This is a genomic window from Pseudomonas sp. QTF5 (assembly GCF_000512695.2).
Classification (GTDB): Bacteria; Pseudomonadota; Gammaproteobacteria; order Pseudomonadales; family Pseudomonadaceae; genus Aquipseudomonas.
In genome coordinates, this window is the sequence record NZ_AZRW02000012.1 from 112911 (window position 1) to 161675 (window position 48765).

The following is a 48765-nucleotide window of genomic DNA, read 5'->3' on the forward strand; positions in this document are numbered from 1 at the left end:
GATTTTATTGACGGGAGAAAAAAGGCCTTTTCCGCGCGGAATAGTTCTGTTTTTATAGCAGCGTGTGATGCTGTGAACGCAGCGTGACGCCTTCGAGAACCCCGACCATCGTGTCGGGCTTGTGCGTTTCTGGACTACACGCTTGCCCGCTCACACAGCGGATTTTTTATTGGGCTCTCCCGAAGCAGGGGAGCGACAACCTTCAAGCCCTCGGCCCTCAACGGTCGGGGGCTTTTTTATGGGGACAGAAAAGTGAACACAGAATCTGGCCTTGCGGTGACGGTCGCGAAAGCCGCGCCGCCGGTGGCGTATTTCAGCAGCACCACGCTTTTCGGCTTTCAAATTAGCCACCTGATTGGCTGGATGACTCTGCTCTATACCCTGTTGCTGTTGCTCGATAAGGCGTTCCCGTCCTGGCGCACCACGCTGGTTAGTTCGGTTACGTCAGCGGTGACGGCATGGCGAAAATAAAGCTGCCGGCCGCGCTTCTGGCGGTGTTGGCTGCCGGTGGTTCGGCCTATCAGCTGATGGACGTGGCAGTCCCCATCGTCGAGGGCAACCCTCTGCATGCCTATCTAGACATTGGCGGCGTTCCTACCATCTGCGGAGGGGTGACCAAGGATGTGAAGTTGGGCGATGTTGAAACAGTCGAGGGCTGCAGGCGCCGCAACCGTGAGGCCATCGACATCGGACTGAGGGACGTTGCGCGGTGTGTAATCACCCCCGACCTGATGCCCGAATCGATGAAAGCGGGGTGGGGCTTGTTTGCCTACAACGTCGGCGGCCCAAAGTTCTGCGGCTCGACAGCGGCCAGCCTGCTTCGCCAAGGGCAGTACGTGCAAGCGTGCGATCAACTCAAGCGGTGGCGATACGTTGCCGGTAAGGATTGCGCGCTGAAGAGCAGCAAGTGCGACGGCATCATTCATCGTCGCTCCCTGGAGGAAACCTTATGTGCGTGGGACTTGTGATCGGCGCGCTGGTAAGTGTTGTCGTGTTCCTGCTGGCCACCGTGGCGGTCGGTCCGTATCAAGTGGTGATGGTATGAAGCTGATTCCCTGGGGTATCGCGTTGCTGGTCGCGGCCTTGGCGCTCTGGCGCATCGAGGCCGTCGATTCGGCCCGCGCGTTGGCCGAACAGGCCAGCAGCAATGTCAGCAATCAGCTGACAACCGAACAGCAGCGAACCGCCGAACAGGCGGGGGTGATCGATGACCAGCGTGCCCAACTGAAGCAAGCGCAGACCGCTGACCGCTTGTTCCGATCATTGGCGCAGACCATCGCTAAGGATGGTGCCGTTACGCGTAACGCGCTACAGGAGCTTAAAGAGAATGATCAAGCTATCGCCGATTACCTGGCCGGTGCTGTACCTGCTGCTTACGGGGTGCAGTTCGCCCGTCCAGAAACAACCGACCCAACCCAGTACAAGCCAGGCGCAACCCTGCCCGCTGGTAGCCTGCCGCCTGCCGGCACGCCCGGCGGTGCTGGCCAATGAGCAATGGGAGGATGCCGTGTTGGTGACTGAAGACGCGTTGAAGACCTGCGCCGCCCAGGTGCTGGCCTGCATCCAACAACAGGCACCGACCACGCACCACAATGGCGCGCCGATAGATCTGGGTCCCTCTGGCTCCAAAATTTGAACCTACGGTCGTCAGGCCCGCGCGGCTCGCGAATTTTTCGGTTTTTGGAAATGCGCGCCCTTTGTCCACCTTTATCGTTCAAATTTTGAACAGATGGTCGCGTGCAGCCCTTGAATTTGCTGGCGCGGTGTACTCGGAAAAAAGAGGGCAAGGTGGACAAATAGGCCAAGCGCTCGGCCACCCCTTCGCATTGGTCGACCTATGCCGCTGATTTTGAATAAACGCGAATACGCCGACGCCCGGGGTATGTCCGAACGGACGGTTACGCGCTGGCTTGGCGAGGGGCTGCCGCATGAGGGGAGCGGCAAGAAGGGCGACCCCATGCGCATCGACATGGCCAAGGCCACCGCCTGGGAGATTGCCCGCGAATTGGCCAAGCAAGTTGGTGACGGTCGCGTGGTCGACGGCGAAACCACAACCAAGGAACAAGAAGAGCTGATGAAGCTGCGCGCAGACCGCAAGACGCGGGAAGCCGAAGCCGAGTTGCGCGCCTTGGAGCTGGGCGAAAAGAAAAAGAACTTGATCGACATCGACCTGGTCGAGCAGACGCTGGCTAGCGCGCTGACACAAATGGCGATGATCCTGCGCCCAGTAGGCCGCAAGGTGATTCCCAAAGTCTTCACCGCGCGCAACGAAGCGGCGGGCTTGCAGATATTTGATGACGAACTGACCCGTGCCATGTCGGTCGCGGCCGACATGCTGGAGGCGTTAGACATCCATGCCGCACCGTCTGAAGAGGATTCTTAAGCGCGGGGCCAAGGTCTTTCGTCCGCCGCCGTTGCGTGCCGCCTGGCTATGGGCGAACCAGAAACGCATTTTGCCGCCGGGCAGTCCTGAGCCGGGGCCGTGGAACAGCGACCGCGCGCCCTGGGTGAAGGGCATCACCGAGGCCATCCGCGACCCGCTGTTCAAGATGGTGACCGGCGTGATGGGCGCGCAGATGTCGAAGACCGACGGCGTGCTGTTGAATGCGGTTGGCTGGCGGATGGACGACGACCCCGGGCCGGTGCTGTACATCGGTCCGACCCGCAAGAACGTCGAGTCGGTGAGTAAGGATCGCTTTTCCAAGCTGCTGAAGTCGGTGCCGTCGTTGTTCGAAGCGCTGGCCAAAGGCAAGCAAGACACGATCAATGAAAAATTTATCAACGGCCAGCGCATCGGTTTTGGCTGGGCCGGCTCGGCGACCGAACTGGCGTCGCACCCGTCGCGCGATGTGTTCGTCGACGAGCGCGACCGCATGGGCAACAACGTTGGCGGTGAAGGCGACCCAATAACCCTAGCCGAAGCGCGCATTTCCAACTTCATCGACGGCAATGTCACGGTCGTTTCGACACCGACCTATGGCAGTGTCGAAACCGAAGCCGACGAGAACGGTCTGGAGCGCTGGCGGCCTTCGGACGACGTCAATTCGCCGGTGTGGAAACTGTGGCAGGAAGGCACGCGGCACGAATGGGCCTGGCCTTGCGCGCATCAGGAGTGCGGGCGCTACTTCATCCCGCGCTTTTCGACCCTGTTTATCCCTGATGGGGCCACGCCTAAGCAGGCATTGGACGACGCCCGGCTGTTCTGCCCGCACTGCGCCGGCATGATCGCCGAAGAGTCGAAAGAGTGGATGAATGACCGGGGCGTGTTTGTCGCCCCGGGCCAGCGCCTGGTTGGCTTCAATGCGGCAGGCGTACAGATCGAGCAGGGCGGCGTTACGGTAACGGTTGAATTCGGCACCTACCTGGCGCCGCTGGAGGCGGACAGTTCGGCGTCGTTTTGGGTGTCCGGGTTGTGTTCGCCTTGGCAGACCTTCGGCCAGCGCGCACGCAAGTTCGTGGTGGCCATGCAGTCGGGCGAACCTGGGCGGATGCAGGCGGCGATTAACACCGCATTCGGCGAGCTGTACATGGTCAGGGGCGAGGCGCCGGCCTGGCAGTCGGTCGCTGCGCTACGCCGGCCCTATGCCTTTGGCGAGGTGCCGCGCGGTGTGCAACTGATCGTCGCGGGTGTCGACGTGCAAGGCGACCGCCTGGTCTATGTGGTGCGCGGCTTCGGCTACAACTTTTCGTCGTGGCTGATCGAGCACGGCGAAATATGGGGCGACACCGAACAGGAACAGGTGTGGCAGGACCTGGCCACACTGTTAGAAACGACCTACGACGGCCGGCCGATTGCGCGGATGCTGGTCGATTCAGGCTATAAGCCCGGCGGCAAGGCCGCGCCGGTGCACATGGTCTATCAGTTCTGCCGGCGCTACTACGGCCGCGCGGTGCCAACCAAGGGCCGGCAGCAACAAGACAAGCCGTACAAGTTCGCTGACGTGGACCAGAAGGGCCACGAACGTCAACCGCTGAAGCTGATGCACATCCACACCGACCACTTCAAAAGCTGGGTGCATGCCCGTATCGAGTGGCCGGTCGAACATGCCGGCGCCTGGTACATCGCGCAAGACGCGAGCGACGATTACTGCCAGCAGGTGGTTGCCGAGGCGCGCTTAGTGACCCAGGCGGGGCGCGTGTTCTGGCACAAGCTGCGTACCGACAACCACTATTTCGACGCTGAAGTGTTGGCGGCGACAGCCGCCCATCTTGAGCAGGTGCATCGCCTGCCGCGCCTGGGGGACGAAATGCTAGACCTGCCGGATGAAACGGCGCCTGACCTAACGGACATGCCTGCGTTGCCTGATGGCGCGCGGGTAAAACAGAAACCCAAACCCCCACCGGAACCGGCAGCGCCGGCGCCGAAGCGGAAAAAACGCCGTCGGGGGGCTGTGAGTGAGTGCCAACTATGAGCCGAAACCGTGGGGCAGTTCGGGCGGAAATCGCCGCCATCGACAAGGCCATTCTTGATGTGCTGCAGGGTGGTCAAAACGTCGAGGTGACGACGGCCGCCGGGACGCGAAAGGTGCAGATGGCGGACCTTAAAACCCTGTATGCACAACGCGATCGCCTGCGGCGCAGCCTGCGCGGCGGGCCGGTGGCTCGACAAGGGATTCCGATATGAGTCGAAACGTCTTCGACCGCGTGGTCGGTTTCTTTTCCGCTTCGGCGGGATTGGAGCGCGCGCGGGACCGGATGAGTCTCGACGCCCTGGATTCATTCGCCGGGGCGTCGAAAAGTCGCCCGGCGCTGAAATCGTGGTTTACCTCGAAAAAAGACGCCGACGGCGACGTTAACCCCGAACTGGCGACCCTGCGGTCGCGGTCGCGCGACTTGGAGCGCAATAACCCGATTGCCCACGGCGCCATGAAAACCAAGACGGTCTATGTGATCGGCACCGGGCTACGGCCTGAACCGAGTATCGACGCCGAGTTCCTGGGGCTGAGTTCCCAGCAGGCGGAGACGTTACAGGCGCAAATGTTGCGTGAGTTCAACCTGGCGGCCGATTGCCTGGAGGCAGACGCCGCGCGGCGCAAGACCTTCTTTCAAAAGCAAGCCGAGCTGTTCCATAGCGCCCGGGTGAATGGCGACGCGTTTCTGTTGCTGCCACATTTCGAGCGTGAAGGGTCACCGTACGCGACGCACTTTCAGTCGGTCGAGTCCGACCGCGTGTGCAACCCGAACAACAAACCCGACAGCGAAACCCTGTCGGGCGGTTTCGAGCTGGACGAACACGGCGCCGCCGTGGCGGTGCATGTGCTGCAAACCAACCCGGCCAAGCGCTTTTTGCGCTCGAAAGCGTCCTGGCAGCGGGTGCCGCTGTTCGGTGAGCAGAGCCGGCGCAACGTGCTGATTCACTCCAACCACAACATGCGGGCCAGTCAAACGCGGGGCATTCCTGATTTGGCGCCGGTGATCGAGGTGATTAAGCAGGCCGGGCGCTACATCGATGCCGAACTGATGGCGTCGGTGATTAGCTCGAAATTCACCGTGTTCATCAAGTCCGACCGCGATGGTGGTGGGGATGCTTATGGGCCGGGAGGGGGCAGGACAGGCGCAGCGGATGACGATGACGACGACAGCGACGAAGCCCGCGACCTGCGCCTGGGTGATGGCCTGGTGTATGAGCTGGACGAAGGCGAGAGCATTGAAACGGCCAACCCGGGGCGACCGAATGCGGCCTTTGACCCGTTCGTGACGGCGCTCTGGCGCATGATCGGCGGCGCCATTGGCGTGCCGTTTGAAGTGTTGATCAAACATTTTACCGCCAGTTACTCGGCCAGCCGGGCGGCACTGTTGCAGTTCGCCCATTACATCATGGTCGACCGGGCGAACTTCGTCGTCGACGTGTGCCAGCCGTATTACGAAACCGTGATCGCGGAAGCGGTGGCGCGGGGGCGTCTGCGCTTGCCGGGGTACTTTCAGGACCCGCTAGTCCGCCGGGCCTACTGCCAAACACTGTGGCACGGGCCGAACCTGGGCGAGCTGGACGAACTGAAGGCGGTCAACGCGGCCGAGAAGCGGCTAAAGATCGGCATCAGTACGCACGAACGGGAAAGCCGTCACTTGCTGGGCCAGGGCTGGGAGCAAATCAACAACCGGCGCGTGATCGAGGAGCGCCGCAAGTACAAACCGGCGGCGCCGAGTGCGCCGCCCAATGACGACAACGTCGAACAAGGCCCCGAAGGCAACCGCCAACGGGGCTTTTTGCTGCCAGGGGAGGACGCATGAAAAAGCTGATGGCCTTGCAGTTTCTGGCCTCACAAGCCTGGGCGCTGCCGCCGATGATGCTGGCCGACATGGAAGCCATCGCCCGCCGAGAGCTGAAGGCCGGCAGCCTGGAGGCACTGGCCACGCAAGACGGCGAGGGGATGAAATCGGCCCCCGCCGTCGAGCTGCGCGACGGGGTGGCACTGATCAAGGTGCGCGGGGTGGTGTCGCGTTATGCCAGCTGGATGCACGACATCTGCGGCGGCACGTCGACCGAGGCGCTGGCCAAGTCGCTGTCGGCTTCGATTGAAGACCCCAAGGCCCGCGCCGTGGTGCTGTGGTTCGACTCGCCTGGTGGCCAGGTCAACGGCCTGAATGAAATGGCCGAAATGATCTATCAGGCCCGTGGCCGGAAAAAGATCGTCGCCTATGTCGGCGGCCAAGCCTGTTCGGCGGCGTACTGGATGGCTTCGGCCTGTGCCGAAGTGGTGATCGACGCGACCGCCGAACTGGGTTCGGTGGGCACGGTGGCGGGGTTTCGCATCCTGCCGCCGGTCGAGGGCGAACAACGCATCGAAGTCGTGTCGAGCAATGCGCCGAACAAGCGCCTTGACCCGACCAGCGAGGACGGCCAGGCCGCGGTGCAGACCATCGTCGACGACCTCGAAACGGTGTTCATCGACGCGGTGATCCGAAACATGGGTGTCGGCCGCGACAAGGTCCTGGCCGACTTTGGCCGGGGCGGCACCTTCATCGGTGCCAAGGCAGTAAAGCAGGGCATGGCGCACCGCCTCGGCAGCTTGGAAGGCTTGATCGCCGAGCTAAGCGGCCGGCAGTCGTCGCGCCCGATTCAACCACTCAAGGCGTCAACCGCCGCCAAGACCAACGTAGGAGCAAACCATATGCCTCTGACTATCGCAGAAGGGGCGACGGCGGCCGCCGTTGCTGACGCCCTGAAGGCCCAACACCCGGACGCTTTCGCCGCCATTGCCGCCACCGGTGCGGCCGACATGGCCACCGCCGTCGAAGCGGCCCGTGTGACGGGGCACGCGGCGGGCAAAGCCGAAGGGGAAATCGCCGGCCGTACCGCTGAAACCGCACGCGTCACAGCGGTGTTTGCCAACAGCCTGCCCGGGCACGAAAAGCTGATTCAGGCCTTGGCCTTGGACGGCACCACCAGCGGCCTGGAAGCCGCCGCGCAGATCATCGCCGCCGAGAAAAAAGGCGGTGCCGACTACCTGCACGACGCTGCCAATACCGAAGCCAACAAGGTCAAGGGCGGCGCCGAACCCCAGGGCGGAAAGTCCACCGTTGACCCGAAAACGCTGGCCGCTGAAGCCCGCACCCTGGTCGACTCCGAAGCCGCCAAGGGCAACAAAATCACTATTTCCGCCGCTGTGCGAATGATCCAAGGGGGTAAAGCCTGATGCGTCAACACATTGAAAGCCGTCGCGCCGGTACGGATGCCGAGCCTTGCCGCATTGCCGCTTATGACGATGTCGAAGGCGAGTTCAAGCAAGCCGCGGGGCCGAGCGAAGCGCCGTTGATGGGCGTGACCGGTAGCCTGGGTGCCGTGGCAGGCACCGTCTGCGACGTGATCCGAAGCGGTCCAACCGAGCTGGAGTATGGCGGCGCCGTGGGCTTTGGTGACCTGTTGACCGCCGACATCGCCGGTCGTGCGGTGAAGGCGAAACCCGGCGAAGCCTACATCGCTCGCGCCGACGAAACCGGTGACGCCGGCACCATCGGCCGCGTGTTCATCGAGCGCGGCTTTGTGCCGGCCGCTTAATTTGACCCTGGAGTAATTCAAGCATGCCAGCCCCGTTTCCTATTGACCCGGTCCGTACCGGGATCGTCATTGCCTACCGCAATGACAAACTGATCGCTGATCAGGTGATGCCGCGTAAGTCCGTTGGTGGCGAACAGTTCAAGTGGTTCGAATATGACAAGGCCGAGCGCCTGACCCATATCGACACTGAAATCAGCCGTAAGGGTGCCGCCCTGGAAGTCGAGTTCGCGGCCGAGGAAAAAGACGCCTCGACTGCCGATTTCGGTCTGGACGACGTGGTCCCGCAAAGCGACATCGACAAGGCCGCTAACAGCAACTATGACCCGCTCGACCACGCCTCGGAAGCGCTGACCGACCTGATTTTGTTGGACCGCGAAGTCCGTGTCGCCCGGGCCACCTTCAACCCGGATAACCATGCCTACGGCAAGCCGTTGGCGGCCGGGGAAAAGTTCAGCAATCGCGACGCCGACCTGTTGCCGTTCTTGCTGGCCCAGCTCGACGGCCCGCTGATGCGTCCGAACACGTTGACCATCGGCCGCGCCGAATGGACCCAGTTGCGGGTCAACCGCAGCATGGTCGCGGCAGCCCACGGCAACAGCGGCGACAAAGGCGTGGTGAGCATCGCCCAACTGATGGAACTGCTGGAAATCGAAAACGTATTCATCGGCGAAAGCCGCGTGAACATCGCCAAGAAGGGCAAGCCGGCCGAGGTCAAACGGGTGTGGGCCGGGCATTGCGCGTTCACCTACCAAGCGGCCAACGTTGAGATTCCGGCTGGGACTCTGACCTGGGGGGCTACTGCGCAATATGACGATCGCTTCGCCGGGACCTGGTACGACGAAAGCGTCGGCCTGAAGGGCGGTTACCGCCTGCGCGTCGGTGAGCAAGTCAAGGAACTGGTGATTGCCAAAGAGTGCGGCTTGCTTCTGCAAAACGTGATCTAAGCGTCGCCACACTGTACCGAGAGCCCCGCCCAGTGCGGGGCTTTTCGCAGCCGAAAGCCCACCCAGGCGGGTCGGCTTTCGCATGCGAAAAGGGGGAGCCGTGAGCCGATTTAACATTGTTGAACGAACGATGCTGATTTGTAAGGACGCCACGGCGCAGGTGCTGACGGACGCGGGCGAGCGCTTCGATGTCGAGGGCATTTTCGACAATGCCGAGGTCGATTTCGAGCATCGAAAAGAAGGCTCCAGCGACTCTGGCGGTTTGAAGTTCAAGCGCCGGCAACCGGTGTTCACCACCGGCGATCAACGCTTGGCCGGGATCAGCAAAGCGTGGCGGCTGACCATCAAGGACAAGGTTTACTTTTGCCCTGCGCCTTATGCCGACGGTGCGGGCTGGCTGACTCTCTGGCTGGCCGACAGCCTGGACGAACCCGCCGTAGGGGAGGGCGCAAGTCATGGCAGCCAGTGGCGTTAACTTTCAACTGAACTTCGCGCAAGAAATCACCCGCGTCACCGCGCAGATTCAGGCCACCCCCGAACAGGTGACGAAGGCCGGCGAGCGAGCCCGCCGTAAAACCATGCGCTGGTTGTCGACGCGTATGGCGCGCGAAATCAGCCAGGCCCTGCGGGTGCCGCAGAAAAGCTTAAAAGCGCGCTGGAGCACGACCACGGCCGGCTCTGGCGCCGAACAAGTAACGATTCTCTGGTTTGGCACCTTGCCGTTGCCGGCGGAGAACGCGGGTCGACCCCGACAGGGCAAGAAGGGCACCACGGTCGCGGGTCGTCGCTTCGACGGGGCGTTCTATCGCAGCGTTTACGACGGGGTTTCGCGGGTCTGGATTCGCAAAAGCCGCGCCCAGGCGCTGGGTCTGCAACTGCCGGCTATGAGTCGGCAGAACGGCGGGGGCAGTGCTCGCTTTCTTGATCTTGGTGGCAGCAATGACAGCAGCAACCGGGGCCGTTTCCCGGTGGTGCGTGTCGGCATCGAACTAGCCGACATGGCCGACGAAGTGTTCCGCCGTTACGAGCGGCGTGCCCTGGCGCGGTTTGCCGAGCTGATCGAACAAGAAATCAATTACGCGGTGAACCATGAGCGGAAAACCTGACGAATCCCAAGTCGATTTGACCGAATTGCATAACCGGATTATCGCGGCCATACGCGAGCGGTTCGGTGCGCGGTTGACGACCGTGGACATGTACAACCCCGTGGACCCGAACAGCCAGTCGATCAAGACGCCGGCGGTGCTGCTAGAGCTGGCCGAGATTCGCCCCAGTGGTCGCGCCACGGGCGGCCGCACGCCGATGGAGCTGATATGGACCGCGCACTGTGTCTTGAGCGCCCAGACCGAAAACGTGCAGCTAGAGGTGCGCAACTTCGCGGCCCACCTGCTGCGCCTGATCGATGGCGCCCGATGGGGGCTGGATTACGTGGAACGCGCTAGCGATTTAGAGGCGTTTCCCGGGTTGTTCACCCCGGGCGAAAAAGGTTTTGAGAGCTGGCTGGTGAGCTGGAAGCAAACGGCCCATGTAGGCGAAGCCTGGGAACTGCCCGTCGATGGTCCGGCGCTTGAGGTGTTCATAGGGCAAGACCACGTAGGTAACGATCAGCCGGAGGCGTGATGGACGTTTTGCAGCGCCTGGAAGAGCTGGAACGTCGCGTTGCCCAAATGGTGGTGCGCGGCAAGATTGCCGAGGTCGACCCCGTCAAGGCCGTCGCGCGGGTCCAGTACGGGCCCGGCATGACAACCGGCTGGCTACCCTGGAAGCCGATCCGGACCGGGAAGGCGATTGTCTGGTGGTGCCCCGAAAAGGGCGAAGGGGTCACGGTGATCAGTGAGGGTGACCTGGCTCTGGGCGAGATTCTGCCCGGCAGCTATCACAAAGACTTTGTCGCGCCATCGAGCGACCCCGACCTGTTTTTGATCCAGTACGGCGATGGCGGGTCGGTGTCTTACGACCGCAAGGCGCACTTGCATCGCCTCGACTTGCCCGCCGGCGGTCGCGCCGAAGTGGTCGCCCCGGGTGGCGTCAAGATTACCGGTGACACCGAAATCGACGGCACGTTACGCGTAACGGGCGACATCAAAGGCGACGCCGAAGTCGGTGACGCCGTGCGCAACATGAGCGCCGACCGGGCGCTGTACAACGGCCATAAACACGGCAACAGCCCGGCCCCTGATCCGCAACAGTGAGAACAGCATGAAGCAAGGTATGGACAGGGTTACAGGGCGCCTGATTGGCGGCATCCCTTATCTGTGGCAACGCCTGAGCGATGTCATAGCAACGCCAGTCGGCAGCCTGGTCGGCCGCCGTGACTTTGGTTCTCGGTTGTTTGAACTACTCGACCGAAACGTCGATTCGGAATTCCACATGGACGCCTTTGTCCGGCTCGCTGAAGCGATCAACAACAAGGCCAACGGCCTGGACGACTTCAGGCTGTTGACGATGCGGGTAGAGGTGGTGGCCAGCAACCATATCGAGCTGTTTCTAAACGGCCTGCTGTACGAGCAGGGAAAAGCCAGCGCGGTGGAATTGGAAAGGATCTTGCTCAAATGACAGGCGTAATCCCGGCTTTGCTGCCGCCTTTGACCGTTGTCAAAACGGTCGACTATGAAGTCATTGTCGCTGAAATCGCCGCTTCGGCCGGGGTGGAGAACAATAGCCCGGCCGATCCGGCCTATCGGGTTGTGCTGGCCTGCGCCTATCGGGAAATGCTGATCCGCCAGGAAATGAACGAGCAGGCCAAGGGGCTTACGTTGGCACATGCCTACGGCAGCCAGCTCGACCACATTGGCGTCACCTACTACCGCAACCCTGACGGTAGCCCGATCCTGCGCCGCGCTGGCGAGTTGGACGACGACTATCGGGCCCGCTTGCAGGAATCGCCCGAGGGGCTGTCGGTGGCGGGCCCCGAGGGCGCCTATCGCTTTCATGCGCGCAATGCCAGCCAGGAGGTCAAAGACGTTTCAGTCGACAGCCCGCAACCCTGTGAGATTGACCTGTTTGTTCTGGGGCGCACGGGTGACGGCCAGGCCGGCCCCGGGCTGTTGCAGGCGGTCGACAGCTATCTGAAGCCGTTCCGGCCCTTCGGTGACCGTGTGCGGGTGCGCTCGGCGGAGATTGTGCGCTATGCCCTGAATGCGACGGTGTTTGTGTCGTCCGAGTTGGACCCGGCAATGGCGCTTGAAGTCGCTGAGAAGCGCGCCAAGGCGTATGTAGCGCAAATGCACAAGCTGGGCGGCCAAGTTGTGCGTTCGGCCGTCGACGCGGCGCTGACGGTCGAGGGCGTGACTGAGGTTGTGTTGAATGGCTGGAAGGACATTCGCTGCGTTAAGTCGCAGGCGCCGTATTGCTATGACGTGGTGCTACGGCAGGGAGGATGACCGATGAACATCCTACCGCCACACCTGGCCGAGCTTGAACGCAAGATTGACGCCAGCACGGCGCGAATCGACGCCATTCCGGTGCGCACGGAAACCCTGTGGAATCCTTGGACGTGCCCGGTCGAGGTGTTGCCCTGGTTGGCCTGGAACTTGTCCATCGATCATTGGCGGGCGAGCTGGTCCGAGCAAAAGCAACGGGCGGCGGTGGCCAGTTCCCTGGACCTGCACCGGATCAAAGGGACGTTGCGCGCGGTCGAGCAGGCGCTATCTGAGTTCGACCTGACGCCGAAGGTCACGGAATGGTTTGACGCGGTGCCTCCGTTGCCGCGTGGCACCTTCCGGCTTGACCTAGCCACCGACAGCGTTCCGATAACGCCTGAGCTGGACGCGCGGATCATGACTGCCCTGGAGCAGAACAAGCGCGCGTCGATTCACTTGGCCACCGTCCATATCAAGTTGGAAGGGCGAAGCCAGTCCCGAGCCGTTGCGGCCTCTGTCGCGGGGGAAGTGACCACGATCTACCCGTTACAGGTAACGCAGTTAGAGCAAACGCATACCAAACGCGCGGCGGCGGGTGTGGCGACGATGACCGAAAACACCACGCTCTATCCGTTGCAGGCCACGGCTTTCGAGCAGCACTGTCGGTTGCCGACCGCCGTGGGCACCTTGACCACCGGTGATGCCACCACGCTTTACCCGCTTCAACCGACGTTGCTCGAGCAGCGCGCTAACCCTGCCGTGGATTCGGTAGGTGGCGATTCTGGCGAGCAAACCACGATCTACCCCCTGCAAATGACCGAGCTGGAACAGCAAGCCGCGACGATTCAATCAGTCGGCGCGGACGGGGTGGAACTGACAACTATCTACCCGCTGGAGGTGTGATGGCAGCGCAAGAGTTCTACACAATTCTGACCAAGGCCGGCTTTCAATACGAAGCCGAATGCAAGGCCAACGGCAAACCGATCAAGCTGGTAAAAATGAGCGTCGGTGATGGTAACGGTGCGTCCTATAACCCCGTGGATACGCAAACTACGCTGAAGCGCAAGGTGTGGGAGGGCAACCTAAACAATCTGTATCAGGACAAGGTGAACACGGCCTGGCTGGTGGTCGAGGCCGTCATTCCTGAAACGGTGGGCGGGTGGTGGGTGCGCGAGGTGGGTGTCTGGACCGACACCGGCGTGTTGTATGCCATCGGTAAATACCCCGAGTCATACAAACCGTTGATCAACAACGGCGCCGGTCGCGAAGTCAGTATCCGCACGATCTTCACCACGTCCAACGCCGACAACGTGACGTTGATGCTCGACGGGTCGGTCATTCAGGCGACCCGCGCCTGGGTGAAAGATTTTGTTGATGCCGAGTTGGCCAGCGTCTTGTCGGCGGAGCATGAGGCAGGCAAAACCCACACCTACCCGCTGGCCAATTTCATCGAAACCGATTGGGTGTCGGAGTCGAGTCAGTCGGAATACCTGGCGGAGATTTTCCGCACCTTTGGTCAGTCGGGGGTGTTGGGCAGTCGCCAATACGGTTCTGCCGGTACCGAGTCGTTCAACCGCACGTTCGACGGCGCTTATTCGGCCATCAACCTGCACAACCACCCGAACCTACTGGCGACCCCCGGGCTGGGTGAAATCGCGGCCATGATCAATGGCCACATGGTCAGGACGCGCCATAACGACTATCGCTTGCGCAGCGCGGCGCCGGGTAACTACCTGGCGATGGTGGACATTGCCCCACCAGCAGCCCCCGCGTCGGTGAATGCGGCGGTCGGTATTCCGGCGAAGGTTGCGGAAATGCGCGAATACTTTCGGGCCTTTGCGGCGCGTGATACGTCGATTCGCGACTATCAGCCCCATTTTCGCTGGAACCTGTCGGTGCTGGAAATCTGGCCGGAGCTGTTGACCGATGAGGTGAATGACACCTTTGAAAGCTTCCGCCATCTGGAGGAAATCAACGGCTATCGCGACCTGTTGTCGCGCACTTTGTTGATGGGCGCCACCGGCTTCAGCGGTCGCAATGAAAACGGGTCGTTTATCCCCGGCTCGGTGCGGCAAGTGTCCAAGACGGGGCGGCCGCAGTACGTGGCCTGGCGTTATCGCATTTCGGTCGCGGACGTGGGCAGCGTCGGGGATTACCCCGTGGACAAACTCATTACCCCGCTCGATTTGCCGTTGCAGCGTTGGCACGCGAACCTGACGGGGCCGCAGGTGGCAACAAGCCGTCGCCAGCGGTGGCGTATCAACCGTGAGCTGTCGGTCGATCCGACCTGGGGTGCGTACAACGAAAGCCCGACCATCGACCTGCTGGATGAGTTGATGGCCAAGGTGCCGGGGCTGGATGGCGCCGGGGCGAACTTGGTCGAGCAGTACACCGACAGCGGCGTGGTCACCAAGCTGACCAAGTGGGACAGCCCTGAGCTGCTGAACGCGGCTTACTACAACCGCCGGTATGGGCATGAACGCAATGCCAGCGGCCGTACCAAGGGCCTGCGCAGTTACAACGACCCGACGCTGTTCGTCGCGTCCAATACGCGCCCTGAGGTGGCGTCGTTTGCGGCGGATGGCCAAACCTATCGCAACAGCTATGCGATTCCATTGGAGTTGATCTTGCGCACGCCGCTGGAGGGTTGGAACCCCTACGGCATCGCCACGGTAGCCGCCACGCCCGGCGACGGGGCCACCCCCCAAACCGCCTGGACTGGGCGCAGTGATGGTTCTCGCCACTACATCACGCCGGCCGAGATGTTCTCTGACACGGTGTTAGACCCCGATCCGGCGGATACCGGGGCGAGCCCGCGCTGGGTCTTGGATAGCACCGGAACGCCTCGACTGCTGCGGGCCTCGGGCATCTACGCGGTGTTGCCGAAAGTCGAGGGCGCTGGCGGCCTGGTCCTGCGTTACCCGGTCTATCCGATGTACCACGAAGGGGGCTGGGCGGCGGCGGCCGTTGATGCCTTGGCGGGCGACTGCACGACCAGCATGGTGAGCTTGATGCGTGGCCACATCACGCAAAAAGACTCGATTGCGGAAATGAGTGAGTCGATCCGGATACTTAAAAACGAAGTTTCGCAACTTAAACAGAAATAAACCGGGGAATTATTATGGGCATGTCGGCACTGCTGGCTGAGGCTACTCGCCTTGTAACAATGTTTCAGGATAAAGAGAAAGGCATTAAAGACGCCGTGGCCGCTGCTGTCAGTGCGGTCCCGGTGATGAGTAAGATTTATTATGTCAACGCTATTGCCGGTGATGATGCCACCGGTTTAGGCGACAGGCTCAAGCCATTCAAGACGATTGCAAAGGCCGTGAATGCCATCCCTTATGGAGGCGGTGGCTATATCCGGTTGTTTGGTCATGAGCATGTGATCGACAGCCTGATTTTCATCATTTCCAAGAACATTACGATTGCGATGGCCGAGGGTGAGACGGTCATGCCAATCCTGCGAAACGTGTGCATTCCGGCCAACGGTGCAGACGGTTCGGGGAACCTGGATAACTCGACCACTGGCTTTATGATGGATAGTTCTACCGTCGTGCTGGATAACTTGCGCATTCGCACGGCCAACTATACGAAGCCTGAGTCAACGACGAACAACGTCTATACCGGTTTGTTCCGGCGCTACGATCGACCGCTGGGCATGATTCATCTGTCTCGTTGCGAAGTTGAACTGGGTGATACCTCGCTTTCTCGTCATACCATCAACGGGCAAACCGGTATTGTTTCGTTGTACTCGAACAAGATCAGTCGAGTGGGACCGGTCGTTAAGAACACGCCATTAATCGAGACCGCAGGTACTCCGATTATTTTGTCTGCGCAAAATAATACGTTGCCGGCTGGCGCTAAATGGTCGGGTGATTATTTGACTGGCGTTGTTTTTGACTCTAACGGCGCGCCTAGAAGTGTCGTTAGTAACTTGGTTCTTGGTTGATTCGGTGACTAATGATGCGACTTAACTTTACATATGATGGGCAGTTTTATTCGGCGTTTACCGTGGAGGATGCGCTAGCAGCGGGGATACCGGTGTCTGTGCTGGCCGGAGCTGCTGCTGAGGATATCCAGAAAGGGATTGATGCGGCCGTGGCCCAGGCTCGTGCGCGCAATGCCACCCGGATCGATGGCCAGGATTCCATGTATTTGCTCAAGGCGAATGAAGCCGAACGCTATATCTCGGCCGGCTCGCCAGTGGATGCCAGCGACTATGTGTTGCTCAAGGCCGAAGCCGAGGCGTTGCAGATTACCCCGCAGGAACAGGCAAACCGGGTGATTGAAGCCCGGGATTCCTGGCTGGCCGTGGCGGCCCGCATTGAAGCAGCCCGCATCGGCGGCAAGGGCTCGCTGACAGAGTTGGCCACCGTCGAAGCGGTGGTCGCCGCCGGTGAACTGGTGATCGCTGAGCTGGACGCCATCTAAGCCAGCGCCTCCCCGCTAAGACACCCCCAAGCCGCGAAAGCGGTTTTTTTTCGCCTGAAAGTCCCCGCCCTGGGGGCTTTCGCTTTCTGCTGGAGATTGAAATGGCAGCTGATTACCTGCACGGGGTCGAGCAGTTTTTTCTCGAAAACCTCGACCGCCCTATCGAAGTCCTGGCGGCATCGACCATCGGCCTGGTGGCCACCGCTGACGATGCCGACCCGCTGGTGTTTCCGCTCAATACCCCGGTGCTGTGCAACAGCGACAAGCTAATCGCCAAGGCCGGCATGACGGGCACCCTGCGTGATGCGCTGAACGACATCTACCGCCAGTCCGGCGCGGTGGTCGTGGTGGTGCGCGTCGACGCGACGGAAACCCCTGAAACCCAAATCGCCGGGGTGGTCGGCACCATCGACAACGAAACCGGCAAATACACCGGCCTCAAGGCGTTGTTGGCCGCTGAATCCCTGGTCGGCGTGCGCCCGCGGCTAATCATCGCCCCGGAGTTCAGTCACCTGACGGGCGTGGGTGCGGCAATGGAAGTGGTTGCGAAGAAGCTCAACGCAATCCCAATCATCGACGGCAGCGAGAAGGGCTATTCCGCCGTTATCGGCGAAGCGGCGTTGTATCAAGAAACGCTGTTCGTGAACTGCGGTGTCAAGGTGCTGGACGAGGTTACCGGCCAGGTTGTGACCCGCAAGGCGTCGCCGACCATCGCCGGGCATATCGTGCGCGTCGACAATGAAGAGGGCTATTGGAACAGTGCGTCGAGCCGGAAAATCTTCGGGATCCTCGGCACGTCCGAAGTGATCGACCATGCCATCGGCAGCACCACCAGCAAGGCCAACTTGTACAACAGCAAGAACGTGGCGGTGATCGTCAATCAGCAAGGCGGCTGGTATCTGTACGGCAACCGCTTGGCCAATTCCGTGATGATGCCGCACCAGCGGATTCGCTACATCGTCGGCGATTCGATCCTGTACGCGCACCAGGAATTGCTCGACCGCAACGTCACCCAAGGTTACGTGGATGGCGTGAAGAACCGGGTCAACAAACTGATCCGCCGATTGAAGTCGCGCGACGTAATCAGCGGCGGCGAATGCTGGGTCGACAAGGAACTGAACCAAGCCGCCATCGGCGCCGGCCAGGTGTATTGGGATTACGACCTGGGCTTCTACGACGTGGCCGAACGTATGACGTTCCGTCAGCACATCAGCACTAAATACAACGAAGCCATTTTCGAGTAAGGGGGTGATCCATGGGCGCCAAGCTGCCTAGTGTTTTGGTCGACGTGAATTCGTTCTTCAAGGACGAATCATTTGCCGGCCGCTGTAATACCGCCACCTTGCCCAAGGTTGTCACCAAGACGATGGACCAGACCCTGGCCGGCGTCGCGGGTGACATCGAGCGCGACCTGGGACGCCTGGAAAAGCTGGAGTGCGATGTCACTATCTCTGACTACTCCGAGCGCATTACCGGCCTTCTGGGCGCGCGTGACAGCCGTGAAGAGGTGTTCACGCTGCGCGGTGCGGTCGACGTGGGCGGGATCATCAAGACGGTGATTGTGCGCATGCAAGGCTTCTGGAAGTCCGCCGAGTTCAACGAATGGGCCCCGGAAAAAGAGGCCACCATGAAATTCGCCATCGCGGTCGAGCTGTTCCACTTTGAGGTGGACGGCAAAGAGCTGATTTACATCGACAAGCTCAACAACGAATTCCGCGTCAACGGCGTGGACCGCAACAAAGAAATTCGCGCGGCGCTGGCCCAGTAAGGGCCGGCGTTTTTTTGCCCCATTTTTGAGGAATCCCCATGAGCAAGCCTGTAATCCTGACCCGCCCAATCACACGCGGCGAAACCGAAATCACTGAGGTCACCTTTCGCGAGCCCGGCGCCGGCGAATTGCGTGGCCTGGACATGTTCGACGTGATCCGCATGGGTGTGAACGCGCACCGTGTACTGGTGCCGCGTATCGCCAATATCACCGCCAACGAGTTCGACCTGCTGGCCCCCAAAGATCTGTTGAATGTGCAGACGGAGGTGGTCGCTTTTTTCACGGATTGACCGCCGTACCGCACGAAGTAATGGAGGCGGAAGCCGACATTTTCCTGGTCTTCACCGGCTGGGATGCGCTGACGACGGAGCGCATGCGGCTTGAAGAGCTGATGCGTTGGCACAAGATCGCGCTTGCTCGGTACGAGCAGGGCCGGGCCGGGCAGTCCTGAGAGGGGCCGCCCGGCCTTTTTTTGGGGTGGGCTATGTCGAATTCTATGCGGCTAAACCTGATCATGGGCTTGGTGGACAAAATCACCGGGCCCATTCTGAAGGTGACCGATACCACGTCGCGGATGGGCGAAAAAATCAAGGCGACCCAGTCCGAGCTGTCGCGCCTGGGCAATACCTCTAAGGACATCGAGCACTTCAAAGCGCTCGAGGCGCGCACCGGCCAGACCGCGCAGGCCTTGGCCCTGGCTCAATCCAAAGCGCAGGCCCTGGGGCAGCAGCTGAATGCCACGGCCAACCCGACCCGCAAGATGACGGATGAATTTACCCGGGCGGCCGAACAGGTCAAACGCTTGCAGGCACAACAGCAGTCCGAACGCCTGGAGCTTCAGCGCACCGGCCAGCAGCTTGCGGCAACGGGGGTGAACACGGGGAGGCTTTCCGAAGCCACGCGGCGTATTGAAGTGCAGACGCGCCGCTACAACGAGCAATTGGCCAAGGAACAGAAAGCCTTGGCCTTGGTCGCCGAAAAGCAAAAGCGCCTGGGTGAAATCAAGCAGCGCAACAGCGACATGAAAATGTCGGCGACGGGTGACGCCATCGGGGTCGGTGTGGCCATCGCCGGCGCGAAACAGCTGGTCGATGCGTATGGCGAAGTAGTCACCGCGCGCAATGACGGTTTAGCCCTGGGGCTGGATGAGGCTGGCATTAATTCGATTACCGCCAAGGCCAAAGAGTTTTCGAACATGTGGTCGGGCACCACGCAAAAGGAGTTCATCGAAGGCGCGGTCGAAATCAAGTCGGCGATTGACACCTTGGGCGCCGAGGCTATCGGCGACTTCACCAAAATTGCGGCGTTGGTGGCGAAGTCGACCAAGTCGACCACCGCCGAAATGACGTCGCTGATGTCGACCGGCTACGGCGTGTATCGCCGCCAGTTCGACGACTTCGGTAAAGCGGTGGTGGCGGGCTGGGACAAGATGAGCGCGGAAGAACGCGACATTGAGTTCGGCAAGTACTTCGCGGCGGGCCTGGTCGAAACGGTCAACGTGTTCAAATCGGACGGGCAGCAGATGTCGGCGGCGCTGACCAACTTGGGCGCGACCGCCACGTCGGCGAACATTCCGTTTGCCGAGCAGTTGGCTATTCTCGGCCAGCTTCAGCTCACGATGTCCGGTTCTGAAGCGGCCACGAAGTACCGTTCGTTTATCGGCGCGGCCGCCGGGGCCAGTGAAAAGCTGGGCGTCTCTTTCATGGATGCCAACGACAAGCTGTTGTCGATGCCGGCAATTCTGGAAGTGCTGCGCAAGAAGTACGGCGCCACCCTGGACGCGATGGAAACCCAGGAGATGAAAAAGGCGTTTGGCACCGACGAAGCTATCGCCCTGATCCAGCTGCTGTACCCCGAAATTGACTCGCTGAAAAAGAACATCAGCGGCATGGGTGAAGCGCTGAAAACAGGCATGTCGACCACTGAGCGCATGGCTCAAATCATGAACAGCGGCCCGAACGAGTCGTTTAAGTTGATGAGCCAGCGCATTCAAAACGCCAGTGTCACCCTGGGCGCGGTGTTCGCCCCGGCGATGATGTTTGCCGCCGGTGCCGTGGGCCAGCTGGCCAGCCTGATCGGCAGCCTGGCCGAGCGCTTTCCGTTTCTCTCCCAGGTGATTGGCTTCGCCCTGGTCGGGCTGGTGGGCCTGAAGGTGGCGTCGATTGCCGCCCGATTTGGCTTCGCGTTCCTTTCTGATGGACTGATGCTGGCCCGCCGTTCGCTGATGTTCTTCACGGCGGCCAACCTGCGCACGCAAGCGGCGTTACTCGTAACGCGAGTTCGATCGATCGCGGCTGCGGCGGGGGTATTGCTGCTGGGCACCGCCAGTCGTGCCTACGCCGTAGGCGCGGCGGTGATGACTGCAGCGCAATGGGCGTTAAACGTGGCCATGTCGGCCAACCCCATAGGCCTGGTGATTGCCGGCATGCTGGCATTGGTGGGTGTGGTGGCCCTGGTGGTGCGCTATTGGGAGCCGCTGAAAGGCTTCTTTGGCGGGCTGTGGGAACGCATCAAGGTCGTGTTCTCGGCGGCCTGTGAAGTCATTAAGGCGCTGTTGGCTTATTCGCCGATGGCCTTGCTGATGCAGACATGGGCACCTCTGACCGCCTTTTTCCGCGGCCTATGGACCAACGTCAAAATGGTGTTCTCGGCGGCTTGGGAGTTCATCAAAGCGCTGATGAACTTCGCCTTTGTCTGGTCGATCTTCCTGGTGTGGGAGCCGCTAGTGGCGTTCTTTAGTGGGCTGTGGGAGCGCGTTAAGGTGCTGTTCTCGGCGGCCTGGGAGTTCATCAAGGCGCTGATGGCCGATTCCCCTCTGGCGCTGGTGACTCAGGCGTGGGAACCACTGTTTACGTTCTTCGGTACGCTTTGGGATCGCATCAAGAGCGTGTTTGCTGAGTCGACCCAATGGCTGACGGACAAGGTTCTGGCGCCGGTCACGTCCATCATGGACAAGGTCGGGGGCTTTCTCGGCGACGGCGCGGTCGCCATCACGCAGAAAATCACAGGTGCGACCGACGCGGTGAACGCCGCACTGCCACCGGTGGCCCCGGGCGCGGGGGCGGTAGCCGCACCCGGGGCGCCCTTGGCGGCGCCAGTGGGAGGCGTGGCATCGCCGGCCGGTCGGCCGCCTTCAACGCAACAGGTCAATCAATACGGCGGCATCGTCGTGCAAGCGGCCCCGGGCATGTCGGAAGAGCAAGTCGCGAAGAAGGTGCGCGCCGAGCTGGATGCCCGCGACCGCCAGGCCAGTCGGTCGCAGCGCGGTCGTCTGGGGGATGGCCAAGGCTAATAAGCGAAATAGCTAAATAGCGAAACCGCCCCCGGGCGGTCTTCGCGGGGAGGGGTATGTCTGAAGTAATGATGGCGCTGGGCGATTTTCGCTTCAGCGTGGCCACCGCCGAATATCAGGGGCTGTCGACCTCGATGGCCTGGCGCTGGGCGAAAAAGGATCGTTACGGGGCCAAGCCCGGCAAGCAATTTCACGGCCCCGACAGCACTAGCAAAACCTTCGATATCACCGTTTACCCGCAGTCGCGCGCGGACGTGTTGCTGTTCGACCGCCTACGCATGATGGGCGACGCGGGCGAGCCGTTGCGCCTGGTGTCGGGTGGGACGGCCAAGGTGGAAGGCCAGTTAAAGCAGTCGGGGGCCGACTTGGGGTTGTGGGTGATCGACGGCCTGACCGTGGCGGATGAATTTTTCCTCAAGGACGGTACGCCCCTGGTGCGCAAGGGATCGCTGTCAATTTCCGAGTACGGGGAGGATGAAGCATGAGGACTTACCGCACCCGCCCGGGGGACATGCTCGACGCCATTTGCCATGTCCATTACGGCGCTCGCCCGGGGACCGCCGAAGCGGTTTTAGAGGCCAACCCGGGGCTTTGCCGGCGGGGCGCGGTGCTGCCTGAAGGACTGTTGATCGAATTGCCAGACCTGGCCCCGGCGCAAGCGCCTGGGCAAGTGTCGTTGTGGGATTGAGGACGACCATGAAAAAAGCTGACTACCGAATCACGGCCAACGATGCCGATATTACCGCCATGCTGCGCAAGCGCTTTATCAAGCTGACCTTGCAGGATTCCGCCGGTGAGGACAGTGACACCGTGGCGATTGAGCTGGATAACCGCGACAACCTGATTCGTCTGCCGTCGACGGGCGCGGAGCTGAAGGTGTGGATTGGCGAGCCGGGCGCCCTGGTGTTCAAAGGCGCCTATCAGGTCGACGAACTGGAAGAGCCGTTAGACGATCAGGCCCTGGTGATTCACGGCAAAGCGGCCAAGATGCTGGGCGGGATCAAGGCCCCGCGTGACGCCACGTTCGACGGGATTACCCTGGGCGCCCTGGTCGGCAAAATGGCCGCCGAGCATGGTTACATTGCCGCCGTAGCGCCGGATCTGGCGAAGCATGTTTTCAGCCATATCGACCAGCGTGCCGAATCCGATATGAATCTGCTGACGCGCCTGGCTCGTGAGCTGGGCGCTGTGGCGAAGCCGGTCGGCGGCCGTCTGGTAGTGGTGCCCAAGGGTGTGGCTCAGACCGTCACCGGCGCCGCGTTGCCGACCGTCGTTATTAGTGATCCGGAGAACAGCAGCGGCCGGGTCACGATCCAAGAGCGCAACGACTATCAGTCGGTGGTCGCGTATTGGTTCAACGAAGCCGAACAGCGCAAGGTGCCGGCGGTCGCGGGCATAGTCGCCGGCGCGGTGTCGGTGTACGGCGAGTCCCCGGACAATGCCAGCGAGGCCAGCGAAGACGCCGACAGCCAGGCGGGCCCGCGCTACATCATCCGCAAGACCCATACGGATCAGAAAAGCGCCCAGGAAGCGGCGGCGGCGCAACTGAAGAAACTGCAGCGCGGCAAGTCCACCATGTCCATCACCCGACCGCTGACGCCTGGAATTGTCGCCGAGGGCCGGCTCGATGTGCGCAACCATCGCACCAGCGCTAATCGACTGTGGCAGGTCGAGTCGGTTTCGCATGTCATTGGATCGGGCGGGGTGGCATCGTCGGCGGCGGAATGTGTGACGCCCGCGTAATACAGTCGGGGGCGATCAAGGCTTTACCGTGAGTATTTGGCCCTGGCAGATTTTACGTAGCAACGCAGACTTCAAATCAGCACATGCGTTTTCACACAATCTGGACCCAAAACAGACACTGAAAGTCTGGACTATATGCCTCCGTTCGACATATTCGTAAGCGCCGTGCCAAAGGAATCTCAGCAATGCACGATGTTTCAGATTGGGTGCTCATGATTTGCGATTGCATAGATTTAAGATCCTAGTTTTCGTTCTGTTATAAATAAAATTGACGACTATCCCTGAGCTCAGACAATCTGGTTTGAACACGTTTTCGAGAGTTTTCAAAACGTTTGGAGTTTTCTGGTATTTGCTTTGTTATGAAATATGTTTCAAAGTATTTATCCAGTAGGTCGGTCTTGTTTCTATTGCGAAGCATTCGGAGTAGGGCTCCAATGCCTCGGTGCGTACCATTCTTTTTTAGTTGCCGAAACATTATCTTCGCCCGTTTTCGTGCGGCCTGCTTGGTGCAGTGTTCCTTGATATAACCCGTTACCAAATTTTCAAACCATATTTCCGCTGGTTTCGACAGCCACCTCCCATGACTCAATCGGCATTTCGATATCGCATGGGTCGCAGACCCCAAGTCGATGTCATTGAATAGTGCGTAATAGAACGTTCTGAATCCGCTTAATACTTCTGCAACGTCAACACGCTTCGTAGGAGCAACCAAGCACCAGCAGGGGCACGGCTGGATTGCTCCCATTTGTCCTAGAAAATAAGCACCGAAACATGCTGAAAACACAGCCAGTAGATTGAATCGACTGGCTATATTTAGCGGAAGTAAAGCTGCGGCTACGCGCTCCCAACTGAGAGTGCTACTATTCTCAAACTCCAAACCCTCAAATTGATCACCATGGCATTCTACATGGATGAGGGGGATGTTACCGGTGGCTGCTTCTTGAGTTAGTTGATGTAGTATTTCTAAGAATTGATTGGCGTGACTGCAGCTTATTATCTCTATCGGTACATTAAATGATTCGGTTTCAGTACCTAAAGATGTTAAATATTCGGAGAGTATTTTCCCGGTTTCAACTTCGTCGGGTTCTAGTGATTGGATAATTACGATTCTGTTGAAGGTGAACCCGGCTAAAGACGTCATGTAGTATGATTACCTTTTCAGCAAATTATGAATGAATCGGGCTTTAATTCGCAGTGCATGCCCGATCTATAGGTTGTTCTGGAGTTCAATCTCAGCTAAGCATTGCTCGTCGTGCCAGCGTTGCCATGCTTCCTGTTCTTGCCTGTGGGTTTCGGCGCACACGATCCTGGGCCTAACCAAGTGGATATCATCAGGATCACTTGAGAAAATGTAGCGGTCTGCATGCTCAATTATAATCCTCCGTATTAGCTTGGCCATTTCAACATCCATTACTGTTCCGCGACCCCATGAGCGCCGCCCTATGCAGCTATGGAGAATGTGCTTAGGACTGAGCGGCAAGAGAATGTCTACGTTTTTCATTCCCCAGCCGCCACCAAAATCGTAGTTGGACGCGTCTTGATAGTTCAGGCGGATAAGCGGATTGTCCGACGTCGGCCAGCAAATACCTTCTGGGGCACGGAGAATCGTCCAACGCTGCCGTGGAAGGCGCCCGATGGTATTCGTGAGGAGATGCTTAATGTTCCAGAGCCATAGTTCTCTGCCAACAACCGCCTTCGCTTGTACCCGACCTCCACCGTCTGGCAGCTTTTCAACGTTGATCTTCACGGGGAAAGCTTCTGAGCTGTTCGGCTGAGTCCTTGGGGGTAATGAGCCTGATTTGACTGCTCTCTCCAAGTTACCAATTGAACTCTCTAACGTTTCATTGAGAAATGTCTCCAGCGTTCCGCGTTGCCGTGCAAGAAATTCTTTTAGCCGTGCGGGCGTGCGTAGATCTTGCGCTACGGCGAAGCGCGTTAAGCGATTCCAATGCTCAGGAGACATGCGCTGGTCATTGATTGCGAGAGAAATCGCCTCCTGTGCCGGGCTTTCAAACTCGCTACCCAGCCATTTTTCGATTTCATCGGATGCACCTCGCCCTGTTACAGACGTATATAGGTGGCTCTGATAGGCGATGCCTTTCAGACGTTGATCAATCCACAGCGGGTAGCTTGCACTTGGTACAAGAAGACGATAGGTAGAAATTTTCCCATCCTTCGCCCACTGCTTCAGGTAGAGCTTCGGAACGTAGTGGTTTTCCTTACGAAACTGCGTCATTTCCCCCCCCCAGGTGTGTAGGCGCTATGTACCAGAATGCAAGGTAACAAATGTTCTTCTGGATATGCGAACCCACCCGGTTAGTAGGCATACCGAACGACTGCTTTTCGCGATAGCAGTCTTTCAACAGGGGATGTGGCCGTCATCACTCCGGCGTCATCAGTACAGCGAGCGTCATCTTGATGAATTCTTCGTTGCGGTCAATAGCAGCCAGGGCACCGCGAACGTTCTCGGCGACTTCGGCCGCCCCGCGCTGCTCGACCCAGTTCGAAAGCTCCAGGATGGCGGCCTCAAGGGCGAGTTGGTTTTCGTTGATCCTGTACAGCAGGGAGGGGAGAAGGTCTGAGTGGCATCGCAAATCCTCGGTTTTGAGGGCAGCGTAGCATTGCTTTACATGAAAGATGTTTAACGATCGGCAGGACGCCGGAGGAGGACGAAAACTGGAAAGTTTTGTAACGGTTATCTAATAGTTTTGTAACACATGCCAAAAACAGTGGGTGCCGCTCAAACCCCAGAAACGAAAAAGCCCTGAATAATCAGGGCTTTTTCGGTACAAATATGGCGGAGGCGATGGGATTCGAACTCATGGACCTGTTACAGTCGACGGTTTTCAAGACCGTTGCCTTAAACCACTCGGCCACACCTCCGTTTGTGTTGCGGGCGCCATAATACCTGAATGAAACACACTGTCAAACTCTCTGCATGGCTTGTTACAGAGCGTCTGTTATGATCTTTGCGACTGAACGTTTCAAACCCAACAGGAGTGTCGCCATGCGCGAACAGGATTACGCAGTTAATAACAGCGTGCAGGCTGAGCAGCTAGAGGTTAGCCGCGTCCTGCGCAACACTTACGGCTTACTCGCCCTCACCCTCGCATTCAGCGGCGTGATGGCGTTTGTCGCGCAGCAGATGCGTGTCGGCTACCCGAACATCTTCGTGGTGCTGATCGGCTTCTACGGTCTTTTCTTTCTCACCAACAAACTCCGTGACTCGGCATGGGGCCTGGTTTCTGCGTTCGCGCTGACCGGTTTCATGGGTTTCCTGCTCGGCCCGATCCTCAATCGTTACCTGGGCATGCAGGGCGGCGCGGAAGTCGTCAGTTCGGCCTTCGCGATGACCGCTCTGGTGTTCGGCGGCCTGTCGGCTTATGTGCTGATCACCCGCAAGGACATGAGCTTCCTCGGCGGTTTCATCACGGCCGGTTTCTTTGTGCTGTTGGGCGCGACACTGGCGAGCTTGTTCTTCCAGATCAGCGGTCTGCAACTGGCGATCAGCGCAGGTTTCGTGTTGTTCTCGTCGGTCTGCATCTTGTTCCAGACCAGCGCCATCATTCACGGCGGCGAGCGCAACTACATCATGGCGACCATCAGCCTGTATGTATCGATCTACAACCTGTTCGTCAGCTTGCTGCAACTGTTCGGCATCATGAGCCGCGATGATTGATCGCCAGCCTTGAGTAAAAAACCCGCTTCGGCGGGTTTTTTATTGTCTGAAAATCGGGTCGCCGTTCCTCACGTGCCTGACACATCAACATTATTCGGCAATGACGATGCTGCCATCAGCCTGCTGCCGATAAATGGTGTAGGGCAACAGCATGGTGTCGAGAACGCCGGAAATGACTACGTCGATCAACACAAAGGGCGTGCCATTGTTGTATTGATACTCATCGATGCCCGGGCCTGGGGGCGCATGCAGACTGCAAAAGTCATAAGTCACGCCGCTATAGATCCGTGGAACCGCACCGCAGTAGGTTTTCTGTTCCTTAAGACTCTTTGCCGCAGCCTCGTCACTGCGCACCACCGTCTGAAACGTTCCGCAACCGGTGAGTATCAGCGCCGCCAGTAACATGACTTGAGTTTTCATGCCGTCAATCCTTCGCCGGAAAAAAAACAATCTACCCCTTTGCGAACAAAACAGCACTCACGCCATCGGTGGTAGCCGGCGCTTGACCGGGGTCTTCTTGACGATGGCTGTATTGGTTTCGGCGTGGCTGTTGAGGCGGTCGAGAAGGGTGTCCAGTTGTTCCATCGAGCGCACATGCAGGCGGGCGATGAAGCAGTCATCGCCGGTGACTTTGTCGCACTCGGTGAACTCGGGGATGGCCTGAATCTGTCGCTCCACTTCCTGCAACTGGCCCGGCAACGGGCGAATGCGGACGATGGCCTGGAGTTGATAGCCGAAGCATTTGGGGTCGATCTCGACGGTGTAACCCTTGAGCACGCCACGTTCTTCGAGGCGGCGCAGGCGCTCGGCGACGCTGGGCGAGGACAGGCCGCTGATCTGTGCCAAGGCCTTGAGCGAGCGGCGTGAGTCTTCCATCAATGCGCTGATCAGCACTTGGTCGATGTCGTCGGTCATGGGAATCCCCTGTTAGGCAATCGGCTGAATAAGCCTTGATAAAAAAGGCAGAAGCCGAGTTTAGCCTGCTTTTTGCGCTGGAGAAGCCCCCCGGTGGATTGGCATACTTTGGGCTCAAACACAGGAGGTTGATGATGGACAAAACACTACGTCGCGGGTCATTCGAAATGACCGCCGCCATGCTGATTTCCGGGACCATTGGTTGGTTCGTGCTGGTGTCCGGGCAACCGGTGCTGGACGTGGTGTTTTGGCGCTGCGTGTTCGGTGCTGCGACCTTACTGCTGATCTGCGCGGCGTTCGGCTTTCTGCGCCCCGGCATTTTGACATCCACCACTTTCTTGCTGGCTGTACTGAGCGGTGTGGCGATTGTCGGCAACTGGGTGCTGTTATTCGCGTCCTACTCCCGCGCCTCGATTGCCATTGGCACGGCGGTTTATAACGTCCAGCCATTTATGCTGGTGGGGCTGGCCGCGCTGTTTCTTGGGGAGAAAATCACCCTGCAGAAACTGTTCTGGCTGGGCATTTCGTTTCTCGGGATGCTGGCGATTGTCAGCGCACATGGTGAGCAGGGCGAGGGCGGCAACGATTACCTGATGGGGATTGGTCTGGCGCTGGGGGCTGCCTTTCTGTACGCGATTGCCGCGTTGATCATCAAACGCCTGACCGGTACGCCACCGCATCTGATCGCGTTGATCCAGGTCTGCACCGGCGTACTGTTGCTCGCGCCTTTTGCGCACTTCTCGGCAATACCGCAAACACCCAGTGCCTGGGCCAGTCTGGTAACCCTGGGTATCGTGCATACCGGTTTGATGTATGTGCTGCTCTACGGCGCGATTCAAAAGCTGCCGACAGCGCTGACCGGCGCGCTGTCGTTCATCTACCCGATTGCGGCGATTTTCGTTGACTGGTTCGCCTTCGGCCATCGCCTGGAGCCGCTGCAATGGATCGGTGTCGCCGCGATTCTGTTGGCCGCCGCCGGGATGCAGCAAGGCTGGGGCCTGAAGTTTCGGCGGGCAGTCACTCAGTAAAGTTTTAAAGAGGCTTCAGATGCTCCAGCACGACGCGATTTGCGCCAGTCGCTGGAACATCTCGCTTATGTCGGAGATGGACTTGTTTTTTTGAGCTCAATATTTGTCCCGGTAGAAGTTTCAAAAAAATATCTAATACTCTCCGTCGTCACACTAAAGGTAGCATAGTATTTTTCTGCTCCCTTGCTGCTGAATACTTCGGCCTTGGGGGAATTAGCGACAAATATACCGCAGGCCTCCAGCCAGCCGGGAGCATTCTGGATATCCTCTGGAGTTATATTCCATGTTGAGGAGCAATCTTTTTTAAAAATCAAGTAGCTCTCAATTAGGTCATTCTCCAGCTTTCTGAAAAGAGGGGTAGTGCTAATATGCTGGGTGTTCAATAATTCCTGGCACAGATCTTGTAGCTGGTGGGTTTTGTCTTTCCAGTCGGATTGTTGTAAATCAATTTTCTTGCATAGAGCTGGAAGGTGCCAGTCGACTATTTGAGTGTTGGACTTGTCGTTGTAGTGAGGTGTATGGAAAAAAATAGGAAGCGGGACCTGGTTAGGAATGTACTGGAAGTGCGGAGTGTTTTTATCACTGCTGCTTTCAAGTGAGTTTTGTACGATGAAGTCTCCAGGCTTTGCTCTTTGAATCAGGTAGTCAACCATTTCGACGAAGTATTCTGCCTTGTTGGAATTTTTCCCGTTTTCGCGCAGGCGGGATTCGTTTAAATATATAGAGTTGTTGTATTGCTGCAGTTTTTCGATGGGGGCTTTATTGAATGCTATTTCGCTATCGTCACGGAGTTTGCAGTGTAGCAAATCGAGTGCTTGGGCGTTTTCATTATGCCTATACATTCTGAAGTCAGGTGTGATGATTTTTTGTTCGATGAAATATGGGTTTGTGGGCTCCTGTTCGAGAAAAGGGGACCCATTCAATGTCAGAGGTATCGGCTGCGCTTGATTATAAAACCTGGAAATTGTTGTGTGGGCAGACTTCAACCTGGCCTGACGTTGTTTTTCTTGTGTGTCGTCAATCCCCAGCTTGTCCAGTAGTCGCTTTCTCGGGGCTTGAAGCACTTTTTCGGCAAAGGCTAAAGTTGTTGTTTTACCTACCAGGTCTATCATGTACGGTGATAAATGGTCTATATCATCAGGCTGAGTGAGAGGATGAGTCATTTTTTCAATATTGCTATTGCTCTGCCCTCGCACCTGACTCATTTCAATGAAATCGCGTTTGTCCTTTTTTTCGGTCAGTTGAGCCGAATGCGGCTGGCTATTTGAATCAATAGGAATGAACTGCGTTATGGCCAATCTGTAATTGCTACCTATCATGGATTCAACCCTTGGATGCGATGTTGGATCGGGAGTGGTGGGGGCGTCGATATAAGCGTCCCCAACACGGGTCACAAGAAAATGGAAGGAGTGCTAGTGCGTGATTCTGTCGTTTAATATGCGATTGGTGAGGAAGTGTTGCAGTATCCGGGTTTTTTCGCCCTTGAATATTTCAAGTGCGGAGCTGTCGATCTTGATATTGTTGTCGGAGAATGCCTGACTGGCCTTGTCCAGATCGTCAATCATGTAGTACGTAAAGAGAGTGAGAGTCTGGTGTGTTTCAGGCAACGTCGCTCCTGAACGAAATTGATTGGTGTATTCTTTCGCCAATGCTGCGCGACTTTCGAATAAGCTCACTAATTTATTGTCTGCCGGTAGGGCTTTCGTGTAGGTGGTGTAAAAGTCACAGATGTTTTGGGCGATGTCGATGATCTGGTCCAGTTCGAGAAGATTTTCCCCCCGGGTACTGAATTTGATTTGCTCCAGATCCTTCCTGAGTGGCTTGAGGAACTCTTCCTCGCTTCGCTCTCTTATTTGAGTTCGGGCCGGAAAGGCGTTGTTTTCCGAGCAGTCAGGTTTGAGCTCTGCGTTTTGGTCGTAGTTCATTAGCAAAGGCACCATTCTCAGTACGGTTTCTTTAGACCAATTACTTTCATCTGCCAATCGAGGAATTTTTTCAAGTACTTCCGGGAGGTTCTCGTATGTATCGATCTGCTTATTGAATAAAGACTTGTTTATGACGGTTATGTCGGTTTCGTTAAACTTTGCGACAGTCAGGCTGTCAAGCGGTTTGACCCTATTGTTGTTAATGAGTTCTCGCACTTGTAAGTTAAGGGTCTGTTTCTCAGTGATAAAATAATCCATGAATTTTTCTGGAGTGGTGTTTTTGAAACCACCTAATACGAAGTGTTGCAATGGGGTAAGGCTTTTCGCTTCGGCCAATTCTTGAACGGAAAGAAATGGTGTGCACCGGTCCAGTCCATGAAAGGTCATTAATTCAGAACTTCTTGATTCTCCGTGATCACGCCCGTTTTTATTGCTGGCCGAGCGATGATGTACGATCATTTCGGTTCTGATTCCGGTTTCCAGTGGCGTATCGTTATGCGGGTTTTGAATCACCGCATAGCTTGCACCCGGTACACCGCGAAATTCATTTTGCAGATCTTCCATGGTAGGAAATTTGGTTGCTGCTTCGCTTTGGGTAAATCGAATGAATTTTGTGGTGTCGTAGGGAAATGCTGCCAGACACTGCTCTTTGTTGGCTTGGCAGGTTCCTGTGATACGGGTAGTGATGAGTTTGAACTCCGCCGCGTAGTTACTGTTGTCGAAGTGGAACATCCACTCTCTGTATTTGCCGTCGTCTTTACTGGCCGGATTGTCCATGAAGCGAAAATTTGAGACGGCGGGGATGCCACCCAACTGGAAAGCCGCTTTAAAAATTTGCAGTGGAGTCAGTTTGGCGTCGAGACAGCGAGCATCTGTTATGTGGGATTTGATGTTCTGAGTGGCGAAATCAACTTTGCTGTAATCTTCTTTTTTTATGGCGTGCTTATCCATTGTTTCATCGTAAAACGCCTTGAAATTTTTATAGGCGAGTATATCGATTTCGCTTGCAGATACTCCGAAGGTCGCCCATTCGCTCAGTACTGATTCGAAGGGTGCTCTCAGATCTTCATCGATGAGTGATATGAGATTGCAGCGAAGCGTTTCGGTTGTTTCTGGGTTGGATAGTTGTTTGTATTGTGTTATTTCAGTCTCATTCAAGCCAGTAATAGCTCGAAACCGATCGGGGATTGAGATACTTGCGTTGAACTGTCCGAGAATGGTCCGTACCAGGCCAGGTTCTTTTAGTATTTCTTCAGGTTTGCAGTGAATGATTTTGTTGAATAAAGTGATGTCGAGTTTTTTCATTTCTGATTTTGTTAATTTTTGCAATTCGAGCTTGGGGGTGCTTGTGTTATGTGTTTCTTGTAATAGATAAGCTACTTTTTTTGTGTCATCAACTATGAGGCGTTTATCTCCCTGTGCGGTTGACGCTTCTATGTATCTGAATGATGGGGGGAAGGGTTGGTGGCGGTTAATAGCGGTATTAGGCATTTAATGTCCTTATTTTGTTGTGCCTTTAAGGGCGCATCATTTTAATAAGGGACGTTTTGCTGACTATAAAAAAAGACTCATTGTTGTAATAAAACATTCAGGGGAGCCCCCAAGAGAGCTCCCCCCACGTTCAGAAAATGTAATCGGTGGTCAAAAAACTCGAGTTGCGCCCGCTGATGATCTCGCTGAGAAGCTCCTTGCTGCTTTCCTGGAACTTGGTCGCCACCAACGTCCGAATCGAAAACACCCGCAGCGCATCGTGCACCGACAGCGTGCCCTCGGCGGAGTTCTTGCGGCCGTTGAACGGATAGGTGTCCGGGCCGCGCTGGCACTGGGCGTTGAGGTTGATCCGGCCGACCTGGTTGGCGAAGGTGTCCACCAGCCTGCCAACTGCCACCGGGTTGGTGCCGAAGATACTCAGTTGCTGGCCGAAGTCGGATTCCAGGACGTAATCGATCACGGTGTCCAGATGACGGTAAGGCACGATCGGCACGACCGGGCCGAACTGTTCTTCCTGGTAGACGCGCATCTGCGGTGTCACCGGGTACAACACGGCCGGATAGAAGAATGATGCGCGAGACTCACCGCCATTGGGATTGACCACGGCCGCACCTTTGCTGACAGCATCTGCCACCAGGGTGTGCAGGTAATCGACCTTGCCTGATTCCGGCAATGGCGTCAGGGCCACGCCGCTGTCCCACGGCATGCCGGGTTTGAGGCCGGCGAGTTTGGCGTTGAACTTCTCGATGAACGCCTCGACCACGTCTTCGTGGACGAAGAGGATTTTCAGCGCGGTGCAGCGCTGACCATTGAAGGACAAGGAACCGGTGACCGCTTCATTCACCGCGTTGTCCAGATCCACCTCAGGCAAAACAATACCGGGGTTCTTTGCATCCAGGCCCAGCGCCGCGCGCAGGCGGTGAGGCCTTGGGTGGAGTTTTTTCAGGTCGCTGGCGGCCTTGTTGGTGCCGATGAACGCAAAGATATCGATCTTGCCGCTGGCCATCAGCGCGCTGACGGTCTCGCGGCCGCTGCCGTAAATGACGTTGATCACCCCGGCCGGGAAGCTGTCGCGGAATGCTTCGAGCAGCGGGCGAATCAACAGCACGCCGAGCTTGGCCGGCTTGAACACCACGGTGTTGCCCATGATCAGCGCCGGAATCAGCGTGGTGAAGGTTTCGTTCAGCGGATAGTTGTAAGGCCCCATGCACAACGCCACGCCCAGCGGAACGCGGCGGATCTGGCCGAGGGTGTCCTGTTCCAGTTCGAAGCGGCTGGAGCGGCGGTCGAGCTCCTTGAGGGCATTGATGGTGTCGACGATGTAATCGCAGGTGCGGTCGAACTCTTTCTCCGAGTCCTTGAGGTTCTTGCCGATCTCCCACATCAGCAACTTGACCACTGCCTCGCGCTGTTCGCGCATGCGAGCCAGGAAGGTTTCGACGTGCTGGATACGCTCGGCCACGCGCATGGTCGGCCACAGGCCCTGGCCCCGATCATAGGCGCGGACGGCGGCGTCGAGCGCGGTCAGTGCAGTATCGGCATCGAGCAGCGGCGTGCTGCCGAGGATTACTTGTTCATCGCCATTCGCGCCGCTCAGGTACACCGGGCTGCGGACTTGGGCGAGGGGCCCGGACCAGGTTTTCAGTTCGCCATCGACCAGATACTCGCGCTGCTCGGTCGGGCCGTTGAGGCGGTATTTTTCCGGGACGTTGTCGGCGGTGGGAAACAGGTTGCCAAGGATCTGTGCTGTGTTCATGTCGCTACCCCGTCTGGATTGGGTGATGCGGATAAGGTGTTATCGCTACGTACCGTTATTAGGTCAAGGCCTGATCAGCATAGCTGAAACGTTTTATCAGATCGCAACACGAATTGTCATGACTCGATTCCGGGCTCTGTTCTTTTGTCCTGATAGCACACAACTGACGAGGCTCCGGTTAAACTCCGACTCTTTTAAGGAGTTCATATGAGTTATTACCAGCCGGGCATTCTCGCCACCCCTGTTCCGCCTCAAGCTCGTCATATGTTCTTCGCCCTTGAATCCGCCGAGGCACTGCCGGCTGCGCTGGATAACCTGATGCGCCTGGTGGACGGAAAGTCGGCGGTGGTCGGTTTCGGTGAATCTCTGGTCAAGGCGCTGCACGCGCAGATCGACGGGCTGCGCGCCTTTCCTGCGCTGGTCGGTGTCGGCGTCGACAACCCGTCGACCCAACACGCGCTCTGGTGCTGGCTGCACGGTGTTGACCGTGGCGAACTGCTCAATCGCAGTCATGCGATCGAAGCCGCGCTGGCACCGGCCCTGCGTCTGGTGCAGATGAACGAAACCTTCCGCCACATGAGCGGCCATGACCTGACCGGTTACGAAGACGGCACCGAAAACCCTCACGACGAAGCCGCTGTAGCGGCCGCATTGCTGAGCGAAGGCGCAGACGGTCTGGTCGGTGGCAGCTTCGCCGCGATCCAGCAGTGGCAGCATGACTTGAAAGGCTTTCACGCGATGCCGTCCCACGAGAAGGACAACATCATGGGGCGTCGCCTGAGCGACAACGAAGAACTCGACGACGCGCCGATCTCTGCCCACGTCAAACGCACCGCTCAGGAAAGCTTCACACCCGAAGCCTTCGTGGTCCGTCGCTCGATGCCGTGGATCGAAGGCGATCGTGCCGGTCTGATGTTCCTGGCCTTCGGTTTTTCCCTCGATGCGTTCGAAGCCCAACTGCGGCGCATGAGCGGTCTGGAAGATGGCATCACCGACGGCCTGTATCGCATCAGCCGACCGATCACTGGCGGCTACTACTGGTGCCCGCCGCTCAAGGACGGTCGCCTCGACCTGCGCGCACTGCGTATCGGCTAAACAGCGGCAAAAGAAAAGATCGCAGGCTTCGCCAGCCTTGCGACAGGCGTTGCAGGACCCCGCTGGCGATTGGTAATTCCCGGAGCAAACAACAGCTGCGATTGAACTGGCCGGATGGGCGTGAGCAGGTACTCGATCACACCGAACTGCGCCGCCAATGTCCGTGTTCGCAATGCCGGGCATTTCGGTTGCAGGCCTTACGGTGAAAGTGGATGAGCGCATTCGTGTGGTCGAACTCAATGCCCAGGGCTATGGCCTGCAACTGATCCTCAGCGATGGCCACGAACGCGGCATCTACCCATGGCCTTATCTGGCTCAACTCGGACTTGAAACCACCACTGTCTAATGTGGGAGCGGGCTTGCTCGCGAATGCGGTTCAACATTCAACATCGATGTCGACTGACCCACCGCTTTCGCGAGCAAGCCCGCTCCCACATTGGATCGGTGACCCGTTCGTGGGCATCAGCTGACTGGCGGTCCTTGTCAGGAAAAACCCAAAAGAGTACAAATGTACTCCATGACGACTTTAACTCCCCGCCGTACCGCCATCCTGACCTTCATCCGCGATCGAATCGCCGAACACGGTCAGCCCCCGAGCCTCGCTGAGATCAGCGAGGCCTTTGGCTTCGCCTCCCGTAGCGTGGCGCGCAAGCACGTGCTGGCGCTGACCGAAGCCGGTTTTATCGAGGTCAATCCGCATCAGGCGCGAGGCATCCGGCTGCTGAATCAACCGCCGCGGCCCGAGCTGCTGGATGTTCCGGTACTCGGTCGAGTGGCGGCCGGTGCGCCGATCGGTGCCGATGCCGAGGTCCACAGCCGTTTGCTGCTTGATCCGTCGATCTTCTCGCGGGTGCCGGATTACATGCTGCGGGTGCAGGGCGATTCGATGATCGAGGACGGTATTCTCGACGGCGATCTGGTGGGCGTGCGGCGCAATCCCGAAGCGGTCAACGGCCAGATCGTCGTGGCGCGGCTCGACGGCGAAGTCACCATCAAGCGTTTCGAGCGGGTCGGCAATTCTGTTCGCCTGTTACCACGCAATCCGGCTTACCAGCCGATCATTGTTCGAGCCGATCAGGACCTGGCCATCGAAGGCGTGTTCTGCGGTCTGGTGAGGCAAGGGTGATGGGCGCCGTCGTTGCGTTGGATACGCTGTTCAATGGCGGCCAGGTCTGGAAGGGCCGGCCTGCGCCACCGGCCGTCAGCCCGCAACCCACCGGGCATGCGGCGCTGGATGCGGCATTGCCGAGCGGTGGCTGGCCGGAAGCGGCGCTGACTGAAATCCTGCTGGCCGGGCAGGGCGTGGGTGAGTTGCAACTGGTGTGGCCAGCGCTGGCGCGGCTGTCGGCGGCAGGTGAGCGCATCGTGCTGGTGGCGCCGCCTTACGTGCCGTATCCCCAGGCCTGGCAGAACGCCGGGGTCGATTTGCGGCAACTGTCGATCATCCAGGCCAGTGAGCGCGATGCGCTGTGGGCGGCGGAACAATGCCTGCGTTCGGGAAGTTGCGGGGCGGTGTTGTGCTGGCCTCACAAAGCCGACGATCGAGCGTTGCGACGTTTGCAGGTGGCAGCGGAAACCGGTCAGACCCTGGCGTTCGCCTATCGCTCGCTCAGTGAAGCCATCAACCCGTCACCAGCGGCCCTGCGCATCGCCATCGACGCCAAACCTGCTCAGTTGCGGGTGCTCAAGTGTCGGGGCGGGTTGGCCCGTTCGGCGCCGATTGCCTTTGCCGTCGGGCATTGAGGTTGCCATGCGCTGGGTTTGCATTCTCTTCCCGCAATTGGCACTGGACGCGGTACTGCGTCAGCGCCCCGACCCCAATGAGCCGCTGGCGCTGCTGACCGGTCCGGCCCAGCGTCGGGTGCTGCAGGCGGTCAACGGTTCGGCGCGGGCGTTGGGCTTGCGGCCCGGCCAGTCCATGACCGCCGCCCAGGCCCTGAGCAAAAGTTTTGTCACCGCCGAATATGACGCCACCGAGATCGAACACTGGCAGCAGTTCCTGGCTGCCTGGGCCTATCGGTTCAGTTCCCAGGTCAGCGTGCATTACCCGCGAGCCGTGGTGTTTGAAATCGAATCCAGCCTGGGCTTGTTCGGGCCTTGGCCGCAGTTCGAGGCGCGTTTGCGGGCCGAACTCGGCGAACTGGGGTTTCGTCACCGGATTGTCGCCGCGCCCAACCCGGTGGCGGCGCGGGTGCTGGCCAACGTTTATGACGGTCTGGTGGTGCCGGACAATGACGCTTTGCAGCACCACCTGGGGCAGTTGCCCGTCGACCGGATCGCCCTGGAACCAAGCGTTGCCACGGCATTGTCGCGCATGGGGTTGCGCACCTTGAGTCAGGTGCAGGCGCTGCCACGACATAGCCTGGCCCGGCGTTTCGAGGCTCAGGTGCTCAAGCATCTGGACACCCTGTTCGGCGAGCGACGGCTGGCGCTGGCGTTTTACCTGCCGCCGGACCGTTTCGATGTGCGCATCGAGCTCAATTTCGATGTGCAGTCCCATCAAGCATTGCTGTTTCCGTTGCGCAGGCTGACCGGCGATCTGGCGGCGTTCCTCTGCGGGCGGGACAGCGGTGTGCAGCGTTTTGACCTGCACCTGGAACACGCCGGGTTGCCAGACACGCTGATCAAGGTCGGCTTGCTCAGTGCCGAGCGCGATCCGGCGATGCTGTTCGAACTGGCCCGGGGGCGTCTGGAACAGGTTCAGGTCGAGGCGCCGGTGCGCGGTTTTCGTCTGCGCGCCGAAGAGCTACCGGCCTTCGTGCCCCAGTACCAGGAACTGTTCGATGATCGTCCGCAGCAATCCTTGCCTTGGGAGCAACTGCGCGAACGCTTGCGCGCACGGCTGGGGGATGACGCGGTGCAAGGCTTGCGGTTCCAGGCCGATCATCGGCCGGAATGCGCGTGGCAGGCCAGTGTCGATAGCCAGGCCTGTGGGGGGCTGCCTGCCGTGCAACGCCCGGGCTGGCTACTGACTGAACCGCAGGCGGTACACGAAGGTTCGGCGCGCATCCTCATGGGGCCGGAACGCATCGAGTCGGGCTGGTGGGACGGCGACGACGTGCGCCGCGATTACTACCTGATCGAAACCCGCTCGGGTCAGCAGGGCTGGGCCTATCGGGCGGTGGGCGAAGACGGTCCGTTGTGGCTGCAAGGCTGGTTCGCATGAGTGTCGATTATGCCGAGCTGCACTGCCTGTCGAACTTCAGCTTTCAACGCGGTGCTTCCAGTGCGCTTGAGCTTTTTCAACGGGCAAAAAAACAGGGCTATCAAGCGCTGGCGATTACCGATGAGTGCACCCTGGCGGGTATCGTCCGCGCCTGGCAGGCGGCCAAGGCCGTGGAATTGCCGCTGATCATCGGCAGTGAAATACGCATCGAAGACGGCCCGAAACTGGTGCTGCTGGTGGAAAACCTCGAGGGTTACCAAACCCTGTGCCGCCTGATTACTCGCGCCAGACGCCGCACGCAGAAAGGCCAGTATCAGGTGCTGCGTGAGGATTTCGGCGAGCCGTTGCCGGGGCTGTTGGCGTTCTGGGTGCCGGACGCCGTCGATGACTTTGAGCAGGGTCACTGGCTGAAGCAGACCTTCGCCGAGCGCTTGTGGCTGAGCGTTCAGTTACATCGCGGGCAGGACGACACCCGGCGACTGGCGGCGTTGCTGACCCTGGCGCGGGAATTGCGGATCCCGGCTGTGGCCAGCGGCGATGTGCACATGCACGCCCGTGGCCGGCGTGCCTTGCAGGACACCATGACCGCGATCCGCCATCACCTGCCGGTGGCCGAGGCCGGGTTGCGTCTGCACCCTAACGGCGAACGGCATTTGCGTAGTCTCGACGCCTTGCGCGATCTCTATCCGCAGGCACTGCTCGACGAAACGCTGAACATCGCCCGGCGCTGCACGTTCGACCTCGGTCAGTTGCGTTATCAATATCCCCGGGAGCTGGTGCCTGAAGGGCATACGGCCACGTCCTGGCTGCGAGCCTTGACTGAAAAGGGTATTCGCTGGCGCTGGGAAAAAGGTCCTAAAGCCGAGGTGTTGGTGCAGATCGACAAGGAACTGCAGCTGATTGCCGAGTTGGGGTACGAAAGTTATTTCCTGACGGTTCACGACATTGTGAATTTCGCCCGCAAGCAACACATTCTCTGTCAGGGGCGCGGTTCTGCGGCCAACTCGGCGGTGTGCTACGTGCTGGGGATCACGGAGATCGATCCGGAGCGGAGCACGCTGCTGTTCGAGCGTTTTCTCTCCAAAGAGCGCAACGAACCGCCAGACATCGACGTGGATTTCGAGCACGAGCGGCGCGAAGAAGTCCTGCAGTACGTGTTTCAGCGTTATGGCCGGAGCCGCGCGGCGCTGACGGCGGTGGTCAGCACTTACCATGGTGCCGGCGCAGTCCGCGATGTGGCCAAGGCCCTGGGTTTGCCGCCCGATCAGGTCAACGCCCTGGCCGACTGTTGCGGCCATTGGAGTGATCAGGCGCCGCCCGTCGAGCGCCTGCGTGAAGGTGGTTTCGATCCCGACAGCCCGGTGTTGCGCCGGGTGCTGAGCCTGACGGGGCAGTTGATCGGTTTCCCTCGGCACCTGTCCCAGCACCCTGGCGGTTTCGTGATTTCCGAACAGCCCCTGGACAGCCTGGTGCCGGTGGAAAACGCCGCCATTGCCGAGCGCACCATCATCCAGTGGGACAAGGACGATCTGGATGCGGTCGGGCTGCTCAAGGTCGATATTCTGGCGCTGGGCATGCTCAGTGCGATTCGTCGTTGTTTCGATCTGCTGCGTCGGCACCGTGGCCGCGACCTGAGTCTGGCGACAGTGCCAGCCGAAGACCCGCAAACCTACGAGATGATTGGTCATGCGGACACCATCGGGGTGTTCCAGATCGAATCCCGGGCACAGATGTCGATGTTGCCGAGGCTCAAACCCAAAAACTTCTACGATCTGGTGATCGAGGTGGCGATCGTTCGCCCGGGGCCGATTCAGGGCGGGATGGTGCATCCCTATCTGCGGCGGCGTAAGGGCGAAGAAGAGGTGGTCTATCCGTCGAAAGCACTCGAAGTAGTGCTCAAACGAACTCTGGGCGTGCCACTGTTCCAGGAGCAGGTGATGCAGATTGCGATTGTCGCCGCCGACTACAGCCCCGGCGAGGCCGATCAATTGCGCCGTTCCATGGCCGCCTGGAAACGCCACGGCGGACTGGAACCGCACAAGGAACGACTGGCGGATGGAATGAAGAAAAACGGCTACACGGCAGAGTTCGCCGCGCAGATTTTCGAGCAGATCAAAGGCTTCGGCAATTACGGTTTTCCCGAATCCCACGCCGCCAGTTTCGCCTTGCTGACCTATGCCAGTTGCTGGTTGAAGTGTCACGAGCCGGCGGCCTTCGCCTGTGCGTTGATCAACAGCTGGCCCATGGGTTTCTACAGCCCGGACCAGATTCTCCAGGACGCCCGCCGGCATCATTTGCAGATTCGTCCGGTGGACGTACGGGCCAGTGACTGGGATTGCAGCCTGGAACCGATCACCGGCGCGCAACCGGCCATTCGCATGGGGTTGCGGATGATCAAGGGCTTTCGCGAGGACGATGCCCGGCGTATTGAAGTGGCACGGTCGAAAGGGGTGTTTGCCGACATCGCCGACCTTGGCCAACGGGCGCGACTCGATGCCCGCGCCCAGGAGCAACTGGCCGATGCCGGTGCATTGCGCGGGCTGGCCGGTGACCGGCATCGGGCGCGCTGGGAAGTGGCGGGGGTGCAGAAACAGCTCGGCTTGTTTGCCGGTTTGCCGAGTCAGGAAGAGCCGGCGGTGTCTCTGCCCAAACCCACCGTGGGCGAAGACCTGCAAGCCGATTACACCAGTGTCGGTACCACCCTCGGGCCGCATCCGCTGGCATTGCTGCGGGGTGAATTGAAAGCCAGGCGTTGCCGCAGTTCGAAAGAACTTATGGCTGTCGAGCACGGCCGACCGGTCAGCGTCGCCGGATTGGTGACCGGCCGGCAACGCCCGGGCACCGCCAGCGGCGTGACCTTCGTGACGCTTGAAGACGAGTTCGGCAACGTCAACGTGGTGGTCTGGCGCGACTTGGCCGAACGGCAACAGCAGGTATTGGTCGGCTCGCAATTGCTCAAGGTCGATGGGCGCTGGGAAAAGGAAGGCGAGGTGCGGCACCTGATTGCCGGGCGCTTGAGCGACCTGAGTTCATTGCTCGACGGCATCCATGTGCGCAGCCGGGATTTCCGCTGAACCTGCGACATTCAGCTATACCTCTATGAAACCATTGGCGTCGGCGGTGCTCGAAACAAACGGGCACGCACCGTCTCCTCACGCCGTTGCACTGCCTGAAAACATGTCATCCACAGGACATAGGCCAGTCGATGCAGTTTCTAGACAATAGCCACGGATGTACCGGCTGGAGCGGCGAAATGGCCGGACGCATTCGCGCGTTCGACTGGAGCCTGACCGAGCTCGGGCCCATCGAGACCTGGCCCGGGAGCCTGTGCAGCGCGGTGCAATTATTGCTCGCCTCACCGCTGCCGATGGTGATGCTGTGGGGCCGACCCGGTTACATGATCTATAACGATGCCTACTCGAGGTTTGCCGGTGGGCGTCATCCTTATCTGTTGGGTTCCCCGGTGGAATTGGGCTGGCCAGAGGTCGCCGAATTCAATCGGCATGTGGTGGATATCTGCCTTGCGGGCGGTACCTTGTCCTATCACAACAAAGCCCTGGTGCTCTTGCGTGATGGCGTACCCGAAGACGTCTGGATGGATCTTTACTACAGTCCCGTCGCCGATGATGACGGACACCCCGCGGGGGTCATGGCGATGGTGGTCGACACCACTGACCATGTGATTTCCGAGCGCCGCCGCCAGGAAGCCGAAAGCGCTTATCGCGCCGACAACGAAAGGGTTCGCCTGGCGCTCAATGCCGGGGCTTTGCTCGGCTCGTTCGTCTGGGATATCAAGGCTGATGTGCTGTCTGCCGACGAACGCTTCGCCCGCACGTTTTCCTACCCGCCCGACCAGGACCTGGCCAACCTGCCACCCCTCATCGCCGAAATGCAGATCCATCCCGACGACCGTAGCTGGGTTCAGGAGCGGCTCAATCAGTCGGTGGAAACCGGCATACCCTATAACGCCGAATACCGGGTTCTGCGTCCCGATGGCAGTTACCTGTGGGTGCTGGCCAGCGGGTGTTGCGAGTTCGATGAGCAAGGCGAGGCGTTCCGCTTTCCCGGGGTGTTGCTTGACATCCACGAACGCAAGACCGCCGAAGAGTCCTTGCTCAAATTCACCCGCAACCTGGAGCAGCGAGTCGCCGACGAAGTCGAAGCGCGGCTGGCGGCCGAAGAGCAGTTGCGTCAATCACAAAAACTCGAAGCCATCGGCGGTCTCACCGGCGGCGTGGCCCATGACTTCAACAACCTGTTGCAGGTCATCGCCGGCAACCTGCATTTGCTGGCACGGCACGAGCCGGACAACGCCAACGTGCAACGCCGGGTCAGTGCGTCGATTGCCGCGGTCGAGCGCGGTGCCAAATTGTCGTCGCAATTGCTCGCGTTCGCCCGTCGTCAGCCTTTGTCGCCGGCGGTCTGCGATCCACGGCAGATCTTCGAAGGCTTGGGGGAATTGTTGCAGCGGGCGCTGGGGGAAACTATCCAGATCAAGGTGACGGCGCCTGGCGATCCATGGCATCTCTACGTGGACCGCAATCAACTGGAAAACGCCATTCTCAACCTCGCGATCAACGCCCGAGACGCCATGAACGGCGAGGGGACCATTGCCCTGAGCGCCGAGAACATTGCCCTCGACCGCAAATTTTGCGCAGGCAAGGGCATCGTCGCCGGCGACTATGTTTGCGTCGCGGTGGCTGATACGGGTGTGGGCATGCCGCCTCAAGTGCTCGCACAGGCCTTCGAGCCGTTTTTCACCACCAAGGCCGACGGCCAAGGCACCGGCCTGGGTTTGAGCATGGTGTTCGGTTTCGTCAAACAGAGCGGCGGGCATATCGAGATCTCCAGCGTCGTCGGGCAGGGCACTCGGGTGCAGCTGTATTTCCCGCGTAGCTTGGGCCCGTTGCCCGGTGAAACAACGCGCCATGAGCCGCAGCACCGTGGCGGGCACGAAACCATTCTGGTGGTCGAGGACAACGAAGCGGTGCGTGGCTCGGCGGTGGAATTGTTGGGTGAAGAGGGCTATCAGGTTCTGACCGCGGCCAACGGTGACCTGGCCATGCAGATGTTGCTCGATGGCGCGGCGGTGGACCTGATTTTCACCGATGTGGTCATGCCCGGTCTGATCAAAAGCTCGGACCTGGCCGCCTGGGCCAAGGTGCAGAATCCTCCGGTGGCGGTGCTGTTTACCTCCGGCCATACCCGGGACATTATTTCGCGCAATCACCAACTCAGCCCCGACACTTATCTGCTGAGCAAACCCTATGGCCCTGAAGCGCTGTTGAGCATGATCCGCAGCGTGCTGGGTGGTTGATTCTATTGTGGCGAGGGAGCTTGCTCCCGCTGAGTGCGAAGCGCTCCAAAAGCCGTATCACTGTTCATCTGATACAACGCGGTGAATGGTTTCACGACTGCTTCGCAGCCGAGCGGGAGCAAGCTCCCTCGCCACAATGGATTGCCAGGCCCTGGATTTTCATTTACTGCGCAATGCATGTGGGAGCGGGCTTGCTCGCGAAAGCGGTGTGTCAGTCAACATTGATGTTGAGTGTGACGCCGTCTTCGCGAGCAAGCCCGCTCCCACAGGTTCCGCACCTGGCCTCAAGGCTTGGGATTACTTATCGGGATGAGCCGCCTGGAGTTTTTTCGCCATATCCAGGTGTTTTTCCAGCGCCGGCAACATTTTTTGCGCGAACGCCTTCAGGTCAGTGGCGCCTTTCTCTTTGTCGTCCGTCACTGTGTTGGCTTCTTTTTTGAACCGTTCAATGGCTTCTTCGTGAGCCTTTACCTGATTGTTGGCATAGGCCGTGTCGAAGGATTCATCGCGCAGGTCGAGAATTTTTTCCTTGGCCTGTTTGACCACCGTCGTCGTGTCCGGCATTTCGATGTCATGCTTTTTCGCCAGTGCCGCCAGTTCATCGTTGGCTTTGGAATGATCGGTAACCATCATCTTGGCGAACGCCTTGACGTCGGCTGATGAGCTTTTTTCCAGGGCCAGTTTGCTGGTCTCGACTTCCGCGATGCCACCCTCGGCCGCGTCATCGACGAAGTCGTTGGAGGTGTCGGCAAACGCCGTGCCCATGCTGGTGCTCAAGGCTACGGCCAGGGCGAGGTGACGCAGAGTGAATCCGTCCATCGGTCATTCTCCACACAGGTTTTTATGGGCGATCCAGGTGATCGTTAATCAATGGAGGCGGGCGCTAATGCAAAGGTTTTATCGCATTTGCGACAGGGCGACGAACGGACACCGCTGGTCTGATAGACGGTCGACAGAACAGGGTAAGCAAGGCCATTCTGGTAGCTAGTGAACGCAATCGATCGCGTTTGCTACCGATTAACAAACGGAGGTGTTCCATGCCGGTGACTCATGATCTGTATCAGGATCTGAAACTTTCAAAGGAAGAGATCCAGCAAAAACGCACCAAGGATCCGTTACTGGATTCACTGATCAACAAGTATTCGCAGGCGGACGCCGAGGTGTTGAAGGCCGAGTCCGCACAATCAGATGCGCCCAGCGATGAGGCACTGAAGAAACTCAAAGAGAAGCGCTTGCAGGTGAAGGACAAGATCGTCCAGCAACTTCAGGCATCGTCCTGATGCGCCATGTCGAGTCACCGACGACCGGTGACTGAAAAATTGGAACGGGGATAAATACCGGCACCTCGAACGATCAGAGCCCGACGTTACGGCTCCATGCGAGGTGCCCCATCCAAAACTCTCCCAAACGAACCTGAATCTAATGTGGGAGCGGGCTTGCTCGCGAATGAGGCCATGCCAGTCGACATCAATGTTGAATGTCTGCCCGCCTTCGTGAGCAAGCCCACTCCCACAGTTTGATCACCGTTACTACTGCAATGCCGTACTCAACGGCAACCGCGCCATGTGCCGAGCTTTCAGCGACCCCAGATACAACCAGTCCCCATACTCGCGCACGGTGGTGATGGGTGAGTAGTTGCCGCTGCTGGCGTCCTGCAGATTGGCAATCACTTTACCGTCGAGATCCAGGCCGAGGGCGAAGGCGCGACTTTCCACCGGTTTGGGCAGGACCGTCAGCGCGCGCGCGATCATCTTGCGTACCAGAGGGTAGGGCGCCGTGGCGTCGAGCAGTGCATTACGCGGTGCATACAGCGCCACCCAGAAACGGTCGCGGCCATTGAATGCCAGGTTGTCCGGCAGCCCTGGCAAATTGTCGATGAACAGATCGTGGGTTCCGGCTTTCGGCCCGGTCAGCCAATAGCGGCTGATGCGATAGGCGCCGGTTTCGTTGACCAGCACAAACGCATCGTCAGGCCCCAGGGTCACACCGTTGGCGAACTCCAGCTTATCCAGCAAGACCGTCGTTGTACCGGTCTGGAAGTCATAACGCAGCAATCGACCGTCGCCGCCGTGCTCGATGATTGCCTCGCCATCCTTGCCGTAACCCCAACGGCTGGAAGCATCGCTGAAATAGGCGTAATGCCCGGGCTTGTCGATGGCCACGTCATCGGTAAAACCGAAGGGCACGTTGTTGGCCGTGGTGCTCAATGCAATCAACCGGCCCTGAGCATCGAGCGACAGCAAACCCTTGACCCCGTCGGCGATCACCAGCAAACCATTGGGGTGCCGCGCCAGGCCCAATGGCCTGCCACCGGTATCGGCCAGCACCTTGGTGGTCTTGCCGTCGAGGCTGGTGCGAATCAACCGACCGTCATGCAGGCCAGTGATGAGGGCGTCTTCCTCCAGCAGCAACGCCTCCGGGCCGTCGATGTCAGCGGCGCCGACACGTTCTACGCCTTTGAGACGCTGATTGTCTGTGTAGATGCCATCGACGAGAGAGGGTGCCGGTGACGGTGTCCAGGCGATCGGCTGGACTTTGGTGGGTAATAACAACAGGAAGCCGCCAATCACAATGATCAACAGCAACAATAAATGTCGAAACTTGAGGGCTCTCACGCAGTGACTCCTGTCGAGGCGAGATGTTTTTGCGCCATCTCGCGTAACGCCAGCATCGATTGCGCCGATTCACGTTCGATGCGCCGCTTGAGCAACAGTCGATTGGCGATGCGCATCACCACACCGCTGAAGCAATATTCCAGGGTACGGACAAAGCGCGTGCCGTCGCCAAAAGCCTCGCACTCGTAAGTCACCACCAACGACAGTCCATGATCGCCTTGGGCCCGAGCGCTCCAGCGGCGACCGGGCAAGTATTCGTCGACCTCCCAGCGCAAATGCCCCTCACGCCCGCCGGCCCGAATGTCTTCCTCGAACCGCGCCCCGGCATACAACGGGCCGCTCTGGCCATCGACCTTGAGGGAGGACGGATGCCACTCCGGCCAACGTGTTGCGGTGCTGGCGTAGGCGAGCACGGCGATGGGATTTCCAGCGATGTCGACCACGTGCTGCAGGCGGGTCATGGGTGTTCTCGTCAAGTGCGGAGGCGCTTGTTCCGGTTCCCAGTACAGGGTGCCGAACAGGTAGTCCATCAGTGGAAACACGATATTGAAATTGCGCTCCTGCATCAGCTCACGGCGATGGTGCAGTTCGTGCAGACGGCGCATCTGGCGAATCCACGGCAGACGTGTCAGCGGGTTGCCGGGCGGTAGATGTTCGCAGGCATGGAACACTTCATAAGTCAGGTAACCGAGGACCATGCAGCCGCCGAACAGCCCCGCGACGTTGCCATTGAGCTGAGCCAGCAGCCACCACGCGGGCGCGGTGATGACGAGGGTATGCAACACGATCAGCCAGGCCGGAAACAGAATCACCCTCCAGTCGCGCGCGTTGTCGTAGGTCATGTGGCCGGGGGTGAAAAAGCTGTGATGGTCACCGGCGTGACGGGCGTAGAACATTCGCGCCAGGCGCTTTTTGTGGTGCCCCAGATGCCGATGCACGACGTAGACGCCGAAGTTGAACAACAACAGGGTCAGCGGCACCGCCAGCCATTCCAGGGGTTGTACCTGATGCACAGTGCTCCAGAACGCGCCGATGGCCAGCAACCCGAACAGCAACACAAAGGCGCCATGCAGCCAGGGGTTGTAGAGCGGATGAATGTCGGCACGGTAGCGCGCGCGGAATGCTTCGGTGGTCTGCCTCACTGCGTTCACCTGTGGTTATTGTTATAACCAGCAGATTAGTCGATCCCGCCGCAGAGGCTGGCCCAACCTTGAGGACACATGCGCCATGCTCCGGTGCAAGACGCCTGGCGTCAGGTCAACGGGTTCCAGCGCTGGGACCAGTCGTCATCCATCTTGATCACTTCGCGCAACAAATCGAAGGCCCGTTGCAAGGTCGCCGAGTCCCGGTCCCGGGAGTAAACCAGGTAGGTCGGATAGCTGAACTCCGGAGCCTTGGGCACTGGCTCCAGCACGCCGCTTTCCAGGTAGCTCTGGACCACGCGGGTGCGGAAATAGCCGCTGCCACCGTTTTCCAGAATGTACTGCAAGGCCAGCGGTCCGAGGTTGAAGCTCAAGGCCGCCTTGGCCTTTTCCGGCAGCGCGGCATCGTGCTGACGACGGAAGTCCGGGCCCCAGTCGATATACACGTAAGGATCGGGCCGTCCGGCCAGGCGTACCAGGATAAGTTTTTCTTCCAGCACTTGCTCGACTTGCAGACGTGGCCAGTACTCGGGCTGATAGACCAGCGCCGCATCCAGCACCCCCAGCTCCAGTTGGCGCAGCAGGTTTTCGCCGTCGCGGATTTCCATGCGCAAGGCATGGCTGGGGATTTTCTCGCGCAGTTCGCCGGCCCAGCTGAGCATCAACGGGTTGCACAGACTGACCTCGCCACCGATGTGCAGCACGTCGCGGTAGCCCTCGGGCAGCGGCAAGTCCCGGCGCGCCGCTTCCCAGGTCTGCACCAGTTGATTGGCATAAACCACAAAGGCCTCACCGTTCGGCGTCAGGCGCGCCCCGGCGCGGTTGCGCACGAACAGCGTGCTGCCCAGCTGACTTTCGAGCTTCTGCACCCGGGCGGTGATGGCGGTCTGGGTGACGTGCAGTTTTTCAGCCGCCGCGGCCAGGCTGCCGTGACGGACGATTTCAAGAAAGGTGTGGGCGAGGTCGATGTCCATGGGCAGGCCGATGTGGGAGGTGCGGGCATTGTAAGAGCAGGCGCTGCCAGCGGATACCGTCTGTGGCGAGGGAGGCCCCGCACCGTCTTCGACGCCGCGCTGTCGCGCAGCAAACTGGTTCAT

General features: G+C 59.1%; 49 protein-coding genes, 1 tRNA gene and 1 pseudogene. 38 read left to right on the forward strand and 13 right to left on the reverse strand.

The features are described 5' to 3' along the window. Positions 1-252 precede the first annotated feature (252 nt). The 28 genes from IC37_RS12580 (at position 253) to IC37_RS12715 (ending at position 23539) form a co-directional block, all read left to right on the forward strand. Positions 253-471, forward strand: coding sequence for a hypothetical protein (locus IC37_RS12580; RefSeq protein WP_143519183.1), 219 nt, complete (start codon positions 253-255; stop codon positions 469-471). After that, positions 459-968, forward strand: a complete 510-nt coding sequence (locus tag IC37_RS12585) for a lysozyme (protein ID WP_051414890.1) — start codon at positions 459-461, stop codon at positions 966-968. Before IC37_RS12580 ends, IC37_RS12585 begins: the two co-directional genes overlap by 13 nt. A 73-nt stretch (positions 969-1041) precedes the next feature. Beyond that, complete coding sequence (locus IC37_RS12590) at positions 1042-1491, forward strand: hypothetical protein (protein ID WP_051414891.1); 450 nt, start codon at positions 1042-1044, stop codon at positions 1489-1491. A gap of 346 nt (positions 1492-1837) precedes the next feature. Then, positions 1838-2383, forward strand: a complete 546-nt coding sequence (locus tag IC37_RS12595; protein WP_030132151.1) for a terminase small subunit — start codon at positions 1838-1840, stop codon at positions 2381-2383. Further along, positions 2355-4412 (forward strand): terminase gpA endonuclease subunit, encoded by a 2058-nt coding sequence (locus IC37_RS12600; RefSeq protein WP_051414892.1) that lies wholly within the window; start codon positions 2355-2357, stop codon positions 4410-4412. Before IC37_RS12595 ends, IC37_RS12600 begins: the two co-directional genes overlap by 29 nt. Then, complete coding sequence (locus IC37_RS12605) at positions 4409-4624, forward strand: hypothetical protein (RefSeq protein WP_030132153.1); 216 nt, start codon at positions 4409-4411, stop codon at positions 4622-4624. Before IC37_RS12600 ends, IC37_RS12605 begins: the two co-directional genes overlap by 4 nt. Further along, positions 4621-6231, forward strand: a complete 1611-nt coding sequence (locus IC37_RS12610; protein WP_051414893.1) for a phage portal protein — start codon at positions 4621-4623, stop codon at positions 6229-6231. Before IC37_RS12605 ends, IC37_RS12610 begins: the two co-directional genes overlap by 4 nt. Continuing rightward, positions 6228-7637, forward strand: coding sequence for a S49 family peptidase (locus IC37_RS12615; RefSeq protein ID WP_051414894.1), 1410 nt, complete (start codon positions 6228-6230; stop codon positions 7635-7637). The genes IC37_RS12610 and IC37_RS12615 overlap by 4 nt, the downstream gene beginning before the upstream one ends. Then, positions 7637-7999, forward strand: coding sequence for a hypothetical protein (locus tag IC37_RS12620; RefSeq protein ID WP_030132156.1), 363 nt, complete (start codon positions 7637-7639; stop codon positions 7997-7999). The genes IC37_RS12615 and IC37_RS12620 overlap by 1 nt, the downstream gene beginning before the upstream one ends. Before the next feature lie 23 nt (positions 8000-8022). Continuing rightward, positions 8023-8943: a hypothetical protein gene (locus tag IC37_RS12625; protein WP_030132157.1), complete on the forward strand. Its 921-nt coding sequence runs from the start codon at positions 8023-8025 to the stop codon at positions 8941-8943. 130 nt (positions 8944-9073) lie between these two features. Further along, a complete protein-coding gene (locus IC37_RS12630) occupies positions 9074-9418 on the forward strand; it encodes a hypothetical protein (RefSeq protein WP_030132158.1) in 345 nt (114 codons plus the stop codon). Continuing rightward, complete coding sequence (locus tag IC37_RS12635) at positions 9399-10049, forward strand: hypothetical protein (protein ID WP_051414895.1); 651 nt, start codon at positions 9399-9401, stop codon at positions 10047-10049. Before IC37_RS12630 ends, IC37_RS12635 begins: the two co-directional genes overlap by 20 nt. Continuing rightward, positions 10033-10563 (forward strand): hypothetical protein, encoded by a 531-nt coding sequence (locus IC37_RS12640; RefSeq protein WP_030132159.1) that lies wholly within the window; start codon positions 10033-10035, stop codon positions 10561-10563. The genes IC37_RS12635 and IC37_RS12640 overlap by 17 nt, the downstream gene beginning before the upstream one ends. Continuing rightward, complete coding sequence (locus IC37_RS12645; protein WP_030132160.1) at positions 10563-11135, forward strand: phage baseplate assembly protein V; 573 nt, start codon at positions 10563-10565, stop codon at positions 11133-11135. The genes IC37_RS12640 and IC37_RS12645 overlap by 1 nt, the downstream gene beginning before the upstream one ends. 7 nt (positions 11136-11142) lie before the next feature. After that, a complete protein-coding gene (locus IC37_RS12650) occupies positions 11143-11499 on the forward strand; it encodes a hypothetical protein (RefSeq protein WP_143519184.1) in 357 nt (118 codons plus the stop codon). Further along, positions 11496-12326, forward strand: coding sequence for a baseplate J/gp47 family protein (locus IC37_RS12655; protein WP_030132162.1), 831 nt, complete (start codon positions 11496-11498; stop codon positions 12324-12326). Before IC37_RS12650 ends, IC37_RS12655 begins: the two co-directional genes overlap by 4 nt. A gap of 3 nt (positions 12327-12329) precedes the next feature. Then, entirely contained in the window at positions 12330-13208 is an 879-nt protein-coding gene (locus tag IC37_RS12660; RefSeq protein ID WP_051414897.1) for a phage tail protein I, read from the forward strand. Further along, positions 13208-15412: a phage tail protein gene (locus IC37_RS12665; RefSeq protein ID WP_051414898.1), complete on the forward strand. Its 2205-nt coding sequence runs from the start codon at positions 13208-13210 to the stop codon at positions 15410-15412. The genes IC37_RS12660 and IC37_RS12665 overlap by 1 nt, the downstream gene beginning before the upstream one ends. Positions 15413-15432: 20 nt before the next feature. Continuing rightward, positions 15433-16254: a hypothetical protein gene (locus IC37_RS12670; RefSeq protein WP_143519185.1), complete on the forward strand. Its 822-nt coding sequence runs from the start codon at positions 15433-15435 to the stop codon at positions 16252-16254. Positions 16255-16316: 62 nt separating this feature from the next. After that, positions 16317-16736 carry a hypothetical protein gene (locus IC37_RS12675; protein WP_143519186.1) on the forward strand — a complete coding sequence of 140 codons (420 nt, stop codon included), beginning with the start codon at positions 16317-16319 and terminating at the stop codon, positions 16734-16736. Between the two features lie 101 nt (positions 16737-16837). Further along, on the forward strand, positions 16838-17980 hold the full coding sequence (locus IC37_RS12680) for a phage tail sheath C-terminal domain-containing protein (protein WP_051414899.1): 1143 nt from the start codon (positions 16838-16840) through the stop codon (positions 17978-17980). Positions 17981-17991: 11 nt separating this feature from the next. Beyond that, complete coding sequence (locus tag IC37_RS12685; RefSeq protein WP_030132168.1) at positions 17992-18504, forward strand: phage major tail tube protein; 513 nt, start codon at positions 17992-17994, stop codon at positions 18502-18504. Between the two features lie 38 nt (positions 18505-18542). Further along, the gene (locus IC37_RS12690) at positions 18543-18794 is read left to right on the forward strand and encodes a phage tail assembly protein (protein ID WP_030132169.1); all 252 of its coding nucleotides are present in this window, start codon (positions 18543-18545) and stop codon (positions 18792-18794) included. Between the two features lie 20 nt (positions 18795-18814). After that, entirely contained in the window at positions 18815-18955 is a 141-nt protein-coding gene (locus tag IC37_RS12695) for a GpE family phage tail protein (RefSeq protein ID WP_081729416.1), read from the forward strand. 33 nt (positions 18956-18988) lie between these two features. Further along, positions 18989-21796, forward strand: a complete 2808-nt coding sequence (locus IC37_RS12700) for a phage tail tape measure protein (RefSeq protein WP_081729417.1) — start codon at positions 18989-18991, stop codon at positions 21794-21796. A gap of 56 nt (positions 21797-21852) precedes the next feature. Then, entirely contained in the window at positions 21853-22281 is a 429-nt protein-coding gene (locus IC37_RS12705; RefSeq protein WP_081729418.1) for a phage tail protein, read from the forward strand. Continuing rightward, on the forward strand, positions 22278-22484 hold the full coding sequence (locus IC37_RS12710) for a tail protein X (protein WP_030132172.1): 207 nt from the start codon (positions 22278-22280) through the stop codon (positions 22482-22484). Before IC37_RS12705 ends, IC37_RS12710 begins: the two co-directional genes overlap by 4 nt. Positions 22485-22492: 8 nt before the next feature. After that, positions 22493-23539 (forward strand): contractile injection system protein, VgrG/Pvc8 family, encoded by a 1047-nt coding sequence (locus tag IC37_RS12715; protein ID WP_030132173.1) that lies wholly within the window; start codon positions 22493-22495, stop codon positions 23537-23539. 256 nt (positions 23540-23795) lie between these two features. Here IC37_RS12715 and IC37_RS29230 read toward each other — a convergent pair whose 3' ends face one another. The 4 genes from IC37_RS29230 to IC37_RS12730 all read right to left on the reverse strand — a co-directional run bounded on the left by IC37_RS29230 (position 23796) and on the right by IC37_RS12730 (position 26422). Further along, entirely contained in the window at positions 23796-24680 is an 885-nt protein-coding gene (locus IC37_RS29230; protein ID WP_143519187.1) for a hypothetical protein, read from the reverse strand. A 66-nt stretch (positions 24681-24746) separates the two neighbouring features. Next, a complete protein-coding gene (locus IC37_RS12720) occupies positions 24747-25775 on the reverse strand; it encodes a DUF4238 domain-containing protein (RefSeq protein WP_051414901.1) in 1029 nt (342 codons plus the stop codon). Between the two features lie 145 nt (positions 25776-25920). Next, positions 25921-26133: a hypothetical protein gene (locus IC37_RS30515; RefSeq protein ID WP_030132175.1), complete on the reverse strand. Its 213-nt coding sequence runs from the start codon at positions 26131-26133 to the stop codon at positions 25921-25923. Positions 26134-26334: 201 nt separating this feature from the next. Next, positions 26335-26422 (reverse strand) — tRNA-Ser (locus tag IC37_RS12730). 124 nt (positions 26423-26546) lie between these two features. On the opposite strand from IC37_RS12730, the gene IC37_RS12735 reads away from it, so the two are divergent. Further along, positions 26547-27218, forward strand: a complete 672-nt coding sequence (locus tag IC37_RS12735; protein ID WP_007898177.1) for a Bax inhibitor-1/YccA family protein — start codon at positions 26547-26549, stop codon at positions 27216-27218. Positions 27219-27308: 90 nt separating this feature from the next. Here IC37_RS12735 and IC37_RS12740 read toward each other — a convergent pair whose 3' ends face one another. Both IC37_RS12740 and IC37_RS12745 read right to left on the reverse strand, forming a co-directional pair. Beyond that, the gene (locus IC37_RS12740; protein WP_030132176.1) at positions 27309-27638 is read right to left on the reverse strand and encodes a YceK/YidQ family lipoprotein; all 330 of its coding nucleotides are present in this window, start codon (positions 27636-27638) and stop codon (positions 27309-27311) included. Positions 27639-27695: 57 nt separating this feature from the next. Beyond that, entirely contained in the window at positions 27696-28133 is a 438-nt protein-coding gene (locus tag IC37_RS12745; RefSeq protein WP_008006559.1) for an Lrp/AsnC family transcriptional regulator, read from the reverse strand. A gap of 134 nt (positions 28134-28267) precedes the next feature. Here IC37_RS12745 and IC37_RS12750 point away from each other — a divergent pair, with 134 nt between their 5' ends. Beyond that, the gene (locus IC37_RS12750; protein WP_030132177.1) at positions 28268-29161 is read left to right on the forward strand and encodes a DMT family transporter; all 894 of its coding nucleotides are present in this window, start codon (positions 28268-28270) and stop codon (positions 29159-29161) included. A gap of 65 nt (positions 29162-29226) precedes the next feature. Here IC37_RS12750 and IC37_RS12755 read toward each other — a convergent pair whose 3' ends face one another. From IC37_RS12755 to IC37_RS12765, 3 genes are all read right to left on the reverse strand, one after another. Continuing rightward, positions 29227-30480 carry a hypothetical protein gene (locus IC37_RS12755; RefSeq protein WP_030132178.1) on the reverse strand — a complete coding sequence of 418 codons (1254 nt, stop codon included), beginning with the start codon at positions 30478-30480 and terminating at the stop codon, positions 29227-29229. 93 nt (positions 30481-30573) lie between these two features. Next, the gene (locus tag IC37_RS12760) at positions 30574-32577 is read right to left on the reverse strand and encodes a hypothetical protein (RefSeq protein ID WP_030132179.1); all 2004 of its coding nucleotides are present in this window, start codon (positions 32575-32577) and stop codon (positions 30574-30576) included. A 130-nt stretch (positions 32578-32707) separates the two neighbouring features. Continuing rightward, the gene (locus tag IC37_RS12765) at positions 32708-34333 is read right to left on the reverse strand and encodes an NADP-dependent glyceraldehyde-3-phosphate dehydrogenase (RefSeq protein WP_030132180.1); all 1626 of its coding nucleotides are present in this window, start codon (positions 34331-34333) and stop codon (positions 32708-32710) included. Between the two features lie 207 nt (positions 34334-34540). On the opposite strand from IC37_RS12765, the gene IC37_RS12770 reads away from it, so the two are divergent. The 7 genes and pseudogenes from IC37_RS12770 to IC37_RS12805 all read left to right on the forward strand — a co-directional run bounded on the left by IC37_RS12770 (position 34541) and on the right by IC37_RS12805 (position 43911). Further along, a complete protein-coding gene (locus IC37_RS12770; RefSeq protein WP_030132181.1) occupies positions 34541-35428 on the forward strand; it encodes a Dyp-type peroxidase in 888 nt (295 codons plus the stop codon). A gap of 62 nt (positions 35429-35490) precedes the next feature. Next, positions 35491-35774, forward strand: a pseudogene (locus IC37_RS12775) (DUF971 domain-containing protein). A 162-nt stretch (positions 35775-35936) separates the two neighbouring features. Then, complete coding sequence (lexA, locus tag IC37_RS12785; RefSeq protein WP_030132182.1) at positions 35937-36554, forward strand: transcriptional repressor LexA; 618 nt, start codon at positions 35937-35939, stop codon at positions 36552-36554. Beyond that, on the forward strand, positions 36554-37171 hold the full coding sequence (gene imuA / locus IC37_RS12790) for a translesion DNA synthesis-associated protein ImuA (protein WP_030132183.1): 618 nt from the start codon (positions 36554-36556) through the stop codon (positions 37169-37171). Before lexA ends, imuA begins: the two co-directional genes overlap by 1 nt. Positions 37172-37178: 7 nt before the next feature. Next, positions 37179-38594, forward strand: a complete 1416-nt coding sequence (locus IC37_RS12795) for a DNA polymerase Y family protein (protein WP_030132184.1) — start codon at positions 37179-37181, stop codon at positions 38592-38594. Further along, complete coding sequence (locus IC37_RS12800; protein ID WP_218244342.1) at positions 38570-41668, forward strand: error-prone DNA polymerase; 3099 nt, start codon at positions 38570-38572, stop codon at positions 41666-41668. The genes IC37_RS12795 and IC37_RS12800 overlap by 25 nt, the downstream gene beginning before the upstream one ends. Before the next feature lie 131 nt (positions 41669-41799). Beyond that, positions 41800-43911: a PAS domain-containing sensor histidine kinase gene (locus IC37_RS12805; protein WP_081729420.1), complete on the forward strand. Its 2112-nt coding sequence runs from the start codon at positions 41800-41802 to the stop codon at positions 43909-43911. Between the two features lie 297 nt (positions 43912-44208). On the opposite strand, the gene IC37_RS12810 is transcribed toward IC37_RS12805, so the two are convergent. Then, positions 44209-44730 (reverse strand): DUF4142 domain-containing protein, encoded by a 522-nt coding sequence (locus tag IC37_RS12810; RefSeq protein ID WP_030132187.1) that lies wholly within the window; start codon positions 44728-44730, stop codon positions 44209-44211. A gap of 218 nt (positions 44731-44948) precedes the next feature. Here IC37_RS12810 and IC37_RS12815 point away from each other — a divergent pair, with 218 nt between their 5' ends. Continuing rightward, the gene (locus tag IC37_RS12815; RefSeq protein ID WP_030132188.1) at positions 44949-45191 is read left to right on the forward strand and encodes a DUF465 domain-containing protein; all 243 of its coding nucleotides are present in this window, start codon (positions 44949-44951) and stop codon (positions 45189-45191) included. A 249-nt stretch (positions 45192-45440) separates the two neighbouring features. Here the strand turns inward: IC37_RS12815 and IC37_RS12820 are convergent, their stop codons facing one another. The 3 genes from IC37_RS12820 to IC37_RS12830 form a co-directional block, all read right to left on the reverse strand. Further along, positions 45441-46526, reverse strand: coding sequence for an SMP-30/gluconolactonase/LRE family protein (locus IC37_RS12820; protein WP_030132189.1), 1086 nt, complete (start codon positions 46524-46526; stop codon positions 45441-45443). Beyond that, positions 46523-47668, reverse strand: coding sequence for an SRPBCC family protein (locus IC37_RS12825; protein WP_030132190.1), 1146 nt, complete (start codon positions 47666-47668; stop codon positions 46523-46525). Before IC37_RS12825 ends, IC37_RS12820 begins: the two co-directional genes overlap by 4 nt. A gap of 110 nt (positions 47669-47778) precedes the next feature. Further along, positions 47779-48642 (reverse strand): LysR family transcriptional regulator, encoded by an 864-nt coding sequence (locus IC37_RS12830; RefSeq protein ID WP_030132191.1) that lies wholly within the window; start codon positions 48640-48642, stop codon positions 47779-47781. Positions 48643-48765: the final 123 nt, after the last annotated feature.

Excerpts from the sequence above, each read along its gene's own strand:
- IC37_RS12635 (WP_051414895.1), top strand. The coding sequence starts at position 9,399 with ATGGCAGCCAGTGGCGTTAACTTTCAACTGAACTTCGCGCAAGAAATC.
- IC37_RS12735 (WP_007898177.1), top strand. The coding sequence starts at position 26,547 with ATGCGCGAACAGGATTACGCAGTTAATAACAGCGTGCAGGCTGAGCAG.
- IC37_RS12670 (WP_143519185.1), top strand. The coding sequence starts at position 15,433 with ATGTCGGCACTGCTGGCTGAGGCTACTCGCCTTGTAACAATGTTTCAG.
- IC37_RS29230 (WP_143519187.1), bottom strand. The coding sequence starts at position 24,680 with ATGACGTCTTTAGCCGGGTTCACCTTCAACAGAATCGTAATTATCCAA.
- IC37_RS12715 (WP_030132173.1), top strand. The coding sequence starts at position 22,493 with ATGAAAAAAGCTGACTACCGAATCACGGCCAACGATGCCGATATTACC.
- IC37_RS12750 (WP_030132177.1), top strand. The coding sequence starts at position 28,268 with ATGGACAAAACACTACGTCGCGGGTCATTCGAAATGACCGCCGCCATG.
- IC37_RS12795 (WP_030132184.1), top strand. The coding sequence starts at position 37,179 with ATGCGCTGGGTTTGCATTCTCTTCCCGCAATTGGCACTGGACGCGGTA.
- IC37_RS12740 (WP_030132176.1), bottom strand. The coding sequence starts at position 27,638 with ATGAAAACTCAAGTCATGTTACTGGCGGCGCTGATACTCACCGGTTGC.
- IC37_RS12645 (WP_030132160.1), top strand. The coding sequence starts at position 10,563 with ATGGACGTTTTGCAGCGCCTGGAAGAGCTGGAACGTCGCGTTGCCCAA.
- IC37_RS12745 (WP_008006559.1), bottom strand. The coding sequence starts at position 28,133 with ATGACCGACGACATCGACCAAGTGCTGATCAGCGCATTGATGGAAGAC.
- IC37_RS12690 (WP_030132169.1), top strand. The coding sequence starts at position 18,543 with ATGAGCAAGCCTGTAATCCTGACCCGCCCAATCACACGCGGCGAAACC.
- IC37_RS12625 (WP_030132157.1), top strand. The coding sequence starts at position 8,023 with ATGCCAGCCCCGTTTCCTATTGACCCGGTCCGTACCGGGATCGTCATT.
- IC37_RS12810 (WP_030132187.1), bottom strand. The coding sequence starts at position 44,730 with ATGGACGGATTCACTCTGCGTCACCTCGCCCTGGCCGTAGCCTTGAGC.
- IC37_RS12595 (WP_030132151.1), top strand. The coding sequence starts at position 1,838 with ATGCCGCTGATTTTGAATAAACGCGAATACGCCGACGCCCGGGGTATG.
- IC37_RS12755 (WP_030132178.1), bottom strand. The coding sequence starts at position 30,480 with ATGATAGGTAGCAATTACAGATTGGCCATAACGCAGTTCATTCCTATT.
- IC37_RS12710 (WP_030132172.1), top strand. The coding sequence starts at position 22,278 with ATGAGGACTTACCGCACCCGCCCGGGGGACATGCTCGACGCCATTTGC.
- IC37_RS12605 (WP_030132153.1), top strand. The coding sequence starts at position 4,409 with ATGAGCCGAAACCGTGGGGCAGTTCGGGCGGAAATCGCCGCCATCGAC.
- IC37_RS12640 (WP_030132159.1), top strand. The coding sequence starts at position 10,033 with ATGAGCGGAAAACCTGACGAATCCCAAGTCGATTTGACCGAATTGCAT.
- IC37_RS12600 (WP_051414892.1), top strand. The coding sequence starts at position 2,355 with ATGCCGCACCGTCTGAAGAGGATTCTTAAGCGCGGGGCCAAGGTCTTT.
- IC37_RS12650 (WP_143519184.1), top strand. The coding sequence starts at position 11,143 with ATGAAGCAAGGTATGGACAGGGTTACAGGGCGCCTGATTGGCGGCATC.
- IC37_RS12705 (WP_081729418.1), top strand. The coding sequence starts at position 21,853 with ATGTCTGAAGTAATGATGGCGCTGGGCGATTTTCGCTTCAGCGTGGCC.
- IC37_RS12700 (WP_081729417.1), top strand. The coding sequence starts at position 18,989 with ATGTCGAATTCTATGCGGCTAAACCTGATCATGGGCTTGGTGGACAAA.
- IC37_RS12695 (WP_081729416.1), top strand. The coding sequence starts at position 18,815 with ATGGAGGCGGAAGCCGACATTTTCCTGGTCTTCACCGGCTGGGATGCG.
- IC37_RS12665 (WP_051414898.1), top strand. The coding sequence starts at position 13,208 with ATGGCAGCGCAAGAGTTCTACACAATTCTGACCAAGGCCGGCTTTCAA.
- IC37_RS12815 (WP_030132188.1), top strand. The coding sequence starts at position 44,949 with ATGCCGGTGACTCATGATCTGTATCAGGATCTGAAACTTTCAAAGGAA.
- IC37_RS12765 (WP_030132180.1), bottom strand. The coding sequence starts at position 34,333 with ATGAACACAGCACAGATCCTTGGCAACCTGTTTCCCACCGCCGACAAC.
- IC37_RS12805 (WP_081729420.1), top strand. The coding sequence starts at position 41,800 with ATGCAGTTTCTAGACAATAGCCACGGATGTACCGGCTGGAGCGGCGAA.
- IC37_RS12590 (WP_051414891.1), top strand. The coding sequence starts at position 1,042 with ATGAAGCTGATTCCCTGGGGTATCGCGTTGCTGGTCGCGGCCTTGGCG.
- IC37_RS12620 (WP_030132156.1), top strand. The coding sequence starts at position 7,637 with ATGCGTCAACACATTGAAAGCCGTCGCGCCGGTACGGATGCCGAGCCT.
- lexA (WP_030132182.1), top strand. The coding sequence starts at position 35,937 with ATGTACTCCATGACGACTTTAACTCCCCGCCGTACCGCCATCCTGACC.
- IC37_RS12720 (WP_051414901.1), bottom strand. The coding sequence starts at position 25,775 with ATGACGCAGTTTCGTAAGGAAAACCACTACGTTCCGAAGCTCTACCTG.
- IC37_RS12655 (WP_030132162.1), top strand. The coding sequence starts at position 11,496 with ATGACAGGCGTAATCCCGGCTTTGCTGCCGCCTTTGACCGTTGTCAAA.
- IC37_RS12830 (WP_030132191.1), bottom strand. The coding sequence starts at position 48,642 with ATGGACATCGACCTCGCCCACACCTTTCTTGAAATCGTCCGTCACGGC.
- IC37_RS12610 (WP_051414893.1), top strand. The coding sequence starts at position 4,621 with ATGAGTCGAAACGTCTTCGACCGCGTGGTCGGTTTCTTTTCCGCTTCG.
- imuA (WP_030132183.1), top strand. The coding sequence starts at position 36,554 with ATGGGCGCCGTCGTTGCGTTGGATACGCTGTTCAATGGCGGCCAGGTC.
- IC37_RS12770 (WP_030132181.1), top strand. The coding sequence starts at position 34,541 with ATGAGTTATTACCAGCCGGGCATTCTCGCCACCCCTGTTCCGCCTCAA.
- IC37_RS12685 (WP_030132168.1), top strand. The coding sequence starts at position 17,992 with ATGGGCGCCAAGCTGCCTAGTGTTTTGGTCGACGTGAATTCGTTCTTC.
- IC37_RS12630 (WP_030132158.1), top strand. The coding sequence starts at position 9,074 with ATGCTGATTTGTAAGGACGCCACGGCGCAGGTGCTGACGGACGCGGGC.
- IC37_RS12680 (WP_051414899.1), top strand. The coding sequence starts at position 16,838 with ATGGCAGCTGATTACCTGCACGGGGTCGAGCAGTTTTTTCTCGAAAAC.
- IC37_RS12760 (WP_030132179.1), bottom strand. The coding sequence starts at position 32,577 with ATGCCTAATACCGCTATTAACCGCCACCAACCCTTCCCCCCATCATTC.
- IC37_RS12615 (WP_051414894.1), top strand. The coding sequence starts at position 6,228 with ATGAAAAAGCTGATGGCCTTGCAGTTTCTGGCCTCACAAGCCTGGGCG.
- IC37_RS12585 (WP_051414890.1), top strand. The coding sequence starts at position 459 with ATGGCGAAAATAAAGCTGCCGGCCGCGCTTCTGGCGGTGTTGGCTGCC.
- IC37_RS12660 (WP_051414897.1), top strand. The coding sequence starts at position 12,330 with ATGAACATCCTACCGCCACACCTGGCCGAGCTTGAACGCAAGATTGAC.